The following is a 49,475-nucleotide window of genomic DNA, read 5'->3' on the forward strand; positions in this document are numbered from 1 at the left end:
CATCTCATTGCACGCCTTGAACATGTCCCCCAACCGCGCCGCACCGTCCAGCAGCGAGTACTGGGTGTGGACATGCAGATGCGTGAACGGCGGCTTGGTCACGGCTGAGGCCTCCAGCGAAACGAGCGGACGAGCGAGAGCTGCCCCGGGGGGACAGCCTCGAAGTCTACGACCGCCCACTGACAATCCCGGCGGGCCGGACGGGGTCGCACGAACCTCCGGGTCGACCCGCGCCGGACGGGCACGCACCGGTACGTTCGTGCGTTGCCAGTACTGACGGTGCCGTCGCCCGAGGCGGGTGGCGTGCCCGTTCATCCGCCCAGTCGTCCGCCCCGTTCGTCATGTTCCAGGAGGCACCACCGATGTCGGTCCCGCGCCCGGTCGAAGCCGTTGACCAGCAGCGAGGGGAGGAGATCCTCGACGTGTTCGGCACCGCCTTCGGTGCCCTGCTCGCCGCTGATCCGGCGGCCTTCCAGGTCAAGTTCCGCAAGATGGCCGCCTCCGCCTTCGCCTTCTACCGAGGCACGGCGTGCCTGTTCTACAACGACCTGGCGCGGGAGCGGCACAGCGGTCCGTATGTGGACGAGCGGACGGGCCGGGTCTGGATCCACGGCGATCTGCACGCCGAGAACTTCGGCACGTACATGGACGCGAACGGCCGGCTGATCTTCAATGTCAACGACTTCGACGAGGCCTACGTAGGACCGTTCACCTGGGACCTGAAGCGACTGGCCGCCTCCCTCGCGCTGATCGGCTACACGAAGGCCCTCAGCGACGACCAGATCAGCGAGCTGGTCCGGATCTACGCCACCGCCTACCGCGAGCGGATCCACGCGCTGGCCACCGGCGCGAAGAACGACGAGGTGCCGCCCTTCACGCTGGACACGGCGAGCGGCCCGCTGCTGGACGCGCTGCGGGACGCCCGCTCGCTGACCCGTTTCGCGCTGCTCGACTCGATGACCGAGATCCGCGACTTCGAGCGCCGCTTCGCGCCCGGCGGCGGCTCCATCGAGCTGGACGCCGCCACCCGCTACAAGGTCCTGGCAGCCTTCGACGGCTATCTGGAGACCCTGCCGGAGTCCAGCCTGACCCGCCCCGACTCGTACCGGGTGAAGGACGTGGTGGGACGGCGCGGCATCGGTATCGGTTCGGCGGGCCTGCCCTCGTACAACATCCTGCTGGAGGGCAACAGCGACGCGCTGGAGAACGACGTCGTGATCTACCTCAAGCAGGCGCAGACCCCCGCCGTCTCCCGGCACATCACCGACGAACAGGTGCGCGGCTACTTCCAGCACGAGGGCCACCGCACGGTGATCTCGCAGCGCGCGCTCCAGGCGCACGCCGACCCGTGGCTCGGCTGGACCGAGCTGAACGGCGCGGGCCAGCTGGTCGCCGAGGTCTCCCCGTACGCGGTCGATCTCGACTGGTCCGATCTCGACGACCCGGCCGAGATCGCCGCCGTCGTCGCCGACCTCGGCCGGGCGACGGCCACGATGCACGGGGCGGCGGACGACGAGAGCGGCCACTCGCTGGTGCCGTTCTCCACGGAGCGGGCCATCGACGCGGCGATCGCGGCCGACGAGGAGGGCTTCTCCGAGTTGCTGGTGGAGTTCGCCCACAGCTACGGGGCGCGGGCCCGCTCGGACCACCAGATCTTCGTGGACCTCTTCCGCAACGGGCAGCTCGGCGGCAGCTGACGCGCCCTGACCGGCCCTGACCCGGTCCTCCGCCGCCCACGACCGGCCGGATCCGATCGGGGGCGGCGAAGACCTTAGGGGCCCCTTACACACACTCGTGGCACACTCGGCGACGATGGACATATCGGCGGCACGGCTCAGAGCGCTGCGGGCGGCATTGTTCACGGCTCTGGCCGTGACGCTGTCCGCCGGCTCGCATGTGCTGCTGTCGCGGGCCCCGCTCCCGCTGTCCGTCGTCGCCGTCCTGTGCGCCGTCGTGTTCCCGGTCTCGTACGCCCTCGCGGGCCGCGAACGGGGCTTCTGGCGTATCGCGGCCCTGCTCGTCCCGCTGGAACTGGCCGCGGACACCATCTTCACCACCGGCCAGAACGTCTGTTACGGCCCCGCCGGCGGGCCCGTCGCGGGATCCCTGCGCTCCGTCGGCTTCGACGTCCTGTGCGGCGGCGCCTTCGGCTCCCCGCTGCCCGGCGTCTCGCCCGTGGCCTCACCGGACGGCGCGGCGGCCACCCTGCTGGGCTCGCCCGACCCCGCGCTGCCCTGGCTGCTGCTCGCCACCCATGTCGCGATCGGTCTGCTCGCCTCGCTCTGGCTGCGCCGGGGCGAGGCGGCACTGGCCGGCCTGGTGCGGGCGATCGCCGGCTTCGCCTTCCGGCCGCTGCTGGTCGCGGTCGCCGTGGCCGGCACGGTCCGCCGTACGGTACGGCGCTTCCCGCGCCCCGCCGGCCTCCCGCGCGCCTCCCGCACGCTTCTGTTCGCGCACTCCGTCGGACGACGGGGACCACCGCGCTCGGCCCTTCTCCCGGCCTGAGCACCACGTCGGCAGCCGCTTCCGGCCGCCGTCCGTCCCCGCGTAGCGGCGCAGACCCATCCGCGCCCGCGCGACTCGTTCGACCCCACACGGAGTGACCCACCATGAGCGCACGCAACAGCAACGCCAACAAGGCAGCCGCCCGCGAGCGGCTGCGCGAGCAGCGGGAGCGGCAGGCGAGGAAGGACCGGGCCCGCCGCCAGGTCGTCGTCGCCGGATCGACCGTCGCGATCCTGGCGATCGCCGGAGGCGTCGGATACGGCGTCGTCCAGGCGAACAAGCCCTCGCACTGGGAGGCGGCCAAGGACACCAAGGCCGTCACCGCCCCGAAGAACACCTCCGGCGCGAACGGCACGACCGTCGTCATCGGCAAGCCCGAGGCCAAGAAGACCCTGGAGCTGTACGAGGACTCCCGCTGCCCGATCTGCGCGACGTTCGAGCAGCAGGTCGGCGCCACGATCCAGAAGGACGTCGACGCGGGCAAGTACAAGATCAAGTACATCGGCGCCACGTTCATCGACAACTCGGACAACGGCGAGGGCTCAAAGAACGCGCTGTCCGCGCTGGGCGCCGCGCTCGACGTGAGCCCCGAGGCGTTCTCGGCGTACAAGGCCGCGCTCTACTCGCAGCAGAACCACCCCAGCGAGAGCGACGACAAGTTCGCCGACGACAGCGCCCTGCTCAAGATCGCCGACTCGGTGGACGGGCTCAAGGGCAACGCGGCGTTCAAGAAGAACGTCGAGAACGGCACGTTCGACGCCTGGGCGATGAAGATGTCGGCGACGTTCGACAACAGCGGCGTGGAGGGCACCCCGACGCTCCGGATGGACGGGAAGAAGGTCACGGCGGCGGGCAGCAAGAACGCCCCGATGACCACCCAGGAGTACACGGCGGCGATCACCAAGGCACTCGCCGCGTGACGCCACGCGGTCACCGAGTGGCATCCAAGGCGTAACAGCGTGCGGGCCGCCCCTCGGTGGCCCGTACGCTGAGCCCCATGACCGGGGGCGACGAGTACAGGATCATCGACGGGCGGTTCGAGCTGCTGGAGCGGCTCGGCAGCGGCGGCATGGGCACGGTGTGGCGGGCACGTGACACGGTGCTCCACCGCGAGGTGGCGCTGAAGGAAGTCCGGCCCCCCGACCCCGCGTTGGCGTCGGCGACGCCCGGCGCCGTACACCTGCTGCGGGAGCGAGTACTGCGCGAGGCACGGGCGTTGGCGCGGATCAGCCACCCGCATGTGGTGACGATCCATCACATCGTGGACGTGGGCCCTCATCCATGGATCGTCATGGAGCTGCTGCCGGGCGTCACGCTCCAGGACCGGCTGGCGCGGGGCGTGTCGCACCCCGTGGAGGCGGCCAGGATCGGCCGCCAGGTGCTGTCCGGGCTGCGGGCCGCCCACGCGGTCGGCATCCAGCACCGCGATGTGAAGCCGGCCAACGTCATGCTGCGCGAGGACGGCACCGCGGTGCTCACGGACTTCGGCATCGCGGCTCTCCAGGGCTCGACCTCACTCACGGCGACCGGTGAACTCGTCGGCTCGCCCGAGTACTTCGCCCCCGAGCGCATCCGGGGCCACGACGACGACCCCGCGTCGGACCTGTGGTCGCTGGGGGTGACGCTGTACGTCTGCGTGGAGGGCGTCAGTCCGCTGCGCCGCGCCACGACCCTGGCCACGCTCGCCGCCGTACTGGACGAGCCGGTGCCGCCGCCCGTACGGTCCGGGCCGCTCGCGCCCGTACTGAACGCGCTGCTGGTACGCGACCCCGCCGCGCGGCCCGACGCCGCCCGGCTGGATCAGATGCTGGCCCAGGTCGAGTCGGGCGCCGCACCGGACTGGGCGCTGCCGACCCTCAACGCCGCCGTGCCTCCGCCGCAGCCGCCACCGCCCGCCGACCCGCAGCGGGCGGCGGAGGACAGGGCCGCCGCCCCGACGCGGCGTCAGCCCGCGGCTCCCGAACGGAGCGGCCGTACGCCCGTGGTCATCGCCGCGGTCGCCACGGCCGTCGCGCTCGTGGCGGCGACCGCGCTGGTCTTCGCACTCCGGGACGATTCCGGCTCGCCGTCCGAGGGGAAGGGCGGTGAGACGAGCGGCGGGACGAGCAGTCCCTCCGGCGAGGCTTCGACGGAGGCGCCGGACACGGCGGACGGGCCGTCGCCCGGCCCGGACCGGGCGACGCCCTCGGCGACACCGGACAAGGACGACAGCGGCAGCGACGACGAGCCGTCGGGCGACGACCTCACCGGCAACTGGGTCGCGCAGCTCGCCTCCACGGAGAAGTCCGCGGGCACCGGCGCCCGCGACAAGCAGGCGGCGGCGCTGCGCGGCAAGGGCATCGCCAACGCCCGGTACCTGGACAGCGACGACCACGCCTCGCTGACGTCGGGCTACTGGATGTTCTACGTCTCCGGCTTCAACAGCGGCTCGCACGCCGTCGCCTGGTGCCGCACCCGCGGCCTCGACACGAACAGCACCTGTGTGGGCCGCTACATCAGCGACGCCGCGACCGACCGGCAGTACCTCTGCAGCCCGACGCCGGACGGCGGCACCACGGGCCGCTGCACACGCGACTGAACACCCGCCGGAACACCCACCGCTGTCAGGCCAGCGAGTCGATGAACGCCAGCCCCGTGCGCCAGGTCTGCTCGGCGGCCGACTCGTCGTAGTCCGGCAGGTCCGGGTCGGTGTAGAGATGCCCGACGCCCCGGTACCGGTAGATCTCCACGTCGGCCCCGATCTGGCGCATACGCGGATACCAGGTGTTCAGCCAGTCGTGCGGCTCGGACACGTCCGGGTCGGCGACATGCAGTTGTACGGGCAGGTCGTCCACGGACGCGTTCGCGGCGATGTCCGACGTGCCGTGCATCAGCAGCAGCCCGCGGGCCTTCGAGTCCCCCAGCGCCAGCGTCTGGGCGACGGCCCCGCCGAAGGAGAATCCCGCGTACACCAGACCGCGCTCCGAGTAGGGTGCCACGGCGAGGACGGCGCGCCTGAGCAGTTCGTCCGAGCCGATCTTCTCCTTGAGGTCCCTGCCCTCCTCGGCACTCCCGGCGGTTTGGCCCTCGAAGAGGTCGGGCACGTGCACGTGGTGTCCGGCTGCGCGCAGCCGTTCGGCCCCCGCGTGCACGGCCGGGCGCAGCCCGTGGACCGAATGAAAGAGAACGACGTCCATCCGCCCATCCTGCCAGGTGGGCCCCCTCGTCCGAATCCGGAGCCATGGAGAACGTACTGCGACCCTTGACCGTGCTGGGTGGCGCGGTCGTCCTGACACTGCTGCTCGGCTGGGTCGTCGACCTGCTGCTGCGCCGCGCCGACGCCCGGCACCCGGAAACCCCGCTGTGGGGACTGCTGCGGCGCTGCCGGCTGCCGCTCCAGGTCGTCGTCCTCACCGCGCTGCTGTGCGCGGCGTACCGCGAGACCGGGTGGTGGATCGTCGAGAACCACGAGTCGGGTATCGGCCGCGTGCTGACCCTGATCCTGATCGGCTCCGGCGCCTGGCTGGTCGTACGCATCGTGTCGGCCGCCGTGGAGTCGACGTACGCCCGCTACGCGACCTCGGCACGCGACCGTGCGAAGCTCCGCCGGGTCCGTACGCAGGTGACGCTGATCATGCGGATCGTGACGGCCGTGGTGATCGTGGTGGCGGTCGCGGCGATCCTGCTCACCTTCCCCAGCATGCGGACGATCGGTACGTCGATGCTCGCCTCCGCGGGCATCATCGGCATCGTCGCCGGTGTCGCCGCGCAGTCCACGCTCGGCAATCTCTTCGCCGGCTTCCAGATCGCCTTCGGCGACATGGTGCGGATCGGCGACACGGTCGTGGTGGACGGCGAATGGGGTGTGGTCGAGGAGGTCACGCTCACCTTCCTCGCCGTACGGACCTGGGACGAGCGCCGGATCACGATGCCGGTGTCGTACTTCACGAGCAAGCCGTTCGAGAACTGGTCGCGCGGCGGGGTGCAGATGACGGGCACGGTCTTCCTCCAGCTCGACCACTCGGCGCCGGTCAACCTGATGCGCGAGAAGCTGCACGAGATCCTTCAGGAGTGCGCGGCCTGGGACGGCCGGGACTGGAGTCTGGCCGTCACCGACACCACCGCGAGCACCATCGAGGTGCGGGCCGTCGTCACGGCGAAGGACGCGGACGACATCTGGACGGCGCGCTGTGCGGTGCGGGAGCAGCTGATCGCGTGGCTGGCCGACGAGCATCCGTACGCGCTGCCGCGGATCGCCACCGCACAGGCGGCGGTGCTGCCGGCCGGCGGGCGGAACGGCGCCGTGGGGCACAGCGGGCAGCACCACGAACCCGATCCGGCGGTGACGGAGAACGCCGACGGGGACCCGCGCACCGGCCGGGGCTGAGACCCACGGCGGAGACCGCCGGCGGCGAAAGCGTCACCGCATGCTGCGTACGTCCAGATACCTGAGCACCCGGTCCACCACTTCCGGGTTCGCGTTCGGTTCGCTGCGCGCCGCAAGGACCTCGTGCCGGGCCGCCGACATCATCTCGCGCTGGATCCGCTGTGTGGTCCTGACCCGTTGGCTGCGCTTGGCGAACCAGTCGCGCCGCTCGTCGTCCACCACGTCCGGACTGATCCGGGCCCCGATGTCGAACGCCCCGCGGGCCAGCCGCTCGCTCAGCTCCTCGGGCAGGTCCTCGACCTCCTCGATCTCCTTGAGGCGGCGCTTGGCGGCCTTGGCGGCGCGTACGGCCAGTACGTGCTCGAAGCCGCGTTCGGCCTCGGTGTCGGCCCGTACGCCGAGGCGTTTCACCAGCCACGGCAGGGTGAGTCCCTGGAAGACGAGCGTCGTCAGGATGACGGCGAAGGCGATGAAGATGATCACGTCACGGCCGGGGAAGGGCGCCCCGTCGTCGGTCTTCAGCGGGATGGCCAGCGCCAGCGCGACCGAGGCCACCCCGCGCATCCCGGCCCACCACATGACGACGGTCTCGCGCCAGCTGACGGGGATCTCCTCGTCGTAGTCCCGGAGTTTGTGCAGCCGCTTGGTGACCCACACCGCGGGGAGCAGCCACAGCAGTCGTACGCCGACGACGACCCCGACGACGACGGCCGACCAGCCGAGCGTCTCCCCCAGGTGGCCGTCCGCCCGGCCGAAGGCGCTGTGCAGTTCGAGCCCGATGAGGCCGAAGGCGATGCCGGTGACGAGGATGTCGATGATCTCCCAGAAGGTGTTCCCGGCGAGCCGTCCCATCACGTCGTCGGCGTCGGCGGTGTGCTCGGCGAGGAAGAGTGCGGTGGTCAGGACTGCCAGGACGCCGGAGCCGTGCAACTCCTCCGCGAGTACGTAGCTGACGAACGGCACCAGAAGGCTCAGCCCGACCTGGAGGGGCGCGTCGCCGAGCATCGCCATGACCTTGTTCGAGAGCCAGGCGAGCGCGACTCCCACGGCGACGGCGACCACGGCGGAGAGCACCAGCGTCCCGGCCGCGTCCGACCAGGAGAACGTGCCGCCGACCACCGCGGCGACGGCCACGTGGTAGAGCACGATCGCCGTGACGTCGTTGAACAGCCCCTCGCCCTCCAGGATGGAGATGAGCCGCCGGGGCAGTCCCAGGGATCCGGCGACGGCGGTCGCGGCGACCGGGTCGGGCGGTGCGACGAGCGCGCCGAGGACGAACGCGGCGGCCAGCGGCAGTCCGGGGACGACGGAGTTGGCCACGCTCGCCACGGCCGCCATGGTGACGAAGACCAGCGCCACGGCGAGCAGGAAGATCGGCCGCCGGTTGGCGGTGAACTGCCGCCAGGAGGTTCGCTGTACGGCCGCGTACAGCAGGGGCGGCAGCAGCAGCGGAAGGATCAGGTCCGGCGGTACGTCGATGTTCGGTACGAAGGGCGGCAGGGCCAGCACGATCCCGAGGAGGGTCATCAGCACCGGCGACGGCAGATTGAGCCGCTCCCCGAGAGGCACCGTCACCACGGCGCCCAGCAACAGCACGAGCAGCAGCGCCAACTGGGCCACGGTGCGCCCTCCGGAGTCGTGAGCCCTGACGATCAAGGCCTCTCAACCCTGCCACGCACACGGGCGGATACCGCCGAGGCACCGCTCCTCGCGGCCCGCTTGCGGACCGCGAGGAGACGTTGTTCCGGCGGCGCGACGCCGCCGACCGCCGGCGCCGCCGTGACCGCTACTCGCGGATCCGGTCCCGGATCCAGACCCCGGCCTCCTTGAGCACGCCGGTGCCCGAGAAGTTGCCCGCGTTGCAGGAGCCTTCCTTGAAGACGGCTCCGGAGCGGTGGTCGTCGGAGTAGTTCCAGTTGGTCCAGGAGATGTTCTTCCGCTTCATCAGGTCGAGGAAGCGCTGTGACTGGCCGAAGTCGTTGGCGCCCTCGCCCGCGTAGTTCTGGGTGCCGAACTCGGTGACGAAGACGGGCAGTCGGTCCGACGCCCGGTCGAGCGCCGCCAGGTACTCGTCCCGGTGCGACGCCGCGTAGAAGTGGAAGGTGTACATGATGTTGGAGGCGTTCACCGGGTTGTTGACGACCTCCTTCTCGTCGGCGCCGTCCGAGACGCCGAACGAGGACCAGGCACGGGTGCCGACGAGGACGACGGCGTCGGGGTCCTGGGCCCGGATGACCGGAATGATCTGCTCGGCGTACGACTTGACGGTCCCCCAGCTCACGTCGGACGGCTCGTTGGCGATCTCGTAGAGGACGCCGGGGCTGTCCTTGTACTTCTTCGCCATGGCGGTGAAGAAGGTCTTCGCGCGCTCCAGGTTGAAGTTGGGGTCGCCGGGACTGAGCATGTGCCAGTCGATGACGGCGTACATCCCGCGCTGGTTCGCGCCGTCCACGAACTTCTGGGCGAGCGCGGTGAAGCGCTGCGGGTCGGTCTCGTAGCCGCCCTCCTGTACGTATGTGGAGACGCGCAGCACATCGGCGCGCCACTCGTTCGCGAGGACGTCGAGCGAGCCGTCGGTGACGCACTGGGCGTACCACTGGGTGCCGTGCGTGCTCATGCCGCGCAACTGCACTGCCTGGCCCTGGCTGTTGCAGAGTCGGGTGCCGCAGACCTTGAGCTGGCCGTTGTCGCCGATGGGGGAGGCGGCACCGGCGGGTGCGGCCGTGCCGGTGGGTGCGGTGGCCGCGCCTGCCCTCATGGGGGACAGCATGGCGGTGACGACGCCGAGTGCGGAGAGGGCGAGGAGTGTCTTACGGCCGCGGCGTCCTCGAAGACGGGAGGTGGGGCGCTGGGACATGGGGGTGGTGCTCCCTTCGGGTGGGGTCCGGTGCGGGAGTTCGGCTGTCAGTGGCATGACAGCAAGTGAGTGAAAGTTAAGGTTGTTTCCAATCACCGTCAAGAGTGTTGGGAAAGTTTCCTAACGATTGACGCGCGAAGGCGCCGGCGCAACGCCGCGGCGCGGGTGGTCAGGCGTTGCTCTCGGCGCGCACCTTGTCCAGGGCGCTCTGGAGATCGTCCGGGTACGTGCTCTCGAACTCCACCCAGCGGCCGTCCGACGGGTGCTCGAACCCCAGCTTCATCGCGTGCAGCCACTGCCGGGTCAGCCCGAGGCGCTTGGCCAGCGTCGGATCGGCGCCGTACGTCAGATCGCCCACGCACGGGTGGCGATGGGCCGCCATGTGCACCCGGATCTGGTGCGTACGGCCCGTCTCCAGCTTGATGTCCAGCAGCGAGGCGGACCGGAAGGCCTCGATCAGGTCGTAGTGCGTGACCGACGGCTTGCCCTCGGCGGTCACGGCGAACTTGTAGTCATGGTTCGGATGCCGCCCGATCGGCGCGTCGATCGTGCCGCTCATCGGGTCCGGATGTCCCTGCACCAGCGCGTGGTAGCGCTTGTCGACAATCCGCTCCTTGAACTGCGCCTTGAGCGAGGTGTACGCGCGCTCCGACTTGGCCACGGCCATCAGCCCGGACGTGCCGACATCGAGGCGGTGCACGACGCCCTGCCGCTCGGCGGCGCCGGACGTCGAGACGCGGTAGCCGGCGGCGGCGAGACCGCCGATGACGGTCGTGCCGGTCCAGCCGGGGCTCGGGTGCGCGGCCACGCCGACCGGCTTCACGACCACGACGATGTCGTCGTCGTCGTACACGATCTCCATGCCCTCGACCGGCTCCGCCACGACGCGCACGGGAGCGGCGGGCGCCGGCATCTCCACCTCGAGCCAGGCGCCGCCCCGCACCCGTTCGGACTTGGCGACCACGGCGCCGTCGACCTGCACCTTCCCGGCGGCGGCCAGCTCGGCCGCCTTCGTACGGGAGAACCCGAACATCCGGGCGATGGCGGCGTCGACGCGCTCGCCCTCAAGGCCATCGGGAACGGGCAGGGTGCGGATATCGGGAACGGTGCTCACCCGACGAGTATGCCTTGCCCGCACCGCTCGACCGCCCACGGACAGCGTGCACGGCCTCTGGGCGGGACCCGGTCGACGTGGTCAGTCGCGGTGGACGGTCCCGTCGGGGTCGAGCCCCCGGAAGGAAAGGATCACGATCAGGAAGCCACCACAGACGATCGCGGAGTCGGCGAGATTGAACACCGCGAAGTTCGCCGGCGCGATGAAGTCCACGACGGCGCCCTTGAACACTCCGGGATCGCGGAAGATCCGGTCGGTCAGATTGCCGAGCGCCCCGCCGAGCAGCAGACCGAGCGCGAAGGCCCACGGCCCGCTGTAGAGCTTGCGGGCCAGCCTCGCGATCACCACGATCACGGTCGCCGCGACGAACGTGAAGAAGACGGTGTACGCCTCGCCGATACCGAAGGCCGCGCCCGCGTTGCGCACCGCCTCGAACCTCAGCAGATCACCGATCACCTGGATCGGCTCGTGGTGCTCCAGCTTCGCCACCACGAGCATCTTGCTGCCGAGGTCGAGCAGATAGGCGACCAGTGCCACGGAGAAAAGCGCGACGATCTTGCGCTTTCCCCGGACCGGCTCGGCGGGAGCCGCGCCCTCGTCGTCAACATCTGGCGTACCGATGACGCGCTCCGCCTCTGCCACGTGAGTCCCTCAAGTTAGATCCCGACTAGGGACGAGGGTACGGCACACACGTACGGTCTCAGCCGCGCCTTTCCTGCTTCTGCTTGTCCTCGACACACAGCGTGGCCCGCGGGAACGCCTGCATCCTGGCCTTGCCGATCGGCTTGCCGCAGACCTCGCAGAGACCGTACGTACCGGCGTCCAGGCGCAGCAGCGCACGCTCCGTCTGCTCCACCATCTCGCGGGCGTTCGCGGCGAGGGACATCTCGTGTTCGCGGGTGATGTTCTTGGTGCCGGTGTCGGCGTCGTCGTCACCCGCGCCGTCGCCGGAGTCCCGCATCAGGCCGGCGAGCGCCTGCTCCGAGGAGGAGATCTCGGCGTTCAGCCGGGCCGCCTCGCTCTCCAGACCGGCCCGCGCCTCGGCGACCTCCTCCGCCGTCCACGGGTCCTCGCCGGGCCGTACGGCGAGCTCCCCGGCCGGGGTGACGCCGCGCACGGGTGGCACCGCGGTCGCCGTGCCTCCTGTGGCCGCCGCCGGCCGCTTACCCGCTGTCTTCTTCGCTGCCACCGTCTTGGCTCCCGTCTGTTCCGCGGCCTCGGCCGCCCCCTCGACCGCGGACGCGGCCTTTTTCGCGGCCTTCTTGGCGGCGGCCTTCTTACGAGGCGCCGCCTTCTTCGCCGCGGTCTTCTTCGCAGGTGCCTGGTGCTCCGGCTCGGCCGCGGCGGTCTCCTCCGCGGCCGGTGCGTGCGTCGCCGGTCTCTCTCGCTCCGGTGCCTTCGTCGCCGGCGTCTTCTTGGCAGCGGCCTTCTTGGCGGCTGACTTCTTCACAGCCGCTTTCTTGGCCGCTGTCTTCTTCGCGGCTGTTTTCTTCGCGGCGGTCTTCTTCGCCACCATGGCCGCGTCCCCTTCACATTTTGTGATCTTGCACGCGAGTCGTGCTGGGACGATAAATCGACACCAGCCACGCGGCAACGGGGCACGCCGCCGGTGAGACCCGCCTCCGCCGGTGGCAAGGCGAGCCTCCATCGGTTGTGCCCAGCTCCCCGCCGGGTAATCCGCCGCGGAGGTCGTCCGGGGAACTCCACGGGGCCCGCCGGACCATTCGGGTCAGCGGCGGGGCCATGCGGCGGGGCCGTACACTGGCCCCAGCGAGAGGCGTGGATGGGGACGAGTAGCTCCGAGAGCGGCCATGAGCGACCCGGGGACGGTGTGAGCCCGGGGGCACGGGCGGAGTGAAGCATCACCCCGGAGCCGCCGGAAGAAAGCCCTGGCAGTACGCGGGGTGAGTAGACCCGGCAGCGCGACCCCAATGAGGGGGCCGAGGGCGGCCACGCCCGGGGCCAAGGAGGGTGGTACCGCGGGGGCCCAGGGCTCTCGTCCCTCCGACGGAGATGTCGCAGTTCCGTTGGAGGAGTTTCGTCCATGACGCCACCGCAGTACAGCCAGGTGCCCGCCCAGGTCGACCTGCCCGCGCTGGAGCACGCCGTGCTCGCCTTCTGGCGCGAGAACAAGGTCTTCGACAAGAGCCTCGCGCAGTCCGAGGGCCGCCCCGAGTGGGTCTTCTACGAAGGCCCGCCGACCGCCAACGGCATGCCCGGCGCGCACCACATCGAGGCCCGCGTCTTCAAGGACGTCTTCCCGCGCTTCCGTACGATGCGCGGCTACCACGTCGCGCGGAAGGCCGGCTGGGACTGTCACGGCCTGCCGGTGGAGATCGCCGTCGAGAAGGAGCTGGGCTTCGCCGGCAAGCAGGACATCGAGAAGTACGGCATCGCGGAGTTCAACGACAAGTGCCGCGAGTCCGTGACCCGGCACACCGACGCGTTCGCCGAACTGACGACGCGCATGGGCTACTGGGTCGATCTGGACGACGCGTACCAGACGATGAACCCGGAGTACATCGAATCCGTCTGGTGGTCGTTGAAGGAGATCTTCAACAAGGGCCTGCTCGTCCAGGACCACCGCGTCGCCCCCTGGTGCCCGCGCGACCAGACGAGCCTGTCGGACCACGAGCTGGCGCAGGGCTACGAGACGATCGTCGACCCCTCGGTCTTCGTCCGCTTCCCGCTGACCTCCGGGCCGCTGGCGGGCGATGCGGCGCTGCTCGTCTGGACGACCACCCCCTGGACCCTGGTGTCCAACACGGCGGTCGCCGCCCACCCCGACGTCACGTACGTCGTCGCGACGAACGGCACCGAGAAGCTCGTCGTCGCCGAGCCGCTGGTGGAGAAGGCGCTCGGTGAGGACGGCTGGGAACTGACCGGCGAGCGCTTCACGGGCCGCGAGATGGAGCGCTGGACGTACGAGCGCCCGTTCGCGCTCGTCGCCTTCCCGGAGGGCTCTGAGGCGCACTACGTCGTCAACGCGGCGTACGTGACGACGGAGGACGGTACAGGTCTGGTCCACCAGTCCCCCGCGTTCGGCGCGGACGACCTGGTGGTCTGCAACGCGTACGGCCTGCCGATGGTGAACCCGGTGCGCCCCGACGGCACGTTCGAGGAGGACCTGCCGCTGGTCGGCGGCGTCTTCTTCAAGAAGGCCGACGAAGCGCTCACCGCCGACCTGGACGCGCGCGGGCTGCTGTTCCGCCACGTGCCGTACGAGCACAGCTACCCGCACTGCTGGCGCTGCCACACGGCCCTGCTCTACTACGCGCAGCCGTCCTGGTACATCCGTACAACCGCCGTCAAGGACCGCCTCCTTGAGGAGAACGAGAAGACCAACTGGTTCCCGGACTCGGTCAAGCACGGCCGGTACGGCGACTGGCTGAACAACAACGTCGACTGGTCCCTGTCCCGCAACCGCTACTGGGGCACCCCGCTGCCCATCTGGACGTGCGAGGACGGGCACCTCACCTGTGTGGGCTCGCGCGCCGAACTGACCGAGCTGAGCGGCGCGGACCAGTCGTCGCTCGACCCGCACCGCCCGTTCATCGACGCGGTGACCTTCCCCTGCCCGACCTGCGGAGAGACCGCGACGCGCGTCCCCGAGGTCATCGACGCCTGGTACGACTCCGGTTCGATGCCGTTCGCGCAGTGGGGGTATCCGTACAAGAACAAGGACCTCTTCGAGAAGCGCTACCCCGCACAGTTCATCTCGGAGGCCATCGACCAGACACGCGGCTGGTTCTACACGCTGATGGCCGTCGGCACTCTTGTCTTCGACAAGTCGAGTTACGAGAACGTGGTCTGCCTCGGGCACATCCTCGCCGAGGACGGCCGGAAGATGTCCAAGCACCTGGGCAACATCCTCCAGCCGATCCCGCTCATGGAGCAGCACGGCGCCGACGCGGTGCGCTGGTTCATGGCGGCGGGCGGCTCGCCCTGGGCCGCGCGGCGGGTCGGTGACACGACGATCCAGGAGGTCGTCCGCAAGACGCTGCTGACCTACTGGAACACGGTCGCCTTCCAGGCCCTGTACGCGCGCACGACCGGCTGGGCGCCGTCCGCGGCCGACCCGGCGCCGGCCGAGCGGCCCGTGCTCGACCGCTGGCTGCTGAGCGAGCTGCACGCGCTGGTCGACCAGAGCACGAAGGCGATGGACGCGTACGACACCCAGCGGATCGGCAAGCTGCTGTCGGCGTTCGTCGACGACCTGTCCAACTGGTACGTACGCCGCTCACGCCGGCGCTTCTGGCAGGGCGACAAGGCGGCCCTGCGCACACTCCACGAGGTCGTCGAGACCGTCACCCGGCTGATGGCGCCCATCACCCCGTTCATCACCGAGCGGGTCTGGCAGGACATGATCGTCCCGGTCACGCCCGACGCGCCGGAGTCGGTGCACCTCTCGACCTGGCCCGAGGCCGACCTGTCGGCGATCGACCCCGCGCTGTCCCGGCAGATGGCGCTGGTACGGCGACTGGTGGAGCTGGGCCGCGCGACGCGGGCCGAGTCGGGCGTGAAGACGCGCCAGCCGCTGTCCCGCGCGCTGGTGGCTGCGACGGGCTTCGAGACACTGTCGCCCGAACTGCGCGCGCAGATCACGGAGGAGCTGAACGTCTCGTCGCTGGCGTCGCTCGCGGAGGTCGGCGGCTCGCTGGTCGACACGACGGCGAAGGCCAACTTCCGGGCGCTGGGCAAGCGTTTCGGCAAGGGGGTCCAGGCGGTGGCGAAGGCGGTCGCCGACGCGGACGCGGCGGCGCTCTCCGCGGCGCTGCGTGACGCCGGCACGGCGTCGGTCACGGTCGACGGCGAACCGGTCTCGCTGGCCCCGGACGAGGTGATCATCACGGAGACGCCCCGCGAGGGCTGGTCGGTCGCGTCCGACTCGGGTGCGACGGTGGCGCTGGACCTTGAGATCACCCCGGAACTGCGCCTCGCCGGCCTGGCCCGCGACGCGATCCGCCTGATCCAGGAGGCCCGCAAGAACAGCGGCCTGGACGTCGCGGACCGTATCGCCGTGCGCTGGTCGACGACGACGGACGAGACGCGGGCGGCGCTGTCGACGCACACGTCGCTGATCTCGGACGAGGTCCTGGCCCTGGAATTCACCCCGTCCCCACCGGACGCGACGTTCGGCCCGGCGTTCACGGACGAGGGCCTGTCACTGACGTTCCACCTCCGGAAGGTCTGACGGCGCGGGGGGCGGGGGCAAGCCCCCGGCCCCCCCCAACTACCGCCCAGGCAACGACCCACCAGTGCGAAGCTGCACCGCCGCACGGTCCCACCCCCGGTGGGCCCAAGGCCCCACCGCACAGCGACGAACAAGCACCCCGGCCCGCGCCCGCCAGGGCATCGGACCCAAGTCGCCGTCGCGCAGCGGCTGGCGGTCGCGGGGCGCAGGGGGTCCGGGGGCCCTGCCCCCGGTTTCGGGAAGGGGCGGGGTGGGGGAACTGCACGCGCAGCGACCCGCATGCGAAAAGGGCCGGGCCCGGGGTGCGATACCCCGGGCCCGGCCCTTCAGCCTGCCGACGGCTGTGCGCGGCTCCCGCGCCCCACACCCGTCAGTTGTCGTCCTCGTCGATCAGGAACCCCCGCATCGGCGACGGCGCCTGCTGCATCGGCTGCATGGGCTGCGGCGCCTGCGGCCGTACCGGTGCCATCGGCTGGGTCATCGCCGGGGACATCTGCTGCTGGTTGCCGTACGACGGTGCGCCCGACGAGGGGCCGTGCCCACCACCCATGGACGGGTTGCCACCCATGGTGTGACCCATCGCGCCCGCACCGGCCGACGCCATGGACGGCGACGGCGGCAGCGAGGCCGCGGCCGGCGTACGCGGCGGGGCCAGCGAGTCGTCCGCCTGGGTCTCCAGCTGACGCAGCTGGCTCTCCAGGTAGGACTTCAGCCGCGTCCGGTACTCGCGCTCGAAGCCACGCAGGTCTTCGACCTTGCGCTCCAGCGTCGCGCGTGCGGACTCCAGGGAGCCCATCGCCACGCGGTGCTTCTCCTGCGCGTCCCGCTCAAGGGCGTCCGCCTTCGCACGGGCGTCCCGCTCCAGACCCTCGGCACGCGAACGCGCTTCACCGACGATCTTGTTGGCCTCGGAACGGGCCTCCGCGATCGCCTGGTCGGCGGTCTGCTGCGCCAGCGAGAGCACACGCGCCGCGCTGTCGCCGCCGGGGCCGCCCTGACCGGGCTGCGGGCCGTGCCCCATGGGGCCGCCCATCGGGCCACCCATGGGACCGCCCTGCATCTGGCCACCGGGCCCACCGGGCATCTGGCCCTGCATCGGACCACCCTGCATCTGACCCTGCATGGGGCCGCCCTGCATGGGACCGGGACCGTGCTGACCCTGCGGACCGGGACCGTGGCCGGGGTGTCCACCCGGGCCGGGACCATGTCCGCCGGGGCCGGCGGGAAGTTGCGGGGGGCCACCGGGCAGTTGGGGCTGGCCCATCTGCGGGGGCTGCTGCTGTACCGGCGGTCCGGATATGGCGGCGGGGACGGGCGCACCGGGCCTGTCCTGCTGCTCCGGCGGCTTGCGCATCCCCTGCTGCTGTTGCTGCTGCTGGTTCTGCGCGGCGGCACGCGTCGCGGCGGCCAGCTTGGCGCGCAGATCCTCGTTCTCGCGCAGCAGGCGCGTCAGTTCGGCCTCGACCTCGTCTAGGAAGGCATCGACCTCGTCCTCGTCGTAGCCTTCTCGGAGGCGGACGGTCGTGAACTGCTTGTTCCGCACGTCCTCGGGGGTCAACGGCATCTCTTCTTCACCTCTACGTAGTCGTCGGCAGTCGGCAAGACCGTATCGTTCACATTGCCCTCGCAAGGCCGCTTACGACCGAAATGAGGATGTACACGATGATCATCAGAACGAAGAAGGACAGGTCGAGTGCCACGCCCCCGAGACGCAGCGGCGGAATGAACCGCCGCAGAAGCTTGAGCGGTGGATCGGTGACAGTGTAGGTGGCCTCCAGAACGACCACCATCGCCTTGCCGGGCTGCCATGAGCGGGCGAATTGGAAGACATAGTCCATGACCAGCCGGAAGATCAGCACGATGAGGAAGCACACCAGCGCGATGTAGACCACCTGTAGCGCAACGCTCATCCCGCGCTTCCCTCTCCCCTGGCTTCTCTGGTCCGGCCTCGCGGCCGGGTCGTTCCCGGTGTCGAATCTCAGCTCTGGTTGAAGAACCCGCCCTCTGCGATTCGGGCCTTGTCCTCCGCCGTGACATCGACGTTAGCAGGCGACAACAGGAACACCTTCTGCGTCACGCGCTCAATGCTGCCATGGAGACCGAAGACTAGTCCCGCGGCAAAGTCGACAAGTCGCTTCGCATCGGTGTCGTCCATCTCGGTCAAGTTCATGATCACCGGGGTGCCTTCGCGGAAGTGTTCCCCGATGGTACGGGCCTCGTTGTAGGTCCGCGGGTGCAGTGTGGTGATGCGGTAGGGCTCTCGTTCGGAGACGACCTTGGGCATGATCACTGGTGCGTTCTTCTCCAGGCTGGGGCGTTCAGGTGTGATGGATGCCACGGGGGCGATTCGGGCAGGACGTCCACTTTCTGCCGCTACCGGCACCGGTTGACGCTCCCGTTCACGCTGCGGAGGAGGCTGCACCACTCGTACCGGTTCGTCCCGTTCGACCTGGCGCACCGGCTGGTGGCGCCGGTGTTCACGCTCGGGTTCGGGCTCGGGTTCGAAGTCGTCATCGGGGTCGAAACCCCGGCCGTCGTACCCATCGTCCTCCACGAGGCCGAGGTAGACCGCCATCTTGCGCATCGCGCCGGCCATGCTCTGAGTCCTCCGCTCTGTGGTGGATCGGCCTCGTCACCAAGTGCCCTCGATCCACGTGGCCGATCCACCATTTGGCGGAAATGACCATATTTTGTGCTGTGGTCCGACTTGCTTCGCGACGTTACCCGAGCCGGGGGCGGACTCCGAGTACCGCCGTACCGACGCGCACATGTGTCGCTCCGGCCGTCACGGCTGCTTCGAGGTCCGCACTCATCCCTGCTGACACCATGTTCGCAGCAGGATGGTCCTCGCGCAGCAGGGATGACAATTCCAGCAGACGCTCGAACGCCGCCTGTTGGCGATCGGCGTACAACCCGGCGAGCGGCGCCACGGTCATGAGGCCGTCCAGCCGCAGCCCCGGCGCCCCGGCGACGGCCGTCGCCAACTCCCCGATTCCGTCCGGGGCGACGCCGCCGCGCTCACCGCGCGCACCCGAGTCGGCGTCGAGCGCCACCTGGATCAGCGCACCGATCTCCCGGTCCGCGCGCACCGCGGCGGCGGACAGCGCCGAGACGAGTTTGAGCCGGTCGACAGACTGCACGACATCGGCGTAACCGGCCACGGAACGGACTTTGTTGGTCTGCAACTGACCCACGAAGTGCCACGTGAGCGACAGATCCGCGCACGCGGCGGCCTTGGGCGCCGCGTCCTGGTCACGGTTCTCGGCGACATGCCGCACACCCAGTTCGTGCAGCAGCCGGACGTCGCTCGCGGGATAGGTCTTGGTGACCACGATCAGGGTCACTTCGTCCCGTTCGCGACCGGCCGCCGCGCACGCGGACGCGATCCGGTTCTCCACCTTGTGAAGATTTTCGGCGAGTTCCGCCGCGCGTTCGGTCATGACGCTCCCAGCCAGACATATCCGGCGAGCCGTCCGGTGGTGCGGTCGCGGCGGTACGAGAAGTGGTCGGCCGATTCGACCGTGCAGATCTCCGAGGGGTGCCGGTGCTCCACCCCGAGCGCCGCGAGTTGCGCGTGCACCCCGGCGGTCACGTCGACCGCGGGGGTGCCCCAACTGGTCTCGGACCACGACTCCGGTACGGCTTCGGCAACTTGGGCCCGCATGTCTTCGGGGACCTCGTAACAGCGCCCGCAGACGGCGGGCCCGGTGCGGGCGGTGATCCGGGAGGGCTCGGCGCCCCGCGCGACCATCGCCTCGACCACGGCCGGGACGACTCCCGCGACCATTCCGGGGCGTCCGGCGTGCGCGGCGGCGGCGACTCCCGCCACCGGGTCGGCCAGCAGGACCGGGACGCAGTCGGCGGTGAGTACGGCGAGGGCGAGCCCCCGGCGGGTGGTGACCACGGCGTCGACAGCCGGGATCTCGTCCGATTCCCAGGGACCTTCGACCACCGCGACATCGCGGCCGTGCACCTGGTTCATCCAGACGACTCGCGCGGCGTCGAGTCCGAGGGACTGAGCGGCGGCTGTCCGGTTGGCACGTACGGCGGCGGGGTCGTCACCGACCGCGCCGCCGAGGTTGAGCCGCTCGTACGGAGCGGCGCTCACCCCGCCCCACCTGTCGGTGAAGGCGAAGTGGGCGCCGCCCGTCGAGCCCAACGTGTCGTGCTGTCCTATCACTTCAAGAAGTCCGGAACGTCCAGCTCTTCGGCCTGGGTGTCCTGGTACGGACGGGCCGGCGGGACGTGCGGCGGCGCGACCGGCGGCAGCGGCTTCTCGTTGACCGCCGGAGCCGGCTCGGGAGCGGGCGCCTCGTCACGCGAGGGGACCGTGCCGAGTCCGCCGGAGGGGCGGCCCGAGTCGGACTCGGGGGCGGAGGCGCGGTAGGCCGGCTGCTCGTCCCGCTTGGCCGAGGTGAGTCCGCTCTCGCGCCGGGTCGGCGGCTGTCCGCCGTCGAAGCCGGCCGCGATCACGGTGACCCGTACCTCGTCACCGAGGGCGTCGTCGATGACGGCGCCGAAGATGATGTTGGCCTCGGGGTGCGCGGCCTCACTCACCAGCTGGGCGGCCTCGTTGATCTCGAAGAGACCGAGATCGGAGCCGCCGGAGATGGAGAGCAGCACACCACGCGCGCCGTCGATGGAGGCCTCCAGGAGCGGCGAGGAGATCGCCATCTCCGCGGCGGCCACCGCGCGGTCGTCGCCACGCGCCGAGCCGATACCCATGAGGGCCGATCCGGCCTCGGACATCACGGACTTGACGTCGGCGAAGTCGAGGTTGATCAGACCCGGCGTGGTGATGAGGTCGGTGATGCCCTGGACACCCGAGAGCAGCACCTGGTCCGCGGACTTGAACGCGTCCAGGACGCTGACCTGTCGGTCCGAGATGGACAGCAGGCGGTCGTTGGGGATGACGATGAGGGTGTCGACCTCTTCGCGGAGTTCGGCGATGCCGTCCTCGGCCTGGTTCGCGCGCCGCCGGCCCTCGAAGGTGAAGGGTCGGGTGACGACGCCGATCGTGAGGGCGCCGAGCGAGCGGGCGATGTTGGCGACGACGGGAGCGCCGCCGGTGCCGGTGCCGCCGCCTTCGCCGGCGGTGACGAAGACCATGTCGGCCCCCTTGAGGACCTCCTCGATCTCCTCGCGGTGGTCCTCCGCCGCCTTGCGGCCGACTGCCGGGTTCGCTCCGGCGCCGAGTCCGCGGGTGAGTTCGCGGCCGACGTCGAGCTTGACGTCGGCGTCGCTCATCAACAGGGCTTGTGCGTCGGTGTTGATCGCGATGAACTCGACGCCCTTGAGGCCGACCTCGATCATTCGGTTGATGGCATTGACACCACCGCCGCCGACACCGATGACCTTGATGACTGCGAGGTAGTTCTGCGGTGCTGCCACGTCGAAGGCCTCTCGCCTCGAGTTACGTGTCGTCGCTTCGCTGTTGCCGCGGGGCGACGACTGATGCCGATGGGACGGTCCGGAACGCCGACCCGAACCCTAACGTTGAAGTTTAGGGTTACCAGAGTGTCTGCTTCTTGGACTCTTCCGAACAGGACACTAAGTCGACACGTGGCGCACGTTCAACGAACACGCCGAACCTCCCGTTTTTCTTTTCACCCTATGTGATCACGCGCGTGGGTGACCAACCAGGGTCCTGGTCAGCACATATGCGCGTCAACTCCCTGATACGGAAGGGGCGGTGGGCGCACTCACATCGAAGTGCGCCGCCTTCGGAACTGCTTTCATGAGAGCGGTGAGAGCCCGCGCCTTCGCGCCGCCGTCCTCGCCGCTCCCCCACATCACCGTGCGCCCGCCGCTCAACTCCAGTGAGATGGAGTCGTACGAACGGACCTTCAGCACCCTGGTGTCCTCGGCGACTTTGCCAGGGAGTTCGTCCCTGACGCGTACCGCTTCGGAGATCAGGCGTGTAGTGCCGAAGCGTCCCACACCGGGAGACTGATCCACCGTCAATTCCAGCAGCGGTACACCCTTCGGGGCCTTCTCGACGGTCGCGAAACGCACACCCTGCGCGTCCACTTCGATGAACTTTGCGCCCTTTTCGATAAGCAGCGCGGGCTTTCGCTCCGTCACTTTCAGACCGATGCCGTTCGGCCATGACCGTTCGACATCCACCGAGTCGATACGCGGCAGCTTCTGGCGAAGTCGACGCTCAATCGCTTCCGTGTCGACGGAAATCAGCGGCTCGGTGATCGGAACTCCCGCCACGGCTTCCACGTCGGCGGGCTTCAGCACCTCAAGTCCCGAAGTCCTCACCTGCTCCACCCGCAGCCACGCGGAGCCGTAAAGCAGCCAGATTCCCCCCGCGCAGAGCACGATCACGGAACTGAGAAGAAGCAGAAAGCGGCGGCCGGGAAGCCGGAAACGGCGGTCCGGGGACCGGCCCGAACGGGGGCGGCCGGATTCCGACTCGGTACGTACCGCACCACGCTCGGCGGTCGTCGGTCCGGCCACTGCCCTGCCTCCCTATGCCTGACGGCGCGCTGCGACCGCCTCGTACACCATGCCGACGAGCAACTCGTCCGCGTCCCTGCGGCCGAACTCGGCAGCCGCGCGGGACATCTCGTACAGCCGGTGCGGATCGGACAGCACCGGCAGCACATGACCCTGGACCCATTCGGGCGTCAGTTCGGCGTCGTCGACCAGCAGTCCGCCGCCCGCCTTCACCACCGGCTGGGCGTTGAGCCGCTGTTCGCCGTTGCCGACCGGCAGCGGTACGTAGGCGGCGGGGAGCCCGACGGCGGAGAGTTCGGCGACGGTCATCGCGCCCGCGCGGCAGAGCATCATGTCCGCCGCGGCGTAGGCGAGATCCATCCGGTCCACATACGGTACCGGGATGTAGGGCGGCATTCCCGGCATGTTGTCCACGCGCGGCATTTCGTTCTTCGGACCGACCGCGTGCAGGATCTGGATCCCGGAGCGCTGGAGGAGCGGCGCCGCCTGCTGGACCACCTCATTGAGCCTGCGGGCCCCCTGGGAGCCGCCGGAGACCAGCAGCGTCGGCAGGTTGGGGTCGAGGCCGAAGGCCGCGCGCGCCTCGGGGCGTACCCGTGCGCGGTCGAGGGTGGCGATCGTACGGCGCAGCGGAATGCCGATGTAGCGGGCGCCGCGCAGCTTGCTGTCGGGGGTGGAGACGGCGACGGTCGCCGCGTACCGTGAGCCGATCTTGTTGGCGAGGCCGGGACGGGCGTTGGCCTCGTGCACCACGATCGGCACCCCGAGCCGCTTGGCGGCGAGATAGCCGGGCAGGGCGACATAGCCGCCGAAGCCGACGACGCAGTCCGCCTTCGTACGCTCCAGGATCTGCTCGGCGGCCTTGATGGTGCCGCGCAGCCGGCCAGGGACGGTGATCAGTTCAGGGGTGGGTTTGCGCGGCAGCGGGACGGCGGGGATGAGGGCCAGTTCGTACCCCCGCTCGGGTACCAGCCTGGTCTCAAGTCCGCGCTCCGTGCCGAGGGCCGTGATCCCCACGGTGGGGTCCTGCCTGCGCAGGGCGTCCGCGAGGGCGAGCGCGGGCTCGATGTGGCCGGCGGTCCCCCCACCGGCGAGTACGACATGCACCGAATTTCACCGCTCTCCGGACGGACGCTTCTTGACGCGCCGTCTCATCGTCTTCCATCTCACGCCGGGCCTTCGCATGGCCAGGGCCGCTCTCGCGGCGGGATCCTCTCGCGCGAACGCGATCAGCAGCCCGACTGCGAACATGGTCGGCAGCAGGGCTGAACCTCCGTAGGAGAACAGCGGGAGCGGGACTCCGGCGATCGGCAGCAGACCGAGCACCGCGCCGACGTTGACCACGGCCTGCGCCGTGATCCACGTGGTCACGCCTCCCGCCGCGTACCTCACGAAGGGGTCCTCCGTGCGTCCGGCCACGCGGATACCCGCATAGCCTAGAGCCGCGAACAGTGCGAGCACCGACAGCGTCCCCGCCAGCCCCAGTTCCTCCCCGGTGATGGCGAAGATGAAGTCGGTGTGAGGTTCCGGGAGTTGACCCCATTTTTCCACACTCGCGCCCAGTCCGGAACCGAACCATCCGCCGGAGGCCAGCGCGTAGATGCCGTGCACGGCCTGCCAGCACTGGTCTTCGGGACCGGGCTCCGTCGCGCCGATGCAGGCGAGCCTGGACATCCGGTTGGCGCTGGTCCTGATGAGGATGAAGCCGAGGACGCAGGTGACGGCGAGCACGCCGCCGAAGAGCCGGGTGGGCGCCCCCGCCAGCCACAGCAGTCCGAAGAGGATCGCGGCGAGGATGATGGCGGTGCCCATGTCGCCGCCGAGCATGATCAGTCCGAGCAGCATGAAGGCGACCGGGACGAGCGGCACCAGCAGGTGCTTCCACTGGGTCAGCAGCCGCTTGTCCTGTTTGCGGGCGAGCAGATCGGCGCCCCACAGGATCAGCGCCAGCTTGCCGAACTCGCTTGGCTGGAGCTGGAAGGGACCGCCGAGATAGATCCAGTTCTGGTTGCCGTTGACCGAGTGCCCTATCCCCGGCACCTGCACGAGGACCATCAGGAAGACGGCTCCGACGAGCAGCGGGTAGGACAGCGCGCGGTGCAGTTTGCCGGGCATCCGGGAGGCGAGCAGCATCAGTCCGGCGCCGATGACTGCGGCCAGGAACTGTTTGCGGAAGAAATACGAGCCGGGCAGCGACAGCTCAAGTGCCTTGATCATCGAGGCGCTGTAGACCATCACCAGACCGAGCGCGGTGAGCAGCAGGCCGGCGCCGAAGATCAGGTAGTACGCGGTGAGCGGCCGGTCCCAGGCGCGGCGGGCCCGCTCGTACATCCGCCGCACCCTGTTGCCGCGCGGCGGGCGGGGCGGCCGGACGGCGGGTCCCGCGGCCCCGCCACGAGCGGCGGGAGCGCGCCGTACGGCCGCTCCGGGGGGCCGGCCGCGCAGGGCGAGGCCCAGCGGGCCCACGGGCTCCGTGGCGGCGCCTACGGCTGCCCCCGGCAGGGCCAGGGGCAGCGGGGCGGAGAACGGTACGGCGGCGAGGATGCATCCGCGTGCCGAAGGGCGCGCGGGACGCGGGTCCGTGCCCGCGGTGTCGTCGGCCGCCATCTTCGCTGTCCCCTCCAGTCGTGCGCGGCACGACCGGCCGGTGGGGCTGTCGCGGCTCACGCTCGCAGGGCTGTCGGCCGGTCGGTCAGGCGTGCTCGGCGGCGAGTGCGCGGACGGCGTCCGCGAACGCCTCGCCCCGCTTGTTGTAGTTGACGAACATGTCCATCGAGGCACAGGCCGGGGCCATCAGGACGGTGTCCCCGGTCTCCGCGAGGCGCGCCGCCGCACGGACCGCCGCCGACATCGCCATAGTGTCCGTCTGTTCGAGGTCCACGACCGGTACTTCAGGGGCGTGTCGCGCGAGGGCTTCGGCGATCAGCGCCCGGTCGCGGCCGATGAGGACGACGCCGCGCAGCCGCTTCGCCGACTTCTCCACCAGTTCGTCGAAGGACGCGCCCTTGGCGAGGCCGCCGGCGATCCAGACGATCGGGTCGTAGGCCGCCAGGGAGGCTTCCGCGGCATGGGTGTTGGTGGCCTTGGAGTCGTCGATGTAGGCGACGCCCGCGACGTCCGCGATGTGTTCGATACGGTGCGGGTCCGGGCGGAAGGCGCGCAGTCCGTCGCGTACGGCGGCGGGGGCGACGCCGTACGCGCGGGCCAGGGCCGCCGCCGCGAGGGCGTTGGCGATGTTGTGCGGGGCGGGCGGGTGGACGTCCGCGATCTCGGCCAGCTCCTGCGCCTGTGCGCTCCGGTTCTCGACGAAGGCGCGGTCGACCAGGAGGCCTTCCACGACGCCGAGTTGGGACGGGCCGGGGGTTCCGAGGGTGAAGCCGATCGCGCGGCAGCCCTCCTCGACGTCGGCCTGGCGCACCAGGTCCTCGGTCACCTTGTCGGCGGCGTTGTAGACGCAGGCGACGGTGTTGCCCTCGTAGATCCGGCCCTTGTCGGCGGTGTACGCCTCCATGGAGCCGTGCCAGTCGAGATGGTCCGGCGCGATGTTGAGTACGACGGCGGAGTGGGCCCGCAGGCTCGGCGCCCAGTGCAGTTGGTAGCTGGAGAGTTCGACGGCGAGGACGTCGTACTTCTCCTCGCCGTTCTCGTCGGGCAGGACGGCGTCGAGGAGCGAGACGCCGATGTTGCCGACGGCCTCCGTACGGAGGCCCGCAGCCTTGAGGATCGCGGCGAGCATCCGGACGGTGGTGGTTTTGCCGTTGGTGCCGGTGACGGCCAGCCAGGGGGCGGCGTCGGGGCCTCTGAGCTGCCAGGCCAGTTCGACGTCTCCCCAGACCGGTACGCCGGCTTCGGCGGCGGCCAGGAAGAGGGGCTTGTCGGGCTGCCAGCCGGGGGTGGTGACGACGAGTTCGGTTCCCTCGGGGAGAGTCGCGCCGTCGCCGAGCCGTACGGTGACGCCGGCCTCGGCCAGTTCGGCGGCCTGGGTGCGGGAGCGCTCGTCTTCCCCGTCGTTGACGACCGTGACGTCGGCGCCCAGCTCCCGCAGGGTGCGGGCCGCCGGGACGCCGGAGACCCCGAGGCCGGCGACGGTGACCCGCTTGCCGTGCCAGCGGGCGCGTACGTCCGCCGGGTCCACGGCCGGCTGGCGCCCGCTCACTTGTCGGCCGCCCAGCCCGCGTAGAAGAGTCCGAGTCCGACGATCACGCACATGCCCTGGATGATCCAGAAGCGGACCACGACAAGGACTTCGGACCACCCCTTGAGTTCGAAGTGGTGCTGGAGCGGGGCCATCCTGAAGACACGCTTGCCGGTCAGCCGGAACGAGCCGACCTGGATCACCACGGACATGGTGATGAGGGCGAAGAGGCCGCCGAGCAGGGCGATCAGGAGTTCGGTACGGGAGCAGATGGCGAGGCCCGCGAGGGCGCCGCCGAGCGCGAGCGAACCGGTGTCGCCCATGAAGATCTTGGCGGGTGAGGTGTTCCACCACAGGAAGCCGAAGCAGGAGCCCATGAGGGCGGAGGCGACGACGGCGAGGTCGAGTGGATCTCGTACCTCGAAACAGGCCTCGGGGTTGGTCAGGGTCAGCGCGTTGGCGCAGGACTCCTGGAACTGCCAGAGGCCGATGAAGGTGTAAGCGCCGAAGACCATCACCGACGCGCCGGTGGCCAGACCGTCCAGACCGTCCGTCAGATTCACGCCGTTGGACATCGCGAGAATCATGAACAGCGCCCAGACCACGAACAGCACAGGTCCGATGGACCAGCCGAAGTCCGTGACGAACGACAGCTTCGTGGAGGCCGGGGTGTTGCCGCGGATGTCGGCGAACTGGAGCGAGAGCACCGCGAAGGCGATGCCGACGATCAGCTGTCCGGCCATCTTCGCCTTGGCCCGCAGGCCCAGCGAACGCTGCTTGACGATCTTGATGTAGTCGTCCAGGAAGCCGACCAGGCCCATCCCCGCCATCAGGAACAGGACCAGCACACCGGAGAACGTCGGGTCCTCGCCGGTGATCACCTTGGCCAGGGCGTAGGCGATCAGGGTGGCGAGGATGAAGGCGATCCCCCCCATGGTGGGGGTGCCCTTCTTGCTGCCGTGGCTGCGCGGGCCGTCGTCCCGGATGAACTGGCCGTAACCCTTGCGGGCCAGCAGCTTGATCAGCAGCGGCGTACCGATCAGGGTCAGGAAGAGCCCGATGGCTCCCGCGAAGAGGATCTGCCTCATCGGCCGGAGACCTCGCCCTCGACTGCGTTCTCAAGCAGCGCCTGGGCGACCCGCTCCAGTCCGGCCGACCTGGAAGCCTTCACCAGCACGACGTCTCCCGAACGCAGTTCACTGCGCAACAGATCGACCGCCGCCTGCGCGTCGGACACGTGCACCGACTCCTCACCCCACGAACCCTCGTTGTAAGCGCCCAGTCGCAGCCAGGACGCTTCCGTGCCCCCGACCGCGACGAGCTTGCTGACGTTGAGCCGGACGGCGAGCCGTCCGACCGCGTCGTGCTCGGCGAGCGCCTCGTCACCGAGTTCGGCCATCGGGCCGAGCACCGCCCACGTGCGTCCGCCGGTTTCCCTGGCGGCACCGCCCATGGCGACCAGCGCGCGGAGCGCTGCCCTCATGGAGTCGGGGTTCGCGTTGTAGGCGTCGTTGACGATCGTCACGCCGTCCGCGCGCTCGGTGACCTCCATACGCCAGCGGGAGAGGGTCTCCGCCTCGGAGAGCGCCAGGGCGATCTCGTCGACGGACATGCCCAACTCATGGGCGACGGCGGTCGCGGCGAGCGCGTTCGACACGTGGTGCTCACCGTACAGCCGCAGCGTCAGGTCGCTGCACCCGGTGGGTGTTCGAAGGCGGAAGGAGGGTCTGCCGAGGCCGTCGACGTGGACGTTCTCTGCCCGTACGTCTGCTTCGTCGGACTCCCCGAAGAGCACCACCCGCGCCTTGGTGCGGGTGGCCATCGCGCGTACGAGAGGGTCGTCGGCGTTCAGGACGGCCACACCGCCCTCGTCGGCGGGCGGCAGGGACTCGACCATCTCGCCCTTGGCCTGCGCGATCTGCTCGCGTCCGCCGAACTCGCCGATGTGGGCGGTGCCGACGTTCAGCACGAGACCGATCCTCGGTGGGACGAGGCCGGTGAGGTAGCGGATGTCGCCGATGTAGCGCGCGCCCATCTCCAGGACGAGGAATCGGGTGTCGTCGGCGACGCGCAGGGCGGTGAGCGGGAGGCCGATCTCGTTGTTGAGGTTGCCGTCGGGCCAGACGGTGGGGCCCGCGCGGCGCAGGAGTTGGGCGATGAGGTCCTTGGTGCTGGTCTTGCCCGACGATCCGGTGAGCGCGACGGCCGTGGCGCCGGTGCGCTCCACGACGGCCCGTGCGAGGGCGCCGAGGGCCTGGACGACGTCATCGACGACGATGGCGGGGACGCCGACGGGCCGGACGGCCAGTACGGCGGCGGCGCCCGCTTCGACGGCCTTGCGGGCGTAGTCGTGGCCGTCGACGTTCTCGCCGGCGAAGGCGGCGAAGAGGCTGCCGTCCGCCACCTGGCGGGAGTCGATGACGACGGGGCCGGTGACCTGGACGGCCGGATCCGGTATGTCGTACGACTGCCCGCCGACGATGGTGGCGATCTCGGCGAGGGAGAGGGTGATCACTGGGACCGTCCGGCAAATGGAGGGCGGGTGATGGATGGGGCCGCGCCGGGCGGCGGGGCTACGGGTGAGCGTGAGGCCGGCGGGGCGACCGGCGACGACGGGGAGGGCGGTGGGGCGACCGGCGACGGGGAGGGCCGGCGGCGGCCCGCGGCCCCCGCTGTCGCCCTCCGGTCGCCGGACGGTCCCCTCATCCCCGACCGGGACTCTCGGTCTCGCGGCGGCGGGAGCGCTCGATGGCCTCGCGCAGCACCTGACGGTCGTCGAAGGCGCGTACCACCCCGGCGATGTCCTGGCCCTGCTCGTGGCCCTTGCCGGCGATCAGGACGGTGTCGCCCTCGCCCGCGCGGGACACCGCGGAGGCGATGGCCGCCGCCCGGTCGGCGTCGACCAGGACGTCGCCGCGCTCGTGGATGGGCACCTCGGCGGCGCCCGCGAGCATCGCGGCGAGGATCGCGAGCGGGTCCTCGGAGCGCGGGTTGTCCGAGGTCAGAACGGCGGTGTCGGCGAGCCGGGCGGCTGCCGCGCCCATCGAGGGGCGCTTGGCCCGGTCGCGGTCACCGCCGCAGCCCAGCACGATGTGCACCTTGCCGCGCGTGACCTTGCGCAGGGAGCGCAGGACCGATTCGACGGCGTCGGTCTTGTGGGCGTAGTCGACGACCGCGAGGTACGGCTGCCCGGCGTCGACGCGCTCCAGCCGGCCGGGGACGCCGGGGACGGTCGCGATGCCGTCGGCGGCGACCTGGGGGTCGATTCCGGCCACGGCGAGGGTGACGACGGCGGCCAGGGTGTTCGCGACGTTGAAGGGGCCCGGCAGCGGGGCCTCGGCGCGGATCCGCTCGCCCTTGGGGCTGACCACGGTGAAGGTGCTGCCGTGCGTGCCGACCTCGACGTTCTCCGCCCGCCAGTCGGCGTCGGGGTGGCCCTCGGCGGAGAAGGTCGTGATGGGCACGCCCGACGCGTCGACGAGCCTGCGGCCGTACCCGTCGTCGAAGTTGACGACGCCGACACGGCTGCGCTCGGGGGTGAACAGCCGCGCCTTGGCCTGGAAGTAGTCCTCCATGCCGGAGTGGAACTCCATGTGCTCCGGGCTGAGGTTGTTGAAGACGGCGATGTCGAAGACACAGCCGTCGACCCGGCCGAGCACCAGCGCATGGCTGGAAACCTCCATCGCGACGGAGTCGACGCCGCGCTCGCGCATGACGGCGAGGAGCGCCTGGAGGTCGGTGGCCTCGGGGGTGGTGCGCTCGGACTTGATGCGCTCGTCGCCGATGCGCATCTCGACGGTACCGATGAGCCCGGTGTGGTGTCCGGCACCGCGCAGGCCGCCCTCGACGAGATACGCCGTGGTGGTCTTGCCGGACGTGCCGGTGATACCGATCTGGAGCAGGCCGGCGCCGGGGTGGCCGTAGATCTCGGCCGCCAGTTCACCCATGCTGCCCCGCGGGTCGGGGGTCACCAGCACCGGCAGGCCGGTCGCGGCGGCGCGTTCGACGCCCGCCGGGTCGGTCAGGATCGCCGCCGCGCCGAGGTCGGCGGCCTGGGCGGCGAAGTCGGCGCCGTGGAAGCGGGCGCCGGGCAGGGCGGCGTACACGTCCCCGACGCGTACCGCCCGCGAGTCGTGGGTGATGCCGGTCGCCGCCCCGTCGGCCGGGGGCTCGGCACCCAGCCGGGCGGCCAGATCCGCGAGCGGGGTCGGCCTGACCTGGTTCGGGCGGGGCGCTCCGGGGTGGTTCAAGGGCGCGTCCTTTGTGGTGGTTCGGTACTGATCTGCGTGGGGCACGGCGGTGAGCGTACCGGGCTCACCGGGGCGCGGGCCATGTGAGGGGCGCCGGGTGCCGGGGCCGTCTGGTGGGGTGACGGACGGGTCGTCGTGGTTCCCCGAGTCGGGGGTGATCGTTGTCACTGGGGTGTTCCCTGGGTCACTCGCCGGGCTTGAACTCGACCGGCAGCGGATCGGACTTCTTGCCGGTCGGTGGGACTTGGAGGCTCTTGAGAGCGAACTCCATGACCTCCTTGTAGATGGGGCCGCAGATCTGGCCGCCGAAGTAGCTGCCCTTGGTCGGGTTCTGGATGGCGCAGTAGACGGTGATCTGCGGGTTGTCGGCGGGCGCGAAGCCCGCGAAGGACGCGGTGTATCCCTTGTAGCGGCCGGTCTCGGGATCGACGCGGTTGGCCGTTCCCGTCTTGCCGGCGACGCGGTAGCCGGGGATCCGGGCCTTGGTACCGGTGCCCGCCTCGTTGCCGACCACCGATTCGAGCATGGTGGAGAGCGTTTTCGCGGTTTTCTCGCTGACGACACGGGTCTTCTTGGGAGCGGTCGCCGGGGTGAAGCGGCCGTCCGGGCCCTGGGTGCCGCGGACCAGGGTGGGCTCGATCCGTACGCCGCCGTTGGCGATGGTCGAGTAGACCGATGCCGCCTGCATGGCGTTGACCGACAGCCCCTGACCGAAGGGGATCGTGTACTGCTGCGAGGTCGACCAGTCCTTCGGATCGGCCAGGATGCCCTGGGTCTCGCCGGGGTAGCCCAGGCCCGTGGGGCTGCCGATGCCGAATTTACGCAGGTAGGAGTGGAGTACCCGGTTGGCCTGGGCCTGTGTCTTGCCGAGCTGCCCGGTCGCCAGGATGGTGCCGATGTTGCTGGACTTGGCGAGGACGCCGTTGAGCGTCAGATACCAGGTGGGGTGGTCGACGTCGTCCTTGAAGAGGCGGTCGCCGCGGTGCAGCCGGTTGGGCACGGTGACATGGGTGCCGGGGACGGCGGCCTTCTCCTCCAGGACGGCTGCCATGGACATGACCTTGCTGGTGGAGCCCGGTTCGAACGCGTCCTGGAGCGCGGCGTTGCCCATGCCGCTTTCGTCGGCCTGCGACAGGTCGTTGGGGTCGAAGCCGGGGGCGTTGGCCATGGCGAGCACTTCGCCCGTCCGGGTGTTCTGCACTATCACGTAGCCGCGGTCGGCCCTGGACTCCGTGACCTGGTCGGAGATGGCCCGCTGGGCGGCCCACTGGATGTCCCGGTCGATGGTCAGCTCGATGTCCGTGCCGGGGACGGCGGGGGTCTCATGGGAGCCCGCCGTGGGGACGCGACGGCCGCCGGAGTGGGCGTAGGTGATCTCGCCGTCCTGGCCGGACAGCTGCTTGTCGAGCATGGACTCGACGCCGCCGCCTCCGTGGCCGGCCGAGTTGACGTATCCGAGTATCCCGGCCGCGAGGTCCCCGTTGGGGTACACGCGCTTGCTGCTGGGCTCCTGGAAGACTCCCGCGAGGACGCTGGCCGGTGCGTCCCCGCCCTTGCCGCCCTTGGCGGTGCGCGCCTTCTCCGCCTTCTCGGCGAGCACGGACTTCAGGTCGCTGATCTGGTTCCAGACCTGGGGGGTCTGGCGGTGGGCGAGCACCGTGAAGCGGGACTTGGGGACCGAGAGCTGCTTCGCGAGTGTCTCGGGCTCCTTGTCGAGGATCGGGGCAAGGAGCGCGGCGGCCTGCTCGGGGGCGTCGGCGACGTTGCTGTCCTCGGGGGTGAACATCTTGGGGTCGGCCGTGATGTCGTGCGCGTCGACGCTGGTGGCGAGGGCGACACCGGCTCGGTCGGTGATCTCGCCGCGCTCGGCGGCGAGCGTGACGCTCGTGAAGCGGTTCTTCTCCGCCTTGGCGGTGTACGCGCTCGCGTCGACCGCCTGGACCTGGAGCAGCCGGACCACGAACACCAGCATGACGAGGGTCAGTCCGAGGCTGACCAGACGGAGCCGGGGGCGGTGGTTGCCGAGCCGGATACGGTGCGGGGCGCGGGCGCCGGAGCGCTGACGGCCCTGGACGGGGCGGCGCGGGCGCCCGGAGCGCCGTGGGGCGGGGCGCTGCGCGGAGCCCTGGGAGGAGCCCTGGGGGCCCCCGCCGTTCCCGGAGCGCGCGGGGCCGGGGACGCGGCGGCGCGGTGGTTGCTCGGGGGGCACTGCGTCACCTGCCGGAGGTCGTCGGGGTGGGTGCGCCGGACGTCGGTCCGGTCCTGGGTGTGGTGGAGGGCGCCCCGCGCGAGCCCGCCGGGGCGGTGGGAGTGCCGGAGGGGGCCGTGGACGGGGATCCTCCTGAGGAGGACGGGGAGGCCGGTGTGCTCGTGGGCGACGCCGACTGCGTCACGGACGGTGCGAGTGAGGCGGGCAGACTCGGGGCGACCGGCGGGGTGGCCTCCATCGCGGACGGAGCGCCGTACGGGACAGCGCCGGCCTTGGAGGGGATGCCGCTGATCCTGCCGTCCGGGTTCAGGAAGGCGGGGCTGCCGCCGGGCATCATGCCGAGTTGGCGTGCGCGGCGCTGGAGCGCGTCGGGCGCCGAGAGGCTGTCCACGTCCCGCTGGAGCGCCTGCTGTTCGTCGGTCAGGTCGGTGGTCTGCTTCTTGAGCTCGCTCAGTTTGAACGAGCCCGTGTTGAGCGAGGAGTTCAGCACGAGCAGCGTGATCAGCCCGCCGCCGAGCAGGAGTACGACCAGCAGGACGAAGGGCGTGCGCGCCGCGGTGCTCGGCCCGGTCGTCGGCATCAGCCGGGCGAGCCGCGCGGCGCGCCCCCTCAGCTGCCTGCCCGGTCGTCTCACCGCACGTCCTCCCGGATCCGCTCGGCGCCGCGCAGCCGGGCTGGGGCGGCCCGGCGGTTCTCGGCGACCTCTTCCTCGGTGGGCAGTTCGGCGCCGCGCGTCAGGAGTTTGAGCCTCGGCTGGTAGCGCTCGGGGACGACGGGCAGGCCGGGCGGTGCGGTGTTGGCGGCGCCGGCCGCGAAGACCTGCTTGACCAGGCGGTCTTCGAGGGAGTGGTAGGCGAGTACGGCGATACGGCCGCCGACGGCGAGGGACTCCACCGCCGCCGGAATGGCCGCCTCCACCGAGGTCAGTTCGCCGTTGACCTCGATACGCAGGGCCTGGAAGGTGCGTTTGGCGGGGTTGCCGCCGGTGCGCTTGGCGGCCTGCGGCAGCGCGTCACGGATGAGTTCGACCAGCCGGGCGCTGTTGGTGAAGGGTTCGACGGCGCGTTCCCTGACGATGGCCGACACGATGCGCCTGGCCTGCTTCTCCTCGCCGTACGCCCGCAGGATCCGCACCAGTTCGCCCGGCGGGTAGGTGTTGAGGACCTCGGCCGCGCTCATCCCGGCCGACTGGTCCATGCGCATGTCGAGCGGGGCGTCCTGGGCGTACGCGAACCCCCGGTCCGCCTCGTCGAGTTGCATGGACGAGACGCCGAGGTCGAAGAGGACGCCCTGGACGCGCGGGATGCCCAGCCGGTCGAGCACGTCCGGGAGTTCGTCGTAGACGGCGTGCACGAGGGTGGCGCGGTCGCCGAACGGGGCCAGCCGCTCGCCCGAGAGCCGTAGCGCCTCCTTGTCCCGGTCGAGCGCGACCAGTCGCGCGGCGGGGAAGGTGCTGAGCAACGCCTCGCTGTGGCCGCCGAGACCGAGGGTGCAGTCGACGACGACGGCGCCCGGTTCGGCGAGGGCGGGGGCGAGCAGGTGAAGGCACCGGTCGAGCATCACCGGAACGTGCCGGGTGGCGGTCATACTCGGGCCTCGCGGGACCCGGACCTCGTCGGACACGGCCTGGTTCGCTGACTGCGCTCGCTCATGCGCCCTCTCAGGTCCGGCGTGGACGGATGTACCGCCGAGCATGAGGAGGCCCAGGCCCTGTCCGGCGGCACGCACGCCGCACACGCGGGGGAAATTCGGGGAGTGTTCCGGTAAGTGTTCGGGATGTCCGTGAACTTCGCGTCACTTTAGTCCACAGGTTCCCTCGGTCAATCAACCGGCCAGCGCGTCGCCCGGCCCGCTGCGGGCGGGCCGCCGGCGCGGATCTCGTGAAGATCTCGATGAGGCGGTGACGAGATCATGCGCAATCGAAAACGGCGCCCATCACCCGTTCCCTCCATCACGGTTCACCCATGTGGCTTACCTCACACCGGGCCTCGTTGACGACGTTTGTCCCTTCGCACAGCAGGCTCCCGGCGCGCGTGAGCATTACCGTCTACAGGTATGTCGACATCCGCGCACCTCCCCGCAGAGTCCGCCCAGGCACCGGCCGGTGCGGCCCGCACCGACGGCACGGTCACCGATCGACTCGTGGACGCCAACCGCCGCTACGCCAGTGCCTTCGTCGACCCCGGCATGGACGCCCGCCCCGTCCTCCGCGTCGCCGTGGTCGCCTGCATGGACGCCCGCCTCGACCTGCACGACGCGCTGGGCCTGGAGCTCGGCGACTGTCATACGATCCGCAACGCGGGCGGCGTCGTCACCGACGACGTCATACGCTCACTCACCATCAGCCAGCGGGCGCTCAAGACCCGCAGCGTCGTACTCATCCATCACACCGGCTGCGGCCTGGAGGCCATCACCGAGGACTTCAGGCACGAACTGGAAATGGAGGTCGGACAGCGTCCGGCCTGGGCCGTGGAGTCCTTCAGGGACGTGGACCAGGACGTACGGCAGTCGATGCAGCGGGTGCGGACATCACCGTTCCTCCTGCACACCGACGACGTACGCGGTTTTGTCTTCGAGGTGTCGACAGGCCTTCTGCGGGAAATCGACCCGGCGAACTGACCGCGTCGCCCGCACAGGAAACACAGCAACTCCGGCAATTCGCACCCACTTATCCACAGGCGAGTGACACGAAGCGGTAACGGCGAGAAGAATGCGTGAGTGACAGCGGCGCTCCGGAACCTTCCGGACGCGGCGTCCGTATTTCGGGGTGGGCCGGGCCGTGCGAAGAGCCTCGGCCCGTATGAACGGGCCGAGGAGGGCCGGGTGACGACCTATGACGATCGAGCGAGCCTCACAGATCTGACCACCACAGCGGAGCGTGTCCGCGCATCGGTGGAAGGTGTGATCGAAGGCAAGCCTGAGGTCGTACGGCTTTCGCTGACAGTGCTGCTCGCCGAGGGACATCTGCTCATCGAAGATGTCCCCGGCGTCGGCAAGACGATGCTGGCGAAGACGCTGGCACGCTCCATCGACTGCTCGGTGCGGCGTATCCAGTTCACGCCTGACCTGCTGCCCTCGGACATCACCGGGGTCTCCATCTACGACCAGCAGCGGCGGGACTTCGAGTTCAAGCCCGGAGCGATCTTCGCGCAGATCGTGATCGGTGACGAGATCAACCGCGCTTCGCCCAAGACGCAGTCGGCGCTGCTGGAATCGATGGAGGAGCGCCAGGTCACCATCGACGGCCAGACGTACGAACTGCCCAGCCCCTTCATGGTGGTGGCGACGCAGAACCCGGTCGAGATGGAGGGCACCTATCCGCTGCCCGAGGCGCAGCGCGACCGCTTCATGGCCCGGGTCTCCATCGGTTATCCCAGCGCGGAGGCCGAGTTGGAGATGCTGGACGTGCACGGCGGGATCTCGCCGCTGGACGATCTCCAGCCGGTGGCCCACGCGCACGACATCGTGAAGCTGATCGACGCCGTGCGGAAGGTCCATGTGGCCGACTCCGTCCGGCGGTACGCGGTGGAGCTGGTCGGGGCCACCCGCGGTCACCCGGATCTCAGACTGGGCGCCTCACCGCGCGCGACGCTGCATCTGCTGCGCGCGGCGAAGGCCTCCGCCGCCCTGAGCGGCCGGGAGTACGCGCTGCCGGACGACGTGCAGGCGCTGGCGGTCCCGGTGCTCGCGCACCGGCTGCTGCCGACCGCGCAGGCACAGCTCAACCGCCGGACCGCCGAGCAGGTGGTGCAGGAGATCCTTCAGCGCGTCCCGGTGCCGACGGCCGACGGCGGCCGGCAGGCTCCCGTGATCGCCGCGCCGCACTACGACCGGCAGCAGCCGGGCGTCCGGCGGCTGTGATGGAGCCCGGCGCCGCCTCGGACACCGAGGACAAGGGCGGGCTGCGGGCGGCGCTGGGCGGTCTCACCACTCGTGGCCGGTCCTTCTTCGCCGCGGGCATCGCGGCGGCGGTCTGCGCCTATGTCCTCGGCCAGGCGGACCTGCTCCGGGTGGGCATCCTCCTGGCCGTGCTGCCGCTGGTCTGTGTGGGCGTGCTGTACCGCACGCGCTACCGGGTCGCCGGCAGCAGGCGGCTCTCGCCGTCGCGGGTGCCCGCGGGGTCCGAGGCCCGTGTCCATCTGCGGATGGACAACGTGTCGCGGCTCCCCACCGGTCTGCTGATGCTCCAGGACCATGTGCCGTACGTGCTGGGTCCGCGCCCCCGCTTCGTCCTGGACCGGGTGGAGGCGGGCGGGCGCCGTGAGGTCTCCTACCGGGTCCGCTCCGACCTGCGCGGGCGCTATCCGCTCGGGCCGCTCCAGCTGCGGCTGAGCGACCCGTTCGGGATGTGCGAGCTGACGCGCTCCTTCAGCGCCCACGACATCCTGACCGTCATCCCGCGCACCGAGCCGCTGCCACCGGTCCGGCTGGCGGGAGCGACGGCGGGGTACGGCGACGGGCGGCAGCGCTCCCTGTCGCTGGCCGGCGAGGACGACGTCATCCCGCGCGGCTACCGGCACGGCGACGACCTGCGCCGGGTGCACTGGCGCTCCACCGCGCGCTACGGGGAGTTGATGGTGCGCCGCGAGGAGCAGCCGCAGCGGGCCAGATGCACGGTGCTGCTCGACACCCGGCGGCTCGCCTACCAGGGCGCCGGTCCCGACTCGGCGTTCGAGTGGGCGGTGTCGGGCACGGCGTCCGCGCTGGTGCACATGCTGGAACGGGGCTTCGCCGTACGGCTGTTGACGGACACGGGAAGCTCGGTGCCCGGCCAGGGTGCCGACGGATTCGCCGGCTCGACGCAGGAGTCCGCCGACGCGGCCGGACTGATGATGGACACCCTCGCCGTCGTCGACCACTCCGACGGAGCGGGGCTGTCCCGCGCGTACGACGTGCTGCGCGGCGGGACCGAGGGACTGCTGATCGCCTTCCTCGGTGATCTCGACGAGGAGCAGATCGCCGTGGCGAGCCGGATGCGGCACCGCAGCGGCGCCGCGGTGGCCTTCGTCCTGGACAGCTCCGGCTGGCTCCAGGGCGGTGGCGCACCGCCCGCGCGGGTCCAGGACCGGCTGCGGCAGCTGCGCGAGTCCGGCTGGACCGCCCTGGCGGTGCCGGCCGGGGTCGCGCTCCCCGACCTGTGGCAGCAGGCGGCACAACAGCGCACCGAGTCGGGTGCGACACAGGGCTCGGCGGGCTTCTCCGGAGGATGGTCATGAGCGGTCGGGCGAAGCTGGCGCTGTGCGCGTTCATCGCCACGCTGATGTCGGCGGGCGCGCTGCTGCCACTGGTCAAGAACGCCGGCTGGTTCGCCCAGGCGGCGTTCATGCTGGCGGTGCTGGTCGGGGTGGGCGCACTCGGCCGGCGGGTGCCGCTGGCCAGGACGCTGACCGTGGTGCTCCAGACGGTCGCCGGGCTGCTGATGCTCACGGTGGTGTTCGCCTCCGAGTACGCCCTGCTCGGTCTGTTGCCCGGCCCGGATGTCTTCCTGCGCTTCGGCGAGCTGCTGAACGCGGGCGGCCAGGACGTCGGGCGGTACGCGATCCCGGCGCCGGCGACCGACGGCATCAAGCTGATGCTGGTCGGCGGTGTGCTGGTCATCGGTCTCGCCGTGGACGCGCTCGCCGTGACGTTCCGCAGCGCGGCGCCGGCCGGACTGCCGCTGCTCGCGCTGTACTCGGTCGCCGCCGGTCTCTCCGGCGGCGGCGCCTCCTGGCTCTGGTTCCTGCTCGCGGCCGGCGGCTATCTGCTGTTGCTGCTGGCCGAGGGCCGGGACCGGCTCTCCCAGTGGGGCAGGGTCTTCGGCGGCGCCCCGCGTGCGCCGGGCCGTACGGCCGCCGGGATGGACACCGGGGGCGCGGCCACGGCCCCGGTCCGCACGGGCCGCCGTATCGGTGTGATGGCGCTGGGAATCGCGCTCGTCGTGCCCGCCGCGCTGCCGTCGTTGAACGGCGGACTGCTCAACGGCACGGGGGCCGGGGCGGGTTCGGGTCTCGGCGGTGGCACGATCTCCGCCGTCAATCCGCTGGTGTCGCTCCAGGACAACCTCAACCAGCCCGAGGACCGGGAGGCGTTGCGGTACCGCACGAACGCGGAGGACACCCAGAACCTGTATCTGCGGATCATGGCGCTGGACGACTTCGACGGTACGTCCTGGCGGTTCTCCCAGCGCAGTGTCGAGGACGTGCCGGACAGGCTCCCCGGCCCGCCCGGTCTGGGCGGCAACGTCAGCACCACCGAGATCAAGACGAACATTTCCGCCGCCGGCTGGTACCGGCAGAACTATCTGCCGATGCCCTACCCGGCGTCGGAGGTGGACATCAAGGGGCGCTGGCGCTTCGAACCGAGCGGCCGGACCCTGGTCGGCGACCGGGGCGAGACGACGCAGGGCGCGCAGTACCAGGTCAGCAGCCTGCTGGTGGAGCCGACCCGTGAACAGCTCGCGGCGGCGCCACGGCCGCCCGCCTCGCTGGTGCGGGAGTACACCCAGGTGCCGGGGAACCTGCCGAAGGAGGTGGAGGCCACCGCGCGCGAGGTGACCGACGGCGCGGCGAACGACTACGAGAGGGCCGTCAGGCTCCAGGACTGGTTCGCCGTGGACGGCGGCTTCACGTACGACACCCAGGTCGCCTCCGGCACGGGTGTCACCGCCATCAGCCGCTTCCTCAGGGAGAAGGAGGGCTTCTGCGTCCACTTCTCGTTCTCCATGGCGGCGATGGCCCGCACGCTGGGCATACCGGCGCGGGTGGCGGTGGGCTTCACGCCGGGCACACCGCAGTCGGACGGCACGATGTCGGTCGGGCTCCGTGACGCGCACGCCTGGCCCGAGCTGTATTTCGAGGGGGTCGGGTGGACCCGCTTCGAGCCGACGCCCAGCCGGGGCAGCGCACCGGACTACACCATCCCGGAGGCTCCCTCGGGCGATGCGAGCGACCCGGCCCAGCCCGAGTCCAGCGCTTCGACCGCGCCGAACTCGCAGCCGTCCGCCTCGGACAGCTGCCCGCCCCAGGCGGCCAGGATCGGCGACTGCGGCACGACCGCGCCGGCGGGCGCGCAGCCTCCGACGGACTCGGGGACATCCGCCGGAACGATCGCCGCCATCACGCTGGGCGTCCTGGCCGTACTGCTGCTGCCACTCCTGCCGCTGCTGTGGCGGATCCGGATCCGGGCCCGGCGTCTTGGTTCCGGAGGCCGTACGCCCGCCGATGCCACGGCGCGGGTACTGGGCGCCTGGCGGGAGATCGTCGACACGGCCTGGGACCACGGCATCCGTCCCGACGATTCGCAGACCCCGCGCAGGACCGCTGCCCGGATCGTGCGGCTGGGGCGGCTGGAGGGTGAGGCCGCCAATGCCGTGCACCGGGTGGCGCGCGCGGTGGAACAGGTGCTGTACGCGCCGGAGCCACGGCCCGCCGCAGGACTCGCCGACGATGTCCAGCGGGTGCGTGTGGGCCTGGGCGAGGCGGTCGGCCGCTGGGCCCGGCAGCGCGCGCTTCTCCTGCCGCGCTCGTCCATTCGGGTGATGTGGGGGGTGTCCGAGCGCTGGGCCGCCGTCGTGGACCGCTGGGGCGTGCGCCGCCTGGAGCTGGGCCGCCGGTGGGCGGCGCTGATCCGCAGGCCGTCCCGGCAGCGGGGCTGAGCCCGAGGGGGCCGGGACCGTCCGGGAACGGTCCGGGGGCGGGGGTACGAGGGCGGCTTTCCGGCCCCGTCCCCCGCCCCCGTCGTCTTTCCGGGTCCGGCGCGGCCCGGACCCGCGATCCGGGGCCGGGGCCGTATGCGGAGACGGATGAGGGGCGAACGCTTTCCCGCGTTCGCCCCTCATCCGTACCGGCCGTGTCTCACGGCCGTCGCGCCACTACTGCAAGTTTGGGAACCCGGGCCCTGCTACTGGCCCTGCTCGTCACGACGACGCTGCCACCGCTGCTCGATCCGGTTCATGAACGAGCGGCGCTGCCGTGGTTGCCGGCGGTCGGCCGTGGCCTCACCGGACGGCTGCTGCTCACCCGGTTTCGGGGCCTTGCGCCAGCCGGTGACCGCGAGAACCGCGCAGCCCAGCATGACGAGGAAACCCACCACGCCGATCCAGATCTGCTTGGCAACCATACCGGTCATGAGGAGCGCGATACCCACCAGAAAGCCAGCGACCGCCTGGTAGACCCGTCGCCGGGTGTACGTACGCAGCCCGCTTCCCTCAAGCGCTGTCGCGAACTTGGGATCTTCGGCGTACAGCGCTCGCTCCATTTGCTCGAGCATTCGCTGCTCGTGCTCCGAGAGCGGCACGGAGTCCTCCTAGTCGTCGGTCGCGGGGGGCGACCGGTATGCGGCCCCTTCAGGATAGGCAGGGAATCGCCCCCGTGAAACCCGCCCTCTACGCCATTTCGCCAATCCGGGCCGCCATGCCGACTCGGCCGCTGAGGCGTTGATTCCCCAACCGTCGACCCGTCATGCCGGAAGGCGTACCCCGATCATACGGCGCCGAACGCCTTGCCGGGGGGCCTGTGGCGCACTCCATGCGCAGCTGCGTTGCTGATCAGCACCGCGATCAGTGTTCGCGGCCGCCGGCCGTCAGGCGCGCTTCTCGCCCAGGACGTGCAGCTGGCTCGCGACGGAGTGGAAGGAAGGCAGTTCCGCGGCGGCGGCCTCCAGCTTCAGCAGGGCCTCCAGAGCGCCCGGCTGAGTGTCCACCAGAACACCGGGCACCAGATCGGAGAAGACCCGCACACCGTGCACCGCGCCCACGTCGACACCGGCCTTGTCGACCAGCTCCGTGAGCAGCTCGACGGTGAACCGCCTCGGCACCGGGTCGCCTTCGCCCCAGCGGCCCGCCGGGTCCGTGAGCGCCTGCCGGGCCTCGGTGAAGTGCCCGGCGAGCGCCCTGGCGAGGACAGCTCCGCCGAGGCCCGCGGCGAGCAGGCTGAGCGCACCGGAGGGGCGCAGCGCCTCGACCGCGTTGCGGACCCCCTCGGCCGGGTCGTCGACGTACTCCAGCACGCCGTGGCAGAGCACGGCGTCGTAACCGCCCCGCTCCACCACGTCGAACAGGCCGTGGATGTCGCCCTGGACGCCGTTGACGCGGTCGGCGACACCAGCCTCGGCGGCCCGGCGCTCCAGCGCGAACAGCGCGTTGGGGCTCGGGTCCACGACAGTCACCCGGTGGCCCAGGCGGGCGACGGGCACGGCGAAGTTGCCCGTGCCGCCTCCGGTGTCGAGGACGTCCAGGCGCGCCGTGCCCGCGGCGGCGACGCGGCTGGCGAGGGCGCGCTCCAGCACCTCCCAGACCACGGCGGTGCGCAGGGAGCTACGGGGGCGCGACGGCGTCTCTCCACCGAAGGTAGGGGAAGGGTCCGACACGACAGTTGACTCCTCGGCGCGGTGCCGCCCCAGGTCGCGGGGCGTGAACGGTGCAAGCTCCGCACAGCCTATTGCCTCCGTCGGCCCTCTCCCTCACCCAGCGGCGCCGCCCTCCTCCGGCTGTTCGGCCCTGGGCCGGGGCAGCACCGGTTCGAGCACGAGCAGCCGCTCCACGAGGCGCAGGAACATGGCCACGTCGCGCAGCAGATCGTCGGCGTCGCGGCTGCTCGCCGCGCCCTGGATGCCGGCCTCGGCCCGCGCCCTGCGGGTGGCTCCGGAGGCGAACAGGGCGCTCCACTCGGTCAGCTCGGGCACGATCTCGGGCAGCACTTCCCAGGCGCTCCTTATGCGCCTGCGGCGCGGGCTCGTCGTGGGCTCGGGGCGGCCCCGGGCGGCGAGAACCGCCGCCGCGGTGCGCAGGGCGGCCAGATGGGCCGTGGCGTAGCGCTCGTTGGGCGCTTCGAGCGTGGCCGCCTCGTCCAGTCCCGAACGGGCCTGGGCGAGGAGATCGAGGGCGGCGGGCGGCGCGGTCGCGCGCCTCAGGACAGGGTGGACATCGGTCGCGGCGCCGGTCAGTGAGGGGGCAGGGCCGCCTGTGCTTCGCCGGCGTGCGGCTGCGGCGTAGGAACTGGCCATGACGAACCTCCTGGTCGTCTCTGTGACGGCTCTGTGGCCGTATGTGTCCATCGTGGAGCACGCCACTGACAATCGGCCCTGACCTGCGCTTTCACTTCGCTCGCACGTTCGGAGGAGCTTTTCGACCGGGCCGCAGCACTTTGGACCGGCTTCATCCCGAATTGATCCTGTGAGTCGGATACGCAGGCCGGCACCTGTGAGAATCGGGCGCATGGACAGGAGCAGCACCCGCCGCCAGGCCACCAGACAGAAGCTCTACGAGGCCGCGGTGACTCTCATCGCCGAACAGGGCTTCTCGGCGACGACCGTGGACGAGATCGCCGACCGCGCCGGAGTCGCCAAGGGCACGGTCTACTACAACTTCAAGAGCAAGACCGAGCTGTTCGAGGAGTTACTGCGGCACGGCGTCGGCCTGTTGACCGCCTCCCTCCGGACGGCGGCCGACGAGACGGCGGAGCGAGACGGGACGAGCGTCGAGGCGCTGGACGCCATGATCCGGGCGGGGCTCGCCTTCATCGACCGCTATCCGGCCTTCACACAGCTGTACGTGGCCGAACTCTGGCGCACCAACCGCGCCTGGCAGTCCACCCTCCTGGTGGTGCGTCAGCAGGCCGTCGCCGTCGTGGAGAAGGTGCTCCAGGAGGGCATCGACGGCGGTGAGCTGAGCCGGGAGATCGACATTCCGCTGACGGCCGCGGCGCTGGTGGGGATGGTGCTGGTGGCGGCTCTGGACTGGCAGGCGTTCCAGCCCGAGCGGTCGATCGACGACGTGCACTCGGCGCTCTCGCTGCTGCTGCGCGGCCGGGTCGGCGGGGGCTGACGCGGAGACCGACAGGCCCGCAAAGGAAATGCGCCGCTCCGATCGGGCTTCCTCACTCCAGACCCGAGCGGAACGGCGCACCCCCACCCCGTAGCGGTCGGGGTGCCACGCCGCTCCGCCGCCCCGTGCCGGCGGTTTCGGCGTCGCGCCCCTCCCGTGCCCCTCACTCTTCCGTCTCCGCAGGTGGGGGCCCATCCGCGTGTCTACTCATCTCACGTACTAGGTACGGATACTCACAACCCCGTTCCGGTCCTCACCCGTGCGGCCGACACTCTCGCTACCATCTCGTCCGTGTCCTTACTCCCGCTTGTCTTCACCAGTGGCTGGGCCAGCGGGATCAACGCCTATGCGGTGATCCTGCTGTTCGGTGTCTTCGGGGCGACCGGGATGACCGACGAGGTCCCCGAATCGCTTCAGCGCACCGATGTGCTGGTCGTCGCCGGAGTGCTCTTCGTCTGCGAGGCGGTGGCGGACAAGATCCCGTACGTCGACTCGATCTGGGACTCCGTGCACACGGTCATCAGACCGGTGTCGGGCGCGGTGGTCGCCGCGCTGCTCGCCGGGCAGAGCGGTTCGCTCCCGGAGATCGCGGCGGGCGCGGTCGGCGGGTCGACCGCCCTGATGAGCCATCTGGTGAAGGCCGGCACGCGGATGGCGGTGAACTCCTCCCCCGAGCCCTTCAGCAACATCGCCGTGAGCACCGCGGAGGACTTCGGCGTCGCCGGGATCATCACCTTCGCGATCTTCCATCCGCTGGCCGCGGCGATCATCGCCGGCGGTCTCCTGCTGGCCGGCATCGTGATCGTCATCTTCCTGGCCTCGAAGATCCGGCGGTTCTGGAGGCGCAGGGCGGAGAGACGCGCGCGGCGGCGCATGGCCACCGCGTGGCCACCCCTCTGACCCGACGCTCCCCGACTCCCCGACCCCCGACCGGGCCTCCCGCGCGCGGCGCCGGGAAAACCGGCCGCTAAGGTCCACTTCCATGGCACGGATTGCGGTGATCGGCGCCGGGATGGGCGCGATGTCGGCGGCTGCCCGGCTGGCGGTGGCGGGGCACCAAGTGACGGTGTACGAGCGCTCGGCGACGTACGGCGGCGCCCTCGGCCGGTTCGAGCGCGACGGGTTCGCGTACGACACGGGGCCCGCGCTGCTGCATCTGCCCGCCGTCTACCGGGATCTGTTCGTCAAGACCGGCAGGAAGCCGCTCGAAGAGTGCGTGCGGATGACCCAGGTCGACCCGGCGAGCAGGCATGTCTTCCCGGACGGGACCGAGGTGTCCCTGCCCAACGCGTCGCGCGCCGGTGTCGTCGCGGCGCTGGACGCCGCGCTCGGCGCGGGCGCGGGTGAGCGGTGGGGCGAATTCCTCGGCCGGGCGCGGGACGCCTGGGACCGGTCGCGTCGGCCTCTGTTGGAGGAGCCGCTGCGCGACGACTGGCAGGTGCTGGGGCGTGACCCGTATCCGGCCGTCCGGCAGCGGAGGCTGCTGCGCGGCCCGAGGCTGGCGGGCACCGTCGCGGAGGTGGGGGCGCAGGAGTTGGCCGATCCCCGACTCGGCGCGCTGTTCGAGGGGTACGCCCTGTCGTACGGGCTCGATCCACGAAACACCCCGGCGGGCGCCGCGCTGCTGCCCTACATGGAGCAGACCTTCGGCAGCTGGTACGTACGGGGCGGGATGCGGGCGCTGGCGCACGCGGTGTACGAGCGGTGCCTGGCGCGCAGGGTGGAGTTCGTCTTCCACGCCGAGGTGACGCGGATCGTGGAGAAGGACGGCCGCGCGGCCGGTGTCGAGCTGGCGCCGGGGGCGTCCGTCGGCGCCTCCACGGTCGTCGAGGCGGACCACGTGGTGGCGGGCACTGCTCCCGCCGCCCTCGTGGACGGGGAGTTGTGGGGGGAGGACGACGTACGGCCCGGCGGCGGGGGCGCGGACGCCGGGACGCCGTCGGTCCCCGGCAGGTTCACGGTGCTGCTGGCGCTGCGCGGCGGCAGGCCGGACGGCACAGCGCACCGTACGGTGGTGCACTCCCGCGCCCCCGGTGAGGAGGCGGGCGCCGTGTTCTCCGGGCGGACGGCGGGGCGGCCCACGGTCACGGTGCTGCGGCCCGACGACCCGACGACGCGTCCGGACGAGGGGCACGAGGCGGTCACCGTCACCGCGACCGTCGCACCGCAGGGTCCGGTGGACTGGACGGACGCCGGGCTGCGTGAGCGGTACGCCGATGCGCTGGTGGAGGCGGCCGGCGCCGCCGTGCCTGAGCTGCGGGAGCGGCTGCGCTGGCGGGAGATCCGTACGCCGTCCGACACGGCGGCCAGGACCGGGGCGCGGGGCGGTTCGGTGCCCGCGCCGTCGCTGGCGGGTGCCGGGGGCCGGCTGCTGCGTCCGGCGAACAGCACACGGCTGCCCGATCTGTATCTCGTCGGCGGCGAGGCGCATCCGGGCGGTGGGCTGGCGCACGCGGGGATGTCCGGGGCGCTGGTCGCCGGGCTGATCGTGGAGGGGGCGGACTTCCGCGGCTCGCGGTGAGCCACCGCGAGCCGCGTGTCCGCGTGAACCCGCTAACAGGTGGCGGGAGTTGAACGCCCGTCAGGAGCGGTCGTAAGCGTCAGTAGCGGTAGCGCTGGTCGTCGTAGTTGGGGTCGTAGCCGTACTGCTGGGGCTCCTGCTGCGGCATCGGGGGGACGTTGTCAGCCTCGCGCTGCTGCGGGACCCAGACCCCGCCGGGCGGCGTGTCCGCGCCGTACTGCTGTCCGCCGCCCTGGCTGCCGCCCTGGCCGTTCTGACCGCCGTAGGGGTCCGCGTACTGCTGCTGGCCGCCGTAGCTGTCGTACGAGCCGTAGGCGTCGCCGCCGGTGGTCGCGCCGCTGTACGGGTCGGTGTACGCGGCGTACTGCTGCTGGCCCGTGCCGTAGTCGTACTGTCCGCCCTGGCCGTTCTGCGCCGCGTACGCGTCCTGCCCTCCGCCGTACCCGTCCTGGCCGCCGTACGCGTCCTGGCCGTGGCTGGCGTAGGGGTCCGTGGCGCCGTACGGATCGGGCGTGCCGTACCCGCCCTGGCCCTGGCCCTGCCCTTGGCCGGCGTAGGAGTCCTGGCCGGCGTAGGTGTTCTGGCCCGTGGCGGGGTCGTAACCGGTGTACGGGTCGTAATTGCCGTACTGGGTCGCCTGGTAGGCGGCGTCGCTGTACACGCCGTACTGCCCCGTCTCGTCGGGCATCGGCTCCGGCTCGTAGACGGACGGGACGTACGGCGGCTCGTCGGGGACGGGACCAGCGAGTCCTTCGGGGCCGGGGACGGGACCGGGCGCGACGGGCTGGTACTCCAAGTCCGAGACTTCCAGGCTCGGTTCGCGTGACTCGCCCTCACCGCCGGCCTTGCGGCGCCGGCTCGCGCCGGGGCTGCCGCCGATGGCCCAGCCGGTGGAGAAGCCGCGCCGGAACGACAGCGTCACATAGGTCTGGCCGACCGCGAACGCGATCGCGCCGACCCCGATGACCGGGACGGAGGCGAGCAGGACACCCAGCACCACGCCGAGGAACCCCGTGAAGGCGAGCAGTCTCCAGCGGAGCCGCGCCTTGTACTGGAGCAGCACTTCGCCCAGCAGCCACAGCGCGACGATGCCGAACGCGATGTAGAGGACCGTCCAGCCCATGCCCGCCCCTCTCCTGCGGTCACCGCCCCGGTGCGGGGCGGGTACGACCGGTCACGACTGCTCGTGCAGTCCGAGATTCTCGTAAATTTCGAGCGTCGCCGTGGAGTTGTTGAGTGTAATGAAGTGCAGTCCGGGGACACCCTCCGCGCGCAGCGTCGCGCAGAACTCCGTCGCGTACTCGATACCGATGGAGCGTACAGCGGCGGGATCCTCCTTGACGGAGAGGATCCGTTCTTTCAGTGCCGGGGGCACCACCGCGTTGCTGAGCTGCGAGAAGCGCTCCAGCTGCCGGACGTTCGTGATCGGCATGACCTCCGGGATGATCGGGGTGTCGCAGCCGGCGGCCGACACCTTGTCCCGCAGCCGCAGATAGTCCTCGGGGTCGAAGAACATCTGGGTGATGGCGTAGTCGGCGCCCGCGCGGCACTTGGCCACGAAGTGCCGGATGTCGCTCTCCCAGTCGGTCGAGCGCGGGTGCATCTCGGGGAACGCAGCGACGCCGACGCAGAAGTCGCCGGACTCCTTGATCAGCCGGACCAGGTCGGCCGCGTACCGCACGCCCTCGGGATGCTTGACCCACTCGCCCATCGGGTCACCGGGCGGGTCGCCGCGCACGGCGAGGATGTTTCTGATCCCGGCGTCCGCGTACTGGCCGATCATGTTGCGCAGTTCGGCCACCGAGTGGTTCACGGCGGTGAGATGCGCGACCGGGACGAGCGTGGTGTCGGAGGCGATGCGCTGGGTCGCCTTGACCGTGCCCGCGCGGGTGGAGCCGCCCGCGCCGTAGGTCACCGAGACGAAGTTCGGGGCGACGGCCTCGACCCGGCGCAGCGCGTTCCAGAGATTCCGCTCACCCTTCTCCGTCTTGGGTGCCCAGAATTCGAACGAGTACGACAACTTGTCGGTCGCCAGCAGATCGCGCACCGTACGGGCGTGATCCGTCCTGGTCGAAGCTGTACCAAAGGCCATACCGAAAGGCTATCGAGGGTGCGGCGATCACCCAACCAGACCAGGTCGATTTGTCCACTTCGCACCATCCCTGTCCACCCCTCGGACGGTACGGACACCAGGAGTCAGGTGCGGGAACCGGGGGCGGATGTCAGGCGATCCGGTCGCGTACGCGCTTCGCGAGCCCGGCGGCGGCCATCGCCGGATCGTCCGCCTCCGTAAGAGCCCGTACGACCACGACCCGGCGGGCCCCGGCGTCCAGAACCTCGTCGAGGTTGCCCGCGTCGATCCCGCCGATCGCGAACCAGGGGCGCCGGGTGGCCAGCGACGCCGCGTACCGCACGAGGTCGAGGCCCGGAGCGTGGCGGCCGGGCTTGGTGGGGGTGGGCCAGCAGGGTCCCGTACAGAAGTAGTCCACGCCGGGCTCGCCGGCCGCCGCCATCGCCTCGGCCTCGGAGTGGGTGGAGCGGCCGATCAGCAGGTCCGTACCGAGGATGGCGCGGGCGGCGGAGACAGGCAGGTCCCCCTGGCCCAGGTGCAGCACGTCGGAGCCGATGGCGTGCGCCACGTCGGCCCGGTCGTTCACGGCGAGGAGCTTGCCGTGCCTGCGGCAGGCGTCGGCGAAGACCTGGAGGTGGTCCAGCTCCTCGGCCGCCTCCATGCCCTTGTCACGCAGCTGCACGATGTCCACACCGGAGGTGAGGACGGCGTCCAGGAACTCGGGGAGATCCCCCTGCCGCTTCCGCGCGTCCGTGCACAGGTAGAGCCGGGCGTCGGACAGCAGATCAAGTGCGCTGGGTACACCGGGCGCTGCGGGCATGCGGGTCTCCCCCCGTCGGATCAGTGTCTTGGGACGGCCGTGGGGGGGGCGGGGGGGGCCCCCCCCCCCCCCGGCCGGGGGGGGGGGCGGACGCCCCCCCCGCCCGCCCCCCGCGCCTAACCACCCGGCCCCCCATATCGCAGAGGGGCCGCGCCGGGGGGGCC

Annotated in this window: 42 protein-coding genes; 13 read left to right on the forward strand and 29 right to left on the reverse strand. The window is 70.9% G+C overall.

The annotated features are described in order from the left end of the window. A partial coding sequence (locus ACIBLA_RS31200) for a PHP domain-containing protein (RefSeq protein ID WP_399200590.1) occupies window positions 1–102 on the reverse strand: 102 nt, incomplete at its 3' end. 260 nt (window positions 103–362) lie between these two features. On the opposite strand from ACIBLA_RS31200, the gene ACIBLA_RS31205 reads away from it, so the two are divergent. The 4 genes from ACIBLA_RS31205 to ACIBLA_RS31220 all read left to right on the forward strand — a co-directional run bounded on the left by ACIBLA_RS31205 (window position 363) and on the right by ACIBLA_RS31220 (window position 5,083). Beyond that, a complete protein-coding gene (locus ACIBLA_RS31205) occupies window positions 363–1,697 on the forward strand; it encodes a DUF2252 domain-containing protein (RefSeq protein WP_363246504.1) in 1,335 nt (444 codons plus the stop codon). Between the two features lie 115 nt (window positions 1,698–1,812). Continuing rightward, window positions 1,813–2,505: a hypothetical protein gene (locus tag ACIBLA_RS31210; RefSeq protein ID WP_363246503.1), complete on the forward strand. Its 693-nt coding sequence runs from the start codon at window positions 1,813–1,815 to the stop codon at window positions 2,503–2,505. Between the two features lie 104 nt (window positions 2,506–2,609). Next, on the forward strand, window positions 2,610–3,425 hold the full coding sequence (locus tag ACIBLA_RS31215) for a DsbA family protein (protein ID WP_363246502.1): 816 nt from the start codon (window positions 2,610–2,612) through the stop codon (window positions 3,423–3,425). Between the two features lie 77 nt (window positions 3,426–3,502). After that, window positions 3,503–5,083, forward strand: coding sequence for a serine/threonine-protein kinase (locus tag ACIBLA_RS31220; RefSeq protein WP_363246501.1), 1,581 nt, complete (start codon window positions 3,503–3,505; stop codon window positions 5,081–5,083). Window positions 5,084–5,108: 25 nt separating this feature from the next. On the opposite strand, the gene ACIBLA_RS31225 is transcribed toward ACIBLA_RS31220, so the two are convergent. Continuing rightward, window positions 5,109–5,681, reverse strand: coding sequence for a dienelactone hydrolase family protein (locus tag ACIBLA_RS31225; RefSeq protein ID WP_399200555.1), 573 nt, complete (start codon window positions 5,679–5,681; stop codon window positions 5,109–5,111). A 44-nt stretch (window positions 5,682–5,725) separates the two neighbouring features. On the opposite strand from ACIBLA_RS31225, the gene ACIBLA_RS31230 reads away from it, so the two are divergent. Next, window positions 5,726–6,871 (forward strand): mechanosensitive ion channel family protein, encoded by a 1,146-nt coding sequence (locus ACIBLA_RS31230; protein WP_399200557.1) that lies wholly within the window; start codon window positions 5,726–5,728, stop codon window positions 6,869–6,871. A gap of 33 nt (window positions 6,872–6,904) precedes the next feature. Here the strand turns inward: ACIBLA_RS31230 and ACIBLA_RS31235 are convergent, their stop codons facing one another. The 5 genes from ACIBLA_RS31235 to ACIBLA_RS31255 form a co-directional block, all read right to left on the reverse strand. After that, window positions 6,905–8,491, reverse strand: coding sequence for a Na+/H+ antiporter (locus ACIBLA_RS31235; protein ID WP_363246498.1), 1,587 nt, complete (start codon window positions 8,489–8,491; stop codon window positions 6,905–6,907). 166 nt (window positions 8,492–8,657) lie between these two features. Next, window positions 8,658–9,728, reverse strand: a complete 1,071-nt coding sequence (locus tag ACIBLA_RS31240) for a glycoside hydrolase family 5 protein (protein ID WP_399200558.1) — start codon at window positions 9,726–9,728, stop codon at window positions 8,658–8,660. A 169-nt stretch (window positions 9,729–9,897) separates the two neighbouring features. Further along, a complete protein-coding gene (locus ACIBLA_RS31245) occupies window positions 9,898–10,842 on the reverse strand; it encodes an RluA family pseudouridine synthase (protein WP_363246496.1) in 945 nt (314 codons plus the stop codon). 81 nt (window positions 10,843–10,923) lie between these two features. Then, entirely contained in the window at window positions 10,924–11,484 is a 561-nt protein-coding gene (lspA, locus tag ACIBLA_RS31250; RefSeq protein ID WP_363246495.1) for a signal peptidase II, read from the reverse strand. A 58-nt stretch (window positions 11,485–11,542) separates the two neighbouring features. Further along, window positions 11,543–12,358, reverse strand: coding sequence for a TraR/DksA C4-type zinc finger protein (locus tag ACIBLA_RS31255; protein WP_363246494.1), 816 nt, complete (start codon window positions 12,356–12,358; stop codon window positions 11,543–11,545). A 528-nt stretch (window positions 12,359–12,886) separates the two neighbouring features. On the opposite strand from ACIBLA_RS31255, the gene ileS reads away from it, so the two are divergent. After that, window positions 12,887–16,036, forward strand: coding sequence for an isoleucine--tRNA ligase (gene ileS / locus ACIBLA_RS31260; RefSeq protein ID WP_399200559.1), 3,150 nt, complete (start codon window positions 12,887–12,889; stop codon window positions 16,034–16,036). Window positions 16,037–16,406: 370 nt separating this feature from the next. On the opposite strand, the gene ACIBLA_RS31265 is transcribed toward ileS, so the two are convergent. The 16 genes from ACIBLA_RS31265 to rsmH form a co-directional block, all read right to left on the reverse strand. Beyond that, window positions 16,407–17,600, reverse strand: coding sequence for a DivIVA domain-containing protein (locus ACIBLA_RS31265; RefSeq protein WP_363246491.1), 1,194 nt, complete (start codon window positions 17,598–17,600; stop codon window positions 16,407–16,409). Window positions 17,601–17,649: 49 nt separating this feature from the next. Next, window positions 17,650–17,946: a YggT family protein gene (locus ACIBLA_RS31270; RefSeq protein WP_078077796.1), complete on the reverse strand. Its 297-nt coding sequence runs from the start codon at window positions 17,944–17,946 to the stop codon at window positions 17,650–17,652. Window positions 17,947–18,014: 68 nt separating this feature from the next. Continuing rightward, complete coding sequence (locus tag ACIBLA_RS31275) at window positions 18,015–18,632, reverse strand: cell division protein SepF (RefSeq protein ID WP_078077795.1); 618 nt, start codon at window positions 18,630–18,632, stop codon at window positions 18,015–18,017. Between the two features lie 124 nt (window positions 18,633–18,756). Next, window positions 18,757–19,476 (reverse strand): YggS family pyridoxal phosphate-dependent enzyme, encoded by a 720-nt coding sequence (locus ACIBLA_RS31280; protein WP_363246490.1) that lies wholly within the window; start codon window positions 19,474–19,476, stop codon window positions 18,757–18,759. Beyond that, window positions 19,473–20,216, reverse strand: a complete 744-nt coding sequence (gene pgeF / locus ACIBLA_RS31285) for a peptidoglycan editing factor PgeF (protein ID WP_399200560.1) — start codon at window positions 20,214–20,216, stop codon at window positions 19,473–19,475. Before pgeF ends, ACIBLA_RS31280 begins: the two co-directional genes overlap by 4 nt. Then, window positions 20,213–21,427 carry a cell division protein FtsZ gene (ftsZ, locus tag ACIBLA_RS31290; protein WP_363246488.1) on the reverse strand — a complete coding sequence of 405 codons (1,215 nt, stop codon included), beginning with the start codon at window positions 21,425–21,427 and terminating at the stop codon, window positions 20,213–20,215. The genes pgeF and ftsZ overlap by 4 nt, the downstream gene beginning before the upstream one ends. 276 nt (window positions 21,428–21,703) lie before the next feature. Further along, window positions 21,704–22,501: a cell division protein FtsQ/DivIB gene (locus ACIBLA_RS31295; protein ID WP_399200561.1), complete on the reverse strand. Its 798-nt coding sequence runs from the start codon at window positions 22,499–22,501 to the stop codon at window positions 21,704–21,706. Between the two features lie 12 nt (window positions 22,502–22,513). Continuing rightward, window positions 22,514–23,608 (reverse strand): undecaprenyldiphospho-muramoylpentapeptide beta-N-acetylglucosaminyltransferase, encoded by a 1,095-nt coding sequence (murG, locus tag ACIBLA_RS31300; RefSeq protein ID WP_363246486.1) that lies wholly within the window; start codon window positions 23,606–23,608, stop codon window positions 22,514–22,516. A gap of 6 nt (window positions 23,609–23,614) precedes the next feature. After that, entirely contained in the window at window positions 23,615–25,168 is a 1,554-nt protein-coding gene (ftsW, locus tag ACIBLA_RS31305; RefSeq protein WP_399200562.1) for a putative lipid II flippase FtsW, read from the reverse strand. A gap of 25 nt (window positions 25,169–25,193) precedes the next feature. Then, window positions 25,194–26,657 (reverse strand): UDP-N-acetylmuramoyl-L-alanine--D-glutamate ligase, encoded by a 1,464-nt coding sequence (murD, locus tag ACIBLA_RS31310; RefSeq protein ID WP_399200563.1) that lies wholly within the window; start codon window positions 26,655–26,657, stop codon window positions 25,194–25,196. Beyond that, window positions 26,654–27,724: a phospho-N-acetylmuramoyl-pentapeptide-transferase gene (gene mraY / locus ACIBLA_RS31315; RefSeq protein WP_363244945.1), complete on the reverse strand. Its 1,071-nt coding sequence runs from the start codon at window positions 27,722–27,724 to the stop codon at window positions 26,654–26,656. Before mraY ends, murD begins: the two co-directional genes overlap by 4 nt. Next, on the reverse strand, window positions 27,721–29,151 hold the full coding sequence (gene murF, locus ACIBLA_RS31320; protein WP_399200564.1) for a UDP-N-acetylmuramoyl-tripeptide--D-alanyl-D-alanine ligase: 1,431 nt from the start codon (window positions 29,149–29,151) through the stop codon (window positions 27,721–27,723). The genes mraY and murF overlap by 4 nt, the downstream gene beginning before the upstream one ends. Before the next feature lie 187 nt (window positions 29,152–29,338). Then, window positions 29,339–30,886, reverse strand: a complete 1,548-nt coding sequence (locus tag ACIBLA_RS31325; RefSeq protein ID WP_363244947.1) for a UDP-N-acetylmuramoyl-L-alanyl-D-glutamate--2,6-diaminopimelate ligase — start codon at window positions 30,884–30,886, stop codon at window positions 29,339–29,341. A gap of 184 nt (window positions 30,887–31,070) precedes the next feature. Beyond that, window positions 31,071–33,095 (reverse strand): peptidoglycan D,D-transpeptidase FtsI family protein, encoded by a 2,025-nt coding sequence (locus ACIBLA_RS31330; RefSeq protein WP_399200565.1) that lies wholly within the window; start codon window positions 33,093–33,095, stop codon window positions 31,071–31,073. A gap of 4 nt (window positions 33,096–33,099) precedes the next feature. Continuing rightward, window positions 33,100–33,729 carry a septum formation initiator gene (locus ACIBLA_RS31335; protein ID WP_399200566.1) on the reverse strand — a complete coding sequence of 210 codons (630 nt, stop codon included), beginning with the start codon at window positions 33,727–33,729 and terminating at the stop codon, window positions 33,100–33,102. Beyond that, complete coding sequence (gene rsmH / locus ACIBLA_RS31340; RefSeq protein ID WP_399200567.1) at window positions 33,726–34,682, reverse strand: 16S rRNA (cytosine(1402)-N(4))-methyltransferase RsmH; 957 nt, start codon at window positions 34,680–34,682, stop codon at window positions 33,726–33,728. Before rsmH ends, ACIBLA_RS31335 begins: the two co-directional genes overlap by 4 nt. 468 nt (window positions 34,683–35,150) lie before the next feature. Between rsmH and ACIBLA_RS31345 the strand changes: the two genes are divergently transcribed. The 4 genes from ACIBLA_RS31345 to ACIBLA_RS31360 all read left to right on the forward strand — a co-directional run bounded on the left by ACIBLA_RS31345 (window position 35,151) and on the right by ACIBLA_RS31360 (window position 40,731). Further along, the gene (locus tag ACIBLA_RS31345) at window positions 35,151–35,714 is read left to right on the forward strand and encodes a carbonic anhydrase (protein ID WP_363244951.1); all 564 of its coding nucleotides are present in this window, start codon (window positions 35,151–35,153) and stop codon (window positions 35,712–35,714) included. Window positions 35,715–35,918: 204 nt separating this feature from the next. Next, entirely contained in the window at window positions 35,919–36,956 is a 1,038-nt protein-coding gene (locus tag ACIBLA_RS31350) for a MoxR family ATPase (protein WP_363244952.1), read from the forward strand. After that, the gene (locus tag ACIBLA_RS31355; protein WP_399200568.1) at window positions 36,956–38,311 is read left to right on the forward strand and encodes a DUF58 domain-containing protein; all 1,356 of its coding nucleotides are present in this window, start codon (window positions 36,956–36,958) and stop codon (window positions 38,309–38,311) included. Before ACIBLA_RS31350 ends, ACIBLA_RS31355 begins: the two co-directional genes overlap by 1 nt. Continuing rightward, complete coding sequence (locus ACIBLA_RS31360) at window positions 38,308–40,731, forward strand: transglutaminaseTgpA domain-containing protein (RefSeq protein ID WP_399200569.1); 2,424 nt, start codon at window positions 38,308–38,310, stop codon at window positions 40,729–40,731. Before ACIBLA_RS31355 ends, ACIBLA_RS31360 begins: the two co-directional genes overlap by 4 nt. A 245-nt stretch (window positions 40,732–40,976) precedes the next feature. Here the strand turns inward: ACIBLA_RS31360 and ACIBLA_RS31365 are convergent, their stop codons facing one another. The 3 genes from ACIBLA_RS31365 to ACIBLA_RS31375 all read right to left on the reverse strand — a co-directional run bounded on the left by ACIBLA_RS31365 (window position 40,977) and on the right by ACIBLA_RS31375 (window position 43,079). After that, window positions 40,977–41,372, reverse strand: a complete 396-nt coding sequence (locus tag ACIBLA_RS31365; RefSeq protein ID WP_363244955.1) for a DUF3040 domain-containing protein — start codon at window positions 41,370–41,372, stop codon at window positions 40,977–40,979. A gap of 285 nt (window positions 41,373–41,657) precedes the next feature. Further along, the gene (locus ACIBLA_RS31370; protein WP_399200570.1) at window positions 41,658–42,443 is read right to left on the reverse strand and encodes a methyltransferase; all 786 of its coding nucleotides are present in this window, start codon (window positions 42,441–42,443) and stop codon (window positions 41,658–41,660) included. Window positions 42,444–42,536: 93 nt separating this feature from the next. Next, window positions 42,537–43,079, reverse strand: a complete 543-nt coding sequence (locus tag ACIBLA_RS31375; protein WP_363244957.1) for an SAV_6107 family HEPN domain-containing protein — start codon at window positions 43,077–43,079, stop codon at window positions 42,537–42,539. A 211-nt stretch (window positions 43,080–43,290) separates the two neighbouring features. Between ACIBLA_RS31375 and ACIBLA_RS31380 the strand changes: the two genes are divergently transcribed. The 3 genes from ACIBLA_RS31380 (at window position 43,291) to ACIBLA_RS31390 (ending at window position 46,420) form a co-directional block, all read left to right on the forward strand. Further along, window positions 43,291–43,899, forward strand: coding sequence for a TetR/AcrR family transcriptional regulator (locus ACIBLA_RS31380; RefSeq protein WP_363244958.1), 609 nt, complete (start codon window positions 43,291–43,293; stop codon window positions 43,897–43,899). A gap of 291 nt (window positions 43,900–44,190) precedes the next feature. Beyond that, window positions 44,191–44,799 carry a DUF4126 domain-containing protein gene (locus ACIBLA_RS31385; RefSeq protein ID WP_399200572.1) on the forward strand — a complete coding sequence of 203 codons (609 nt, stop codon included), beginning with the start codon at window positions 44,191–44,193 and terminating at the stop codon, window positions 44,797–44,799. 82 nt (window positions 44,800–44,881) lie between these two features. Beyond that, window positions 44,882–46,420 (forward strand): phytoene desaturase family protein, encoded by a 1,539-nt coding sequence (locus ACIBLA_RS31390; protein ID WP_399200573.1) that lies wholly within the window; start codon window positions 44,882–44,884, stop codon window positions 46,418–46,420. A gap of 79 nt (window positions 46,421–46,499) precedes the next feature. Here the strand turns inward: ACIBLA_RS31390 and ACIBLA_RS31395 are convergent, their stop codons facing one another. The 3 genes from ACIBLA_RS31395 to thiE form a co-directional block, all read right to left on the reverse strand. Then, on the reverse strand, window positions 46,500–47,543 hold the full coding sequence (locus ACIBLA_RS31395) for a hypothetical protein (protein ID WP_363244962.1): 1,044 nt from the start codon (window positions 47,541–47,543) through the stop codon (window positions 46,500–46,502). Window positions 47,544–47,594: 51 nt separating this feature from the next. Continuing rightward, window positions 47,595–48,512 (reverse strand): methylenetetrahydrofolate reductase [NAD(P)H], encoded by a 918-nt coding sequence (metF, locus tag ACIBLA_RS31400; RefSeq protein WP_363244963.1) that lies wholly within the window; start codon window positions 48,510–48,512, stop codon window positions 47,595–47,597. A 130-nt stretch (window positions 48,513–48,642) separates the two neighbouring features. Beyond that, on the reverse strand, window positions 48,643–49,311 hold the full coding sequence (thiE, locus tag ACIBLA_RS31405; protein ID WP_363244964.1) for a thiamine phosphate synthase: 669 nt from the start codon (window positions 49,309–49,311) through the stop codon (window positions 48,643–48,645). Window positions 49,312–49,475: the final 164 nt, after the last annotated feature.

Origin of the sequence: Streptomyces sp. NPDC050433, from assembly GCF_044458565.1 — a bacterium.
GTDB lineage: Bacteria > Actinomycetota > Actinomycetes > Streptomycetales > Streptomycetaceae > Streptomyces.

Coding starts and splice junctions, on each gene's coding strand:
- ACIBLA_RS31205 (WP_363246504.1), top strand. CDS start 363: ATGTCGGTCCCGCGCCCGGTCGAAGCCGTTGACCAGCAGCGAGGGGAG.
- ACIBLA_RS31210 (WP_363246503.1), top strand. CDS start 1,813: ATGGACATATCGGCGGCACGGCTCAGAGCGCTGCGGGCGGCATTGTTC.
- ACIBLA_RS31215 (WP_363246502.1), top strand. CDS start 2,610: ATGAGCGCACGCAACAGCAACGCCAACAAGGCAGCCGCCCGCGAGCGG.
- ACIBLA_RS31220 (WP_363246501.1), top strand. CDS start 3,503: ATGACCGGGGGCGACGAGTACAGGATCATCGACGGGCGGTTCGAGCTG.
- ACIBLA_RS31225 (WP_399200555.1), bottom strand. CDS start 5,681: ATGGACGTCGTTCTCTTTCATTCGGTCCACGGGCTGCGCCCGGCCGTG.
- ACIBLA_RS31230 (WP_399200557.1), top strand. CDS start 5,726: ATGGAGAACGTACTGCGACCCTTGACCGTGCTGGGTGGCGCGGTCGTC.
- ACIBLA_RS31240 (WP_399200558.1), bottom strand. CDS start 9,728: ATGTCCCAGCGCCCCACCTCCCGTCTTCGAGGACGCCGCGGCCGTAAG.
- ACIBLA_RS31255 (WP_363246494.1), bottom strand. CDS start 12,358: ATGGTGGCGAAGAAGACCGCCGCGAAGAAAACAGCCGCGAAGAAGACA.
- ileS (WP_399200559.1), top strand. CDS start 12,887: ATGACGCCACCGCAGTACAGCCAGGTGCCCGCCCAGGTCGACCTGCCC.
- ACIBLA_RS31265 (WP_363246491.1), bottom strand. CDS start 17,600: ATGCCGTTGACCCCCGAGGACGTGCGGAACAAGCAGTTCACGACCGTC.
- ACIBLA_RS31270 (WP_078077796.1), bottom strand. CDS start 17,946: ATGAGCGTTGCGCTACAGGTGGTCTACATCGCGCTGGTGTGCTTCCTC.
- ACIBLA_RS31275 (WP_078077795.1), bottom strand. CDS start 18,632: ATGGCCGGCGCGATGCGCAAGATGGCGGTCTACCTCGGCCTCGTGGAG.
- ACIBLA_RS31280 (WP_363246490.1), bottom strand. CDS start 19,476: ATGACCGAACGCGCGGCGGAACTCGCCGAAAATCTTCACAAGGTGGAG.
- mraY (WP_363244945.1), bottom strand. CDS start 27,724: ATGAGGCAGATCCTCTTCGCGGGAGCCATCGGGCTCTTCCTGACCCTG.
- rsmH (WP_399200567.1), bottom strand. CDS start 34,682: ATGACCGCCACCCGGCACGTTCCGGTGATGCTCGACCGGTGCCTTCAC.
- ACIBLA_RS31345 (WP_363244951.1), top strand. CDS start 35,151: ATGTCGACATCCGCGCACCTCCCCGCAGAGTCCGCCCAGGCACCGGCC.
- ACIBLA_RS31355 (WP_399200568.1), top strand. CDS start 36,956: ATGGAGCCCGGCGCCGCCTCGGACACCGAGGACAAGGGCGGGCTGCGG.
- ACIBLA_RS31360 (WP_399200569.1), top strand. CDS start 38,308: ATGAGCGGTCGGGCGAAGCTGGCGCTGTGCGCGTTCATCGCCACGCTG.
- ACIBLA_RS31375 (WP_363244957.1), bottom strand. CDS start 43,079: ATGGCCAGTTCCTACGCCGCAGCCGCACGCCGGCGAAGCACAGGCGGC.
- ACIBLA_RS31380 (WP_363244958.1), top strand. CDS start 43,291: ATGGACAGGAGCAGCACCCGCCGCCAGGCCACCAGACAGAAGCTCTAC.
- ACIBLA_RS31390 (WP_399200573.1), top strand. CDS start 44,882: ATGGCACGGATTGCGGTGATCGGCGCCGGGATGGGCGCGATGTCGGCG.
- ACIBLA_RS31395 (WP_363244962.1), bottom strand. CDS start 47,543: ATGGGCTGGACGGTCCTCTACATCGCGTTCGGCATCGTCGCGCTGTGG.
- metF (WP_363244963.1), bottom strand. CDS start 48,512: ATGGCCTTTGGTACAGCTTCGACCAGGACGGATCACGCCCGTACGGTG.
- thiE (WP_363244964.1), bottom strand. CDS start 49,311: ATGCCCGCAGCGCCCGGTGTACCCAGCGCACTTGATCTGCTGTCCGAC.